Raw genomic sequence first — 54,475 nt, 5'->3', positions numbered from 1 at the left:
TAAGGGGCCTAAAAAAATTGTCCATGCAGGCGATGCTTACTTTTGCTGCCATGAATTTGAAAAAGATGGCCAATTGGACTTGGGAAAGTCCAGAAATGGCCTAAAAGTATGGATGGGATAGATCTAAATTCTGCTCTTACGAGCAAAAATTCAACGAAAAGGCACCCGAATGGGCTCATTCGGATGCCTTTTGTCTACAATCTGAAATAACTACCTACTTGAGGTAGTTATTTTATTTTATGTTTCTCTTTATATTTCTTATATCTCTCCAAAAATATCTTGAATAGTCCTTTTATAGCCATCTTGAGTAATCGCACGTCTTATAAACTGTTTTTCTTCTTCTGAAATTTCACTTTTATACAAATCAAAGAAAAATAAAATATTTAATGTGTTAACAATACTACTAAATATTAATATATGTTTCTCAATTTTTATTAAGATATCGTCATTGGGGTTAATTTCCTCTATAAAACTATTCAAATCAAAATACTTATCATTAGAACCGTGAACAAACTTTGAAAGTTCTTGATATTCAATCTTCCATAGTCCCATAATCTGAGAGGTAAACTGATTAATTAAGTTACCTTGTTCAGTATTATAATAATAGCTAAAAGGGTATTGCTTAATATAATCCCCCATCTCTTTTACAGACAGGTTTTTAAATTCGGGGTCCATTTGTTTTTTTGCAAATTCAATTGGATGATCTTTGAAGTAAATAAAACTAATAATATTTTCCAACGATCTTCTAATCATTGAGAATGATGGACTCTTAAAGCCCAAAATCCCTAAAACTAAAACCTGATTAAGATTAGATATTGTTTCTTTTAAATATTGTAATGAACCATTGGAAACTGCATCTTTCCTCTCCAACATTCCACTCCAGAGTTTAAATGATACGATGCATTTCAACATTGAAGCAGAAAAATTATTATAATAAGGTAGGCTTTCAATATTAATATTATATGTCTGTTTTAAATAACTACTAATTTGGTCTCTTTGATTAATAATGTGGTCATCGGCAAACATTCTTTATCTCCCCTTATGAGATCTGAAAAACTCTAACCAAACATCAACAAAATTGTCTTCTTTATTATCAATAGAATCGTTGTTATACCGGATTGTTTTTATATTTATATTGCTGTTATAATTAGTAAGAGTATTGTTGAATTTATTACTTGACTTATCCTTCATAAATTTTCTCCATAATTTCAAGAATAAATCTAAATCTTTGCTTTCCTTTTCTGCTACTTCACTTACAATAATCCCTATTAGCTCATTCCGACTTCTTTTTTTCTTACTTAGTCCATTAATGTTTAATGAAAACTCAGCAAGCTTAATAATATCACTATTTGATGGAAACTTCGTTTTATCAATTAAAACCAATGGTAACAATCCTATTAATTGTTCCCTTTCGTTTTTCTCCTCTTTTTTCTCAGGGAGTTTTTCTATTGAACCTTTTTCTGTTACTGAACCCGCTAATAATCGAAATAACTCTTCTCTTACGTCTTCTAATACTTCACTGTCTATTCTTATAAAATTATGAATGTTTTGGTCTGAGGATGAGGAGTTAATGGAATCAAGTATATCTAATGCCATATAAATAACACTTTTTGTTTCTTCTCTCATTTTAAACCCTCGCCTTTCTCATAAATTCTTGAGTAATAGCTATTATCTGTTTTGTAGATTCCTCGTCCCCTAAGTCAATTATATAAGTTTTTCCAGTTTTCTTATTTTCAGGTGAGAGTGCTTTTTCAATTAATGTTTTGGCTTTTAATTCAGAACTAAAAAGTTTCCGTTTCCATTTAACGTCTTTTTTAATTAACGCTTTTACATCATCATAAATGTTCCAATCAGATCTTACCATTGTTAAGGTTATACCTAAAAATTCAAGTTCCTGTTCAAAGTCATCCTTTAAGGTACTGATATAATTTTCTAACAAAGGTAAGCCAAAAAATGACAAATAATCTGTTTTCATTGGTACAACATATCCATCCGAACTTAATAGTGACAATTTAGTATAACCTGATATCGTAGGAGGACAGTCTAGAATAATAACATCATATATTTCACTGAGCTTTTTTTCCTTAATAAATTGCTTTAATCTTAAAGGTCTCTCATTTAGGTTTAAACTCATTAATTGTAAATGCGAAGGAATAATATCAAATTTTTCGTAAATTGGATAAATAAATTCAGGTTCTTCTTCTGTACTACCTTTAACAGCTCCTGGTAAGTCTATATGTGGGGATAAAATTCCATATACCGAATTTTTTGGTTTAGTAAGAATAGTTCTAACCTGTTCGTCATTTAAAGTATACTGTGTTGCATTCATTTGTGGGTCCATATCTATTAATAAAACATTTAATTTATATACTTTAGCAAGAGTATATCCTACATTAACAGCGAGTGTAGTTTTTCCTACTCCTCCCTTCATATTAATAAATGTTATTATTTTGCCCATATTTTTGTGCCCCCTCTTTATATATACAATTTGTATTTTACCATTTGTTGTTAAAGAAAAGACAATATAAAATATATTTAAGTAAAAGAAGCCTTTGCTGAAAAGTTTAATGATAGTCTTCCAGAAAATAAATTAAGAAGTCAGTATACGATTGATAAAGTTTCGGAGTACTTAATGCAGAAGAATAGTTGCAATTCAGTAGCTTAGACATAACAATTAAAATTTAGGAGATTTCTATGGATGGTAAATTAATAAAATCGGTGGTTTTAGAGGTTATTAATCTAACAAAAGACAAAGGAGCTGGCTACTTTCAACAAGATGTACTATTGAGAGAGATATCTGAAGAGTTAAAAATACGTGGTAACGAAGAACTTGAAAGAGCATTACTTACTGTTTGGTATGATTTGTTCAGAGCTGGTCATTTATCTTGGGGACATAACTTAAGCAATCCTAACCCACCGTTTATACATATAACAGAAACCGGCCGTGCCATTCTTCAAAATTTAAGTAGAGATCCATCGAATGAAGAAGGATATATTATATATAAAATCTAAATGTTCTTTAAATCCCATTGCAGAGTCATATCTTGAGGAAGCAATAGTAACTTTTAATCAAAATTGTTTTAAAGCTGCTGCTGATATGATTGGTGGGGCAGCAGAAAGTATGGTTCTTGAATTAAGAGATATTCTTGTGGATAAAATGAATAAACTAAATAAAACTGTTCCTCAACAACTCAATGATTGGAGAGTTAAAACAATATTTGATCAAATTGAAAAAGAATTAACGTTTGTAAAGAAGCAAATGCCCCACAAATTAAAAGAAAACTTTGATTCCTTTTGGTCAGCATTGTTTGCACCAATAAGAATGACTAGAAATGAGGCTGGGCATCCAACTAGTGTTGCTCCAGTAACTTTTGAGTCTGTTCACGCAAACCTTCTTATTTTGCCGGAATTGGCAAAGCTAATTACTGAAATGAAAGATTGGATTGTAGCGGGATATCAGTGACATTTACTTAACAAGATTGTTTTTCCATTAACAAACTTGTAGGAGGAGTATATTTTCAAGAAGTAAAGACTAGATAGTGAGGGGGGAAGTTGATAAACCCACCAACATCCCAATGTGTTGTCAATTACAGTCCACACAAGTTGGAAATGTAATACGAAACCAGACCTTGATAAACCCTTTGCCAGTTTTAGCAAAGGGTTTATGTATGTACTAGTAATAATATGGAGAAGCTTAATCATTTAAAGAACATTAACGGTATTTACAAAAAATAGATTCATTTTAAAATATACATCCTTTAAAAATTTTTTAAGAAATGTTTTCCTTATACTCATCTACAACATTTTCAATACTTCTTAAATGTCCCCTGCCTAAATTCCCATAGTATTTTGTATGAAGGTCTACCGCTTTCAAAGCAATCTTTAGTTGATCGAGACCAAAATCATTTTTAATATTTTCTAAATAATAACGAGTAGCTTCAGTATTAATGGTTCTAGTATATCTTTCCCCATTCGTCATTGATCCAAATGCCTCAATATAATCTCCAGCACTACCTTGGTTCATTCCTAACTCACTAAATAAATTGTTTGTAGCTGTTGTTCTATCAATCTGTCTTTGATAGACTTTTTTTGCATAATAGTAACAACGAATAAATATTTCACTGGTTATTTTCATAGAAGTCACCCTCAGCTTAAATTAATTTTGTAGTATACATCCTTTAACTTATCTTAAATTTAAAACAGACCCTTTAATCCTATACCATATCAATAATTTCAGGTTCATCATTTCTTTTAAAGTTTTGCTCTTGAATAAACAGCTTGTAAGCAACACTTCCTATAGTATTTGTAGCAACTGCATCTACGGTACCGCCAATAATTCCTCCTGCTAAAGGCACCATCTTACCTAAATTTATGACACCTTTTTCTCCAAACTTTGTTAGTAAACGAAAGCCTACAGCTTGGTTGATTTTTTTTATTACTTCGAAAGGGATTTTTTTAATACCGGTTACTGCAAGTTTTTTTCCTATCTGAACGCCTGCGTTTTTAAGAATATCTTTTGCTCCATTTCCAGCTAAACAGGCATAAACAAAAGATTTAACCTGGTCATCTTTTACATCATAACCACCCATATGTGCAATAGCCGCAACCATTCTCATTTGAACTAGAATAACGCTAGTTATATTGGCGGGTACTGCAACAGGTAATGTAATAAGTCCTCCTAAACCTGTTAAAAATCCACTAGTAGCACTTTTGGTGTTTTGCCACAGTATTAAACTTTTAATTTTTTCATTTAAGGTCCCACTCTTTTGTAAGTAACTATCAGCTAATTCTATGGCGGTGTCCATTCCCGGAACACCACCATTAATTGCTTTATCATAAGACCAATCTAATGCCTTCATTATTGCGTCGTGTGTTAAAGATTTTGTTTTAGACAACTTTACTCACCTTTCTCTTAGGAAATTATGGTAATATTATACTATAAAATTAAGTGCGGAAATTACTATTTTTTCTTTTTAATAATATTATAAAGAGGTGTGAGTATATGCCTATAGAAGTTGGGATATGGAAGGTAAATGGCGGTATAAAAAAGGTGGATTTCTCAGTAATTGAATCAGAAAGAAAGTTGGAAGATATATTGTCGAAAGATTTGTCTATATTATCTGATGATCTTTTATTGATTGGTAGGCAAGTTCAAACAGAGTATGGGAAATATCTAGATATGCTCGCAATAGATGGAGAGGGCAACCTTCATATTATTGAATTAAAGAAGAATAGAGCACCTAGAGAAGTAGTAGCTCAAGCATTAGACTATGCTTCCTGGGTACAGAATCTTTCATATGATCAAGTATTGAGAATATACGAAGATAAAAATAACTGCCCATTAGAAGAAGCATTTGCTGAGAAGTTTGATGATAGTTTACCAGATAAGTTAAATGACACACACCAAATTACAATTGTTTCGTCACAACTTGATAGTGAGACAGAGAGAATAATTAATTACTTATCAAATAATTATGACGTTCCAATCAATGCTGTTTTCTTCCGTTATTTCGAAGAGGGGGAACAACTTTTTTTAACTAGAAGTTGGCTTTTAGATCCTAATGTAATAGATGAGAAATCTAGTAATACAAAAGTAGAGAATAAAAAGGAAAAATGGAATAAACAAGATTTTGTAGTTAATTTTGAAGATAAGGCATCTAGAAAATGGGAAGATGCAGTAAAATATGGATTTATTTCAGCAGGTGGTGGACGGTGGTATAGTAGGACATTAAACCAATTATTTGTTGGTGCTAGAATATTTTGTATGATACCTAAAAGTGGATATGTCGGTATTGGTACAGTAATAGAAACTGTTAAACCTATAAAAGATGTTACATTTAAGGTTAATGAAACAGATGTTAAAATGTCAGATCTAAACCTCAAAGCAACCAATATGTTTCACGATGTAGAAGATCTTGAGAAGTGTGAGTATGTTGTTAAAGTAAAATGGTCAGCCAATGTATCTAAGGAAGAAGCTTATTGGGTGAAGGGTTTAAAAGCTAATCAGAACAGTGCCTATAAATTGAGAAGTCAATATACTATTGATAAAGTTTTAGAGTTTTTTGAACTAAATACAGATGAATAAAAATTATAAATAGACAGGTGTCAATATGGAGAGAAAAAGACCAATTATACAAAACAAAATCGAAATCCCCGTAAATATTTTCAAAGGAGAAGAATTAATAGCAGAATGTCCTAGTATTCAGGAGGCGGCGAGATTTTTCAAAAAAGAAACAAATTCTTAACGTTTCAATTGGTCTGCTATTAATAAGGGGATTTGGTACGGTGAATCGTATTCTAAAGATGGAGCTACTTATTTTTTTACAACCGATAAAGAAGCTGTTAAGAAGAAAACTGGATACGATGTAGTCTAAAACTAGGTAAGATGATAATACAGATTACTTTAAGTGGTATTATGAAAACCAAACTCTGATGAATACCAGAAAGATGAGTTTGACCAAATCTAAATATGTTATATAAGTATATAAAAATAATGGAGAGAAAAAAATTATGCCAGAATTTAGAGTTAATAAGAAGCAATCATCGAAGAAAAGAATTGTTATTACCATTGTTTTTGCCTTGCTTTGTGCCTCCGTTGGATCAGCAGGAACATATATGCTTTTGGAAGGTGGAGAAGAAAAAGTAGTAAAAGCAACAACAGCAATAGAAGGTGAGGTCATCGTAGAAAATGTCGCATATGATAAGGTGCGAGAAATCAGCAAACATTTCGGATATGAGGATATCCAAGACTTCGATTACACCGAAGATGACACTTATGAATTTTTGAAAAATCAAGATGATGATATTTGGCTTGAAACAACAGGCAAAAAATTCGGAAAGTATCTTTTCGGAAAAGAATACAACATTCATTTGTTTGGTTACTTTATGCTTGGTTATGATTTGAAAAATATCAAAAAAGAAGATTTTTATTTTGATGAAAAATCCAAGATTTTACACATTAAAGTACCAGCATTAGAATTAGCTTATATTCCTATGTTTGACAAGAGTTATTTTGATAGTTTTGTAGGATTATTTAGAAAGGAATACACTGAGAGTTACCGAAAGTTGATTTATGAAGATGCGATAAATCAAGGTATCCAAGCTATCCTTGATGATAAAAGCAAAGTTCTTGAAGGTTATAAATTAACAAATGATTCTCTTAAAGAAACATTATTCGGCAAACCAGAGTTAAAAAAATATGTCAAAGATATTGTTTTTGAAAAGTCCGTTCAAGAATCAACTATAAGAGTAGAAAAAACTAGAGAAGCGGTTCTTGGTGAAAAAAAAGAAACTGAATAATAAAATTCATTCCATTTATTGCTACATTGTTTCTTTATTCTTAATGATGGACTTATTAAAGAAACATTGATAAGTATTTTAAGTTAACAGATACGATGCTTTAATAAGGATCTCCTCTATGAGTTTGTGAAATATTACACTACTTAGGGATATTTAAATGTTTTAATATTACATCCTGTACTTTTTCATCGTTGCCAAACCAGTCGCGGGCTCTCTTGATTTTCGTTTTATCAAAGGGTTTGATTTTTAAATTTGGATAGGTTTCTTGATTTAAAATACGTTTTGCTTTAAGTACTAATCTTTTCTTTTTCTCAATCTTCACTCGGTAAGCCTCCCTAAGAAAATTTATATTATGTTAATAGTATTTACCAAGTTTACAGTCCTCTTAAAGAAAGAGCTTATCTGATCTAAACTCAATTTAATGATTGAATTTTGTAAAGGGAAAATAGTCTTCAAAGTTGGTAAACCCACCAACATCCCTTTGTGTTGTCAATTACAGTCCACACATAGTGAAGCAGTGGCGAAAATAGTTTTAATATAAATTAATTTGAGGTGCCTGTTACCATCCATAATTTGTCGATAACAGATCGACATTATGCGGGTGGTGACAGGCACTTTATTATGCATCAATCCCGTTTTTTCAACTTGAAAGGTGATAGTTACAGACCTCAGGGAGAAGTAGCTGAAAAAACAGAAACATAAGAACTGAGAAGGCCTTATGGGGAATTTTAAATGGGCCTTGACACGAGCTGCGGCCGATCTTTTTATGTAGAGATATTTTGATAAAAAATACATTTCATTCACTGTTCAAATAAATTTAGATTGACACGAACACTTTGCATGATACCTTAAAAATATATATAAATATTTCGAGGTGAATTATGAGCAATATATTTACTATGTGCTTTGTTGAGAACAACGATCAACTACTTTTACAGAAAAGAGTAAAGAAACCGTTTAAAGGATTATGGAACGCACCTGGCGGGAAAGTGGAAGCGTATGAATCTCCTATTGAAGCATGTAAAAGAGAAATACAAGAGGAAACAGGTCTAGAGATAGATAATGTGAGTTTTAGAGGAATTATTACAGTTACGAATGAATATCAAAAAAGCAGTGATGTGCTGATGTTATTTCACGCTAAAGAATTTTCCGGAAATCTAAGTGAGTCTGATGAAGGCGAGATAGCTTGGGTTGAAACAGAAAAAATATATTCGTATGACAATACCCCTGAAAGTTTTACATGCCTTTTACCTTATATTCTTGAAACAAGTAGTACACTGACAGGAAAAATGATTTACAGAAAGAGGAGATTAGAAATATTTGACATTAATGTGTGAGAAATTTATCAAAATAAGAAGGATTTAACGCAAATTTGCCGAATACTGTCAATAAAATAATTATTGTTGGGGGCATATTCATTATGGGGAGTTCTGGGGTAGGAAATTTTGGGAATTATCCAGGTAACACTAATCCAACCAAAGACATGTGTCGTACTGAGAGAAAAAATGTTGGGCTTGAGGAAGTAGGACGGTTAGAATATTTTAATGTACATGGAAATGTTCCAGTGATAATGGAACCAGTCGTATTGAGCGACCAACTAAAAAATGGGCGTTTGGTTGTATTGTCTGAAACAACCGGTGAAGAAATCGGTTTTTTACCTAGTACATATAGTAGCTTACTAGCGTGTATGAGAAAAGGATTTAGCTACAGAGGGAATGTAGTTTATAGCGCCTTAAGACCTATTCCAAAAGTGGATGTGGATTTAAATGCACACGAATGATTCACAAAACCGTTTTTTAATTCTGGGAGAAGTATTTACTGATGTGCATATAGATATTTCCGAATCACCTTTAAGGCTAGGTGGTATTTTCCATAGTGCAAGAGCTTTTAGTGCCATTAATTGTGACTATGCTTTAGCTGCTATTGCACCAAGATACTTATATGGTAATATCAGGAAATTCGGAAATCATCTAAATGCGCAACAAACTGTTATTGTGGGCGAAATAAATGGTTCCCCAAACGTGATGAACATCCAAGAATCTGCTGAAAATGGTGATCAAGGATATAATGATATATTAAGGGGGGAGGCCGAAATTACGGTTAACCACCAGCAACTAAACCAAATTATTGAGGAGTACAATCCAACAGACATATTAATTTATCCAGGCAAATACAGTGTTGAAGATACGTTTCCCGCGCTAGAAAATTTTAATGGGAAACTACACATTGATGTTCAATACGGTATTGAGTCACTTGAAAAAATGATTTCACATAATTTTAATTTTAGTACAATCATTCTTTCAACTTCATCAACACTGTTTGAACAGAACTACTTCTCAGTGGCAAATTTAGTCCTATCTTCGCTAGGGGCAACCACAAATTCATTTTTATTAAAAGAAAATAGAGGTGGTTCTACTTATTACGATACAACAAACCAAGCATGGCATGAGGCACCAGCATTTAAAACAGAGACAGTGCACTCAGTTGGGGTTGGGGATTGTTTTAATGCCATTTTTTTATCTCAACAAAGTCAAAGAGAAATTAAAACAGCATTAAAGATAGCTTCCTATATTGCAATGATTTATGCGAGTACTTTTGTTTTCGAGGAATTTAAGGATCTAATATCTAATTTGGATTTTAATGATATTGAGAATCTTCCAGCGAAAAGGTTATCGTGGGGAGAAAGACAAAAACATCATATCTATATAGCAGGTCCTGATTTTCCTGATGTTGATACAAGGTTAATTAAAGAAATGCATGATAATTTAAAATATCACAACTTTATTCCGCACAGACCAGTGGTTGAGAATGGAATAATTACCGGTAACGAAACAGAGGAACAACAACAAGAGGCATATCAAAAAGATATAGCGTTGCTTGAAAAGTCCTCTGTTTTAATCGCTGTAATACTAAATGATGATCCTGGAACGTATGTAGAAATAGGCTACATGGTTAAAAGCGGTAAACCAGTAATACTTTTTGATCCTTATAAAAAAGTCAGAAACCTGTTCCTCAAGAAATCTGTAGATTACATTGTGCATTCCATGAATGAGGTAATTGACATAGTGTACGATGTTTTGGGAAAAAAGGACTTTAAAACCATTGAAAAGTATGACGCACTGCTACTTGCTTCCGGGGGATTAGATTCAACTGTCTTAGCATATAAATTACTAGGAGAAGGTAAGAAAATATTGCCTGTCTTCCTCAGATATGGCCAGCATTTTGCAGATACAGAATTTAATACATTATTAGATGTATTGCCGCCAATATTACTTTCACATGTTAAAGTAATTAACATAGAGGACATCTTTAAAAATTCTGATTCAAGAATGATAATAGAGCCAAATTTATGGCTAGATGAAGTAAGCGGCGACGACCTATATCTTCCCTATAGGAATCTATTATTTTTATCTATTGCTTCTTCAGTTGCTCAAACACTGGGAATAGAGGAAGTATATTCTGCCTTTATTAATTCTAATCATGCTAAAGAAATAGATTGTTCAAAAGAGTTCTTTGATAAATTATCTGGAATGCTTTCTGAATATGGCACTGTACAAATAGAAATGCCATTTAGAGACTTTTCCAAGGCAGATGTCATTAAGTTGGGGATTGATTTAGATGTCCCAGTAGCACAAACGTACTCTTGCCAGGCTAATAGTACAACCCCATGTGGTGTTTGTCCAAATTGTGTTGATAGGCTTGCTGGCTTTGAATCGTTTCAAGAAACTAATACCTAAACTCTGGTCGCTGAAATCGGCTTTCTAACATTTTCCTAATGATTGAGTGGCACGAAGACTGAGGGCTAAAATGCAAGTTGAACTGAAAAGACAAAACAGTATGAGAAAGAAGAGTAAAACCTCATACTTTTTTTGATTTTCATTAGTTTTTTTCTTTAAAAGGCAAGACAGCCGCATTCAGAGGATTCCTTTTCTACATTTACATCTGTATTTGCAGTTAACAATAACTTTAATTCTTTGTAACAATTATCCTTTATTCTTTGAATAACTAACATATTTATCGAATAATTGCAAGTACTATCTTCCTTTTTGCCCTCTTCTTATTTTTATAAAGTTTGAAATAAGAAGAGGGCAGATTTTCTAATCCTTAGCTTTTACAAATGTATTCCGAATGATTATGTTTATACTTCTGAAAAAAATAATAAGGAAATTAATGAAGTATTTGATAAAGAAGCTATTGAAAGATGGTCAACCTTGAAGGTGAAAATAATAAGGGATTTCAAGAGATAAACAATATAAGTGATTTAACCAATATATACCTGTTTGGTCTAAATTTTTAAAAGTTTGTAGCAATAAGATATGATATTATTCATCAACCGTCGATTCAAGAAAATGATTTTTATAATCTTATTTACTTAACTTTCGCACCCAAAGAAGTCTACCTTTACATGGCGTAGATTTTTACTTTTTCTTAATGTTCAAACAATTGACTAAGTAACGAGACTCTCGAATCAAATGATACTTCTGAAGGTTACTTGTTTCTTTGCGGAAATGTAGGAATTGTTGAACCAATTACATTTGCTATTCAATGTGGCATTTACAGCCTTCCTTAAAGATGGTAGAACTTTGTAAATTTGGTATAGATTAAGCTGATAAATGTCTTTTAATGAGATTAAATATAGCTGCACACTCTACTATAAGTTGTTATGAAGAATTAGTCCATGCATGTTCATTAACAGTAATGAAACTCACGTCGGATATTATTAGGGGATATTCAATGGAAATTTAATGACTATCTTCTAATTGAAACGTGATATGGTAAATGTTTTTGTTATGTGTGGAGGATTTTCTACCAATGGTAATTTCGAGGAATATTTATTTAGCTTTATTTAGAAGAAGGGAACCTGTATGAGTAAAACGACGATATATAAGTATGATAAAACAGATACACTAATTAAAATTATAAAAAACGCTTTTAACTCCATTATAATAATATTACTAATTAACATCCTATTAACCTTTTTGAGAAAAATTACGAGCGATAAAATTGTAGTAACATTTTCTTATGAGTGGGTAAGGTGGGTATTATATAGCTCAATAGGTCTACTTTGTTTATTCGCTTTCACTTTTTATATTATTATTAGTCTTCCAATTATAAAATTTAGAGTAAAGCCATTAACTACTACATTAGACTATTTAGTAAGTAACTTTACTATTGGTATTATTTCTAATTACTTTCTGATTGGAGGCCCAGTGACTTTTTGGTCTGGAAATATGTTATCAGACTTATTTGATATTTTACTAATATTTTCATTAGTTCTTTTCTTTTATTTTTTTGTTGAAAGTATTATACGACTTATACCAAAATTAAGTCAGGATAAAGTCCCTAATGCCCAACATAATTATAATTCAGGTAATCCTATAGAAACAAAAGATGAAGATAAACTAAATAGAGCAGATTTTGCAAATAAACTTGGAGAAGCATTAGAAAATCAACAACAAAATGAAAGTCTGACTATAGGTCTTTTAGGGGAATGGGGAAGTGGAAAGAGTTCGGTTTATAACATGGTTAAAGAATATAGTAGCAATTTAAAAAAAGAATCTAGTGAAGAATCTAACATTCTATATATAGACTTTAAACCATGGTACTTTGGGAAAGATAACCATGATATTATTCGTATCTATTTATTTCACTTCTTGGAAGAAATAAAAAAAACACGAGGTTACAATCCAAAAATAGGGAAAGTCATTAAACAATATGCTGACATTATATCTACAGTCAGTGTACGTAGTTTTGGAACAATTGTATCTTTTAAGGAAATGATTGATAAGATCCTACCTACTAGAGAAAATGTTAGTTTAACAGAACTAAAAAAAGAAATCGAAGATTTATTATTAAAATTTCCTAAAAGAATTGTTGTTTATATAGATGATATTGACCGTTTGGAAGGTAATGAAATACGAATGATGTTTAAGTTGGTCCGACTAATAGCAGATTTTCCGAGGGTAACATATATAATGGCTCTAGATGAAGAAATAGTAAAAAAATCATTAGCAAGTATATACCAAGTAGAAGCAGATAGTAATTTTGAAGATGCTAAGAAATATATTGAGAAGTTTATTCAAATTCCCATTTACTTGCCTAAACCAATCAATAACGATTTGGAAACATTCTTTTCTGAGCAGATAAGAGATGTTTTTGAAAAGAATAATATTGAAGGTATTAGTGATATACAAATAGTTAAAAGTTTAATAGATTTAAAATTTTCTCCAAGAAATATATATAGGTATAAAAATTTAGTTCAGTTCTACTTGCCATTACTAAAAAGTGAAGTGAATATAAATGATTTACTTTATTTGATTATGATACAGGTAAGCTCTTCAGATCTTTATAACTTTATTTACCATAATAAAAAAGTTTTAATTAATGAAGAGAGTACCTCTACAGAGGGTGATAAGAATAAACTATATAATATTGAAAACATAAATGAGTATAGGGGTATTCTTGAAACTTTATTCCCCCTAGTAGCACGTATATTTGGAGAAGAACTAAAGAAATTTAAGTCTAGTGAAAAAATTTCATGGGAGAAAAACAAGAAAATATGTACTTATGAATTTTTTGATCAATATTTTGTTTATGGAGTTCCAACAAACAAAATATCGCAAACAGAGTTAGCTGAATTGATAACGCTTTTAAGAGATGGTGGTTTGAGTGACGTTAAGAGAGGGTATATAAATTTAATTGAAAAATTTAGTGCAACTGAATTAAATAGTAAGCTTGGACTAAGAATAGAAGAAATTAGTGGACCGCATCAAGAAAAATTACTTCATATTCTGAAAGATATATATCATCTTAAATATAGCAAAAATACTAAGTTTGACGGAATCGATAGTATTTTGTCGTTAGCAAAAACAATAGCAAGAAATTTGCATTTCCAAAACCACGTATTTGATCTTCAATTCTGGGAAGATGGAAATATTTTATTTACATTAGGTATTCATAAATTTTTAAAGCAATCTAATATTAATAAAAATGGATTATCAGTTTTAAAAAAGGCAGTACAAAGTGCATATTATAATATTTCTGATGAGTGTTTTTTTGTAAATTTTAATCAAAGTGATGCTGGCACCCTTTGGCTAAATTGGACTCATTACTTTTCTGATGACGAAATTAAATTAATCGTAAATAATTGGATTAAATCTGAGGATGAGTTTGAAAATATTTTAAACTTTACTTTCAATAATAAGCACTCAGGTTTATTAAAAAATGAAGAATTATTGATAAGCTTATTCATTAGCTCTACAAGATATTTAACAGACGAGAAAATAGAATCATATTTTAATAATAAAAGTCTTCCTTCTACAGAAAATGAGTTGGATGAATATATCACAAAAACTAATTACCGAAACATAGGAACATTTATTTTTGCTAAAAATAAGTTGTTCAAGTTCATAAATGTACAACTTGAAGAAATTTATACTTTAAGTGTAAGTCAACATATCTTTGCTCAACCCAAGGCCTCTATTCAAATGGGAGCAGAAATAATCATCAAATTTGGAAATGCAGATCAAAGAACAATAATTGAAGAGAACTTAAAAATAATAGATGAATATAATAAAGAATATATTAAAGAAAGAGAAGCTATAGAAGAAGGACAAAGAGATTTACAACTTGGATAACATTCTTAAAAATATTGCTCTTTAGATTATTTGAGCTTTGTTCCATATGAGTTTTTAAATATGCCTAGGTAAACACCACTACACCAATCTATCTGCGTCACCATTCAAGCCAGGTTGAAGTGGTGTTACCTATATTATTTTTTTATACACTAGAAGATATCTTAATTAATGCGTAAAACTCACCAGCACCCATGTGTTACCACATACACTCTGGACATTGTGAAGCGGTAGCTTGGTTGGAATTGGTATAATAGAAAAGCAGATGATATAGAAAAAATCTATACCATCTGCTTTTTTGTTTATAAAAATACCATTCAGGAACGATTTTCGTTAAAATAAACATTGCCGATTTTCACAATAGTTTTTCACAAATTATAAATGTCCAAATGTACTTGTGTTTGATAATAAGTTATTAAGCATGATATAAGTGTAAAAGAAGTGGAACATTTGGCTTTATATTTTTTGACCGAGAGTTTGAAGTTGTATCCATAGTGAGAGGATTTGAGTTTGAAATGATAGATAATTTTTGGCGTGATTTACCACGACCATTTTTTGTACTTGCACCAATGGAAGATGTGACAGATGTTGTTTTTCGTCACGTAGTAAGTGAAGCAGGTCGACCGGATGTATTTTTCACAGAGTTTACAAACTCGGATAGCTATTGTCATCCAGAGGGCATGACAAGTGTGCGTGGCCGTTTGCTTTTTACAGAAGATGAACAGCCAATGGTGGCACATATTTGGGGGGATAATCCCGAATATTTCCGTCAAATGAGTATTGGCCTAGCAGAGCTAGGATATAAAGGCATCGATATTAATATGGGCTGCCCTGTACCGAATGTGGCATCGAGAGGGAAAGGTAGTGGCCTTATTCTGCGTCCAGACGTTGCGGCAGAACTTATTCAAGCAGCAAAAGCGGGCGGACTACCTGTCAGCGTGAAAACACGACTTGGCTATAAGGATGTAAATGAGTGGGAGGAGTGGCTAACGCATATTTTAAAACAGGATATTGCGAACCTTTCTATTCATTTACGTACAAGAAAGGAAATGAGCCAAGTAGATGCGCATTGGGAGCTAATTCCGGAAATCAAAAAATTACGTGACCGTATCGCACCAAATACGCTACTAACAATCAATGGAGACATTCCTGACCGTCAAACTGGGCTGCAGCTTGCTGAACAATATGGTATTGATGGCGTTATGATCGGGCGAGGTATTTTTAAAAATCCTTTTGCTTTTGAAAAAGAGCCAAAAGAGCATAGCAGTAAAGAATACCTTGATCTTTTAAGACTGCAGCTTGATCTTCAAGATCAATATGCGGAAGCACTGCCACGTTCAATCACAGGGCTTCATCGCTTTTTCAAAATTTATGTCAAAGGGTTCCGTGGAGCTGGTGAATTAAGAAATCAATTGATGAACACGAAATCAACAGATGAAGTGCGTGCATTGCTTGATAACTTTGGAAAAGAATGTTGATGGGACGGGGACAGTGAAATGATGTAACTCTCAAAAAGTTAGAGGAAAAATGAATCACATCAAATCATGTGTACTTATATTATTCAGTTTCAAGTTCCTTTGCAGCCGGCAACTTTTGTTTTGATAAAGTCTGTTTTCTGAAAGAAAAAGGTCTCAAGAATGTAATAAACCCACCAGCACCCTTGTGTTGCCACATACACTCTGCACACGTGGAGTGTGTGGTGCAATTAGTGATTAAATAGGTTGTCCTCAATATCCAAAACAACTGAGTGTTGTGTAATAATAGCTAAGAGCCCAATTACTTTTTAAAAATTGGGCTCTTGTTTTTTTGATTATTGGGCAATTTATATTGAACTATTTCCATTACAATCCTTACAAAATCTTACACACTTCGGGGAGTGATAGGCACCGATTTAAACTGGACGAGTTTTTTGTGTTTTTCTATACCAATTATGATTTCAAACAGGAATTTTCTATAATAACCCCTAACACAAAACTATAATTCTATATGGTGTGGTTTGGGCGGGGATACTTTGTGTGGATGGTCCATAGATAACAATGAGATCTCGGTTCGCAGGGTTTCTTGTAAAGGGTTGCCCATTTGTTAAAACAATTTGGGTATATGGAGATACATTTAATCGTAATTGTCCATCACTACTCTCCAACTGACTATTAAAATAATCTACTTTTACATTTTGATATGGGCTGTCTTTTACCATGACAAGTGCTTGGTATTGTGGAGGGTAAATTAGAAGAGCGGGTGCATTCCCGTCATAATATCCAGTCACTCGATCTCCAACTGCCACCATTACATGGTCTACAAAGTGAGTTGTAGGTGACACCACGAAATTTACTATTGTTCCCATTCCGTTTTGTACAGATATTAATTTTTTACAGCCATCTCCTTCACCATTTTGCCCTATAAGATCAGTAATCATGGTGACAGTCCCATGAAAAGAATAAAATTTTGTCATCCTTATACCTCCAATGCTTATACCTTTGAATGTTATGGAAGCCCGACATTAGTAGGTGCTGCTTAACTTTGTTCCAAAAATCTCTGTTGCCAATATTGTGGATATAAATTGAGTACCATTCCATGTTAAAAGGTTTTCGACATATCCTAATGTATCCGAATTAGACGTACCAATAATACGTTGAAAAACAAGTAAATCAAAACTCATGCTTTTTCCATTTGTAACAATGGGATATAACGCAGTTGCAGCAAGAACCTCGCCTTTAACCGGCTGTTTTAATTTGCCATTTTCATCGTAAAGCTGTGATAGATAATCAAAGCCTTTGTAGCTAATGTCAAGGGTGAAAAGCTTGTCATGTGAAGGACTTCCTACACTTACTTTATAAAGATCTTTATAATTGACATTGAACGTATAGTCATTATTATATTTTTCAAAATCAAACAACAGGCGTGGAATATTATTATTGAAGGAGTAAATATAGAAAAACCCGTAGTTGCCACTTCCTCCTGATTCGATACTCACCAAAATATCCCATATGTTATCTTTAGAAAAATCTCCAAGGAAGATCATAGGATCAATGGTTGAAGTCTGGTTAGAAAGCCCATCTTGAATGACAAGTGTAATCTGATCTGCAAAGGTTCCGGATTCATCGTGTTTAATACCATATAAATAGACGTTATCCATATAACCGTCACCGTTCACATCACCTTGCTTCATGTCAAGCAACACTATTTTTCTAGAATAAGTATTGTTACCATACGAATGTTCTTGAAAATGCCTGGACAAATGTACCCCTCCAAAACACATTTAATTACGTTGTGTACCATATGTAGGTCAATACCTATTTGACTGTGTGGCTGCCCATGAAAGATAAGAAAATGTTCTGTAGATTAATAGGAAAGTGAATTTATTAGTGCTAAGAAATTACTGTTTTATAGGTAAATACACATTTATGAGAGAACAAGTTAATTGGTCTATGACTAATGAATATGATGATGTGAGATTAAAAATAAAAGGAGTGAATTTTATGTATCCTAGCCATGTACCTCTATATTATAGCAATCCATTTAGTCAGGAAGCTTATGTATATTCGTTACCATACCAAGAAATGAATTATGACTATTCAACACTTGAGGGAAGACAATTTGGTGGGCAGCAACCTCCGTCTGCACCTCCTGGTCAAGATCTGGAGCCTGGACCACCAACATCACCACCGCCATCTACTGTTCCTCAACAGACGCATCAAGCAGGAGCGTATGCGGTAGACCCAGGCAGTATGATAGGTTGTTTACACAGATACACGTATGTATGGCTTAGAGGTCGTGAACAATTCTGGTTTTATCCAACATTTATTGGTCGACACTCTGTCTCAGGGTATCGCTGGACTGGTTCTAGATGGGTCCGATACGGAATAAGCCTAAGACAAATTCAATCGTTTACTTGCGTTTAATAAGAAAAAATTTTGTAAATATCTAAATCAGCGTGTGTGAACGGTCAAAAAGCCACGATAACTTTATTTCAACTGCAGCTCCAAAGATATAAAAATCTGGAATCTTCTAATATAGTTTCAATTAACAAAAAAATTTGTGAACGATTGTACTTAAAGTAAAGGGTGCAAGAGTTTAATTAGCGCTTAATTTTAAGATTTCAAAACTGAATGCTGGTTCTCCAAATTGTAGAGAGGAGCGACTATTTATTGTAATCGAAAAGAAAAAAGAAATTCAAAATAAAGGTTTAAAAAGCTAACAAATCCGTTAGCTTTTTATTTTTGTTTTTATAATAATCACTTTTCCTCTTAATCTTTATTTAATCTTTATCTCATCTTTATTTCATTAGGCTATACTTCTTTCCGAACAGAATTATTAATCAATCAATTAATTAAATACTCAAATATAGAAAGAAGTGAGTACATGAAAATACGTAAACAATTAAATAATGATGGTAAGGTTGCAGCATTTTTCTTATTACCAAGTTTGATAGGTTTTGCCCTTTTCTATCTAATCCCTTTTGTAATGGGTACTATCTATTCATTTAAAGATGGGGCGGTTGGTGGTTCATTTGTTGGTCTTTTTAATTATAAAGAGTTGTTAGCTAGTGCTTCTTTTTTAAAGGCAGCCACAAACACATTTTGGTTTACAGCAATCAATGTTCCACTAGTAATCGGCATTTCTTTAATATTGGCACTTTGCTTGCATCAAACCGTCATGTTTAAAAATGCAATTATTAGTTCATTTATTTTGCCAATTGTTGTACCAGTTGCTTCGATTGTTATGCTATGGCAGATATTATTCGATTGGAACGGAACAATTAATTTATGGATGGTGAAGATGGGTTTTTCACAAATTGATTGGATGAAATCGGATTGGTCGATCGTCGTTGTATCTCTAGTTTATTTATGGAAAAACATTGGTTACAACATGATCATATTCTTAGCAGGTCTTCAAAATATACCCAAAGATTATTATGAAATAGCTGAAATGGAAGGCGCAGGTCGTTTCTTTAAATTTAGACAGATCACTCTGGTTTACTTAACACCAACAATGTTTTTTGTACTCTTAATGAGCATTATTAACTCCTTCAAAGTATTCCGTGAAACCTATCTAATCGCAGGAGATTATCCATATGATAGAATTTATATGATTCAGCACTATATGAACAATATGTTTGCTTCTTTAAATGTTCAAAAACTGACCGCTGCTGCGTCATTAATGGTCTTATGTATTTTAATCTTAGTGTTTATTTTCTTCGCAATCGAACGTCGCTATCGAAAATTTATGAGCTAGGAACGAGGGGTGAATAAGATGAAAAGAAATACGTTAATTCGCAAAGGGATTTTAACCTTTTCATTATTGCTTATGGCGGCAATCATGGTTTTTCCAGTCGTTTTTACATTATCAAATTCTTTTATGACAGAGAATGAAATTAGCCGTCACTATCCTTCAGAAAGTGAGAGTCAACAAGATAATGCGCATAAAAATTCCTTCATCCATTTGAAGTTGATTCCTGACCAGTTCTCGTTTGAACAATATAAAGCATTCTTTGTTAAGAAACAATCTTTCATTGACAAGGAACAATCAAATATGAAATTTTATGGAAATTCTGCCCTAATGGTGATCCCAATCATACTTGGTCAACTGATTGTGGCATCCCTTGCAGCATATGTCTATGGAAAACTAAAGTTCAAAGGAAGAGATACGCTATTTTTGGTATATATGGTTACTATGTTGATGCCATTTCAAGTAACACTTGTACCTAATTATCTTATTGTAGACAAATTGGGGCTCTTAAATAGCTTTGGAGCAATCATCTTTCCAGGGGTATTTGGTGCGTTTGGTGTGTTTATACTCAGACAATTCGTCATGACGATTCCTTATTCATATATCGAGGCTGCAAAAATAGATGGGGCAGGTCATTTTACGATTTTTATGAAGATCATCTTGCCACTGATTCGCCCAGGACTTGCAGCACTAGTCGTATTATTATTCGCTGATTATTGGAACATGGTTGAACAACCACTTATTTTTCTAGATGATCCATCAAAATTCCCGTTGTCACTTTATTTATCGCAAATCATACAAGATACAAGAGGCATTGGTTTCGCTGCATCTATTCTCTATATGGCACCAATGTTATTGATTTTCGGATTTGCAAAAAAATATTTAATCAAAGGAATTCAGTTATCAGGTGCTAAGGATTAATGGTTACATCACTAATTAATAAAATTCCATGTTTGATAAAATAGTAGTATGAGAGAGCATAGAAAGCGAGCGTGGATAGATCATGCAATACAAAATCTTAATCGTGGAAGATGAAACGATTTTACGTGAAATTGTGAAAGATTATTTAGTAAATGAAGGTCATGAAGTAATTGAAGCGATTGATGGTGAACAAGCATTGGAATTATTTCAAGAACAAGATTTTCATCTCATTATTCTTGATATTATGTTACCGAAGGTTGATGGGTGGGCAGTTTGTAGAAGAATTCGAAAGACTTCAAATGTTCCTATCATCATGTTAACAGCACGGGTTGATGAAGATGATACACTGCTTGGGTTTGAGTTAGGCGCCGATGACTATGTTACAAAACCTTATAGTCCACCAATTTTGCTTGCCAGAGTTAAACGATTACTTGAAAATCGATATAAAATAAATAAGCCTTCAAACGAAACATTAACCAAAAATGGTATTTCAGTCGATTTTTCTTCTCGGACAGTCAAAGTAGATGGAAACAATATCAATTTAACCCATACTGAATTTGAAATATTAACTTATTTAATGCAAAACCATGGGATTGTGATTACAAGAGAACAACTCGTGCAAAAGGTTTGGGGCTATGACTACAATGGTGATGAACGGACAATCAATACACATATTCGGAATTTACGTACGAAATTAGGTAGTAAATCAAAAGTGATTACAACGATTATTCGAACAGGTTATAAGTTTGAGGAAACCGTATGAAATTCGGGATTGTCTTAAAACTGTTTTTATTAACAACAACTTTGTGTTTGTTAATCACTGGATCCATTTATATAGGTCAAACAATCTTTTTTAAGCAATACTATGCAAATCAAAAAGTTAATGAACTGAAATCAAGTATCAAATCGTTTAAGAAACAATACTTAAAAAGTAATGGTGATGTTCAAACAATCCAGCAATTAGAACAAGACTTTTATCGTGCTCAAAATACATGGATTACAACGCTTGATCACAATGGAAATATGAAAACTGCAAATGATTTTTATGTGGAAATTAAGATCGAAAATAAACAACCAAATCAATTACTGACGATTCCACTATATCATTTCTTAAAAGAAGACGACCTTTTAAAAGACACCCCGCCTATGTCAAAAGGTGATATAGTGGATGTTAGAACGATTGATAAAAATAATATATCAATCCCTTTTTATCTTTATGTGGTTCAGCGTAATTCATACTGGATCAATCAATCCATGTGGAAAAATATTGATAACTCCTTTCAAGTTGATAATGAGCCATACGTTATAAAAGAAAAATTGGACTTATACACAAAATATAATGAGGGAATCCATCAATTAACAGGAACAGTACAAAATGTACGCATTCCTGATCGTAATGACGTTTCAAGCATCATATACAGTAATAGCTTATTTATGGATCGTATTAATGAATTCCAAACGAATTTATTCATGGATAAACAAAACCAATACGAAACGTTTAAAACGCTTGATTATGAACAAAATGGAATCAAATATAAATTGTTTATCGATCCGATTAAAGATGAAAATGGTGAAACAAATTATATTTTTTCAATGGCTTCTTTACAACCAGTAGATGAAGCTGTGCGGATGGTAAAAGATTATTTTGTCTATATGATTGCGTTTGTTTTACTTCTTACAATTTTGGCGTCCATTTACTATTCAATAAAAATCGCAAAACCATTATTAAGAATAAACGATACAACTAGAAAAATAGCACACTTAGATTTTTCAGAACGAATTGAATATCATTCCAAAGATGAGATTGGTGATTTATCACAGAATATTAATTTGCTTTCAAATACGCTACATTCACATATTACTCAACTACAACAAGATATTGAGAAAGAAAAACAATTAGAAAACACTAGGAAAGAATTCATCTCAGGTGTTTCGCATGAACTAAAGACACCTTTAAGTATTATGAAAAGCTGTATTTCGATACTGAAAGACGGTGTTGCTAGTCATAAGAAGGACTACTATTTTGAAGCGATGGAAAAAGAAGTCGACAAGATGGATCTATTAATTGTCGATATGCTGGAACTAGCAAAATACGAGTCTGGAACGTATAAAATGAAAATGGAACCTTTTTTTATTGATAAAATAATTGATCATGTTTGTAATCAATTATCTTTAGAAATTGAGAAAAAGGAACTAACGGTTCATAAAGATTTAGCAACAATTGAAGTATTTGCTAATCAACATCGAATTGAACAAGTCATCACGAACTATATAACAAATGCGATCCGTTATACCCCTGTTCATGAAAATATTTATATTTCAACGACAATAGAAGATGATCAAGTGAAAGTGTGTGTGGAAAATAAAGGAACACACATTCCAAATGACCAATTAGATAAAGTCTGGGAACGTTTCTATCGTGGTGATACGTCTCGTCAACGATCAGAAGGTAGTACTGGGTTAGGTCTTGCCATATCAAAAAATATATTGGAACTACATGGTGCCCAGTATGGTGTCGTGAATACTTCTGATGGCGTACTGTTTTACTTTACCTTAAATAAAAATAGTTGAAAAAACTGCTCATTCGTTTCTTTCTGATTAATCGCCCTTTTGACCAGGGCGATTTTTTTGTTATAGCTAGCGTTCCCGAAAATTTTATCAATCTTTTAATAATCTTTATTTCATCTTCATCTAATCTTTATTTGAGGTGGGTATCTTACATTAAATGACGAAGAGAAATGGGAGATGAAGTAATGAAAAAAATATTGCCTTTAATGATGAGTTTAATCGTAATGTTTAGTCTGTCCGCATGCAGTAGTGGAAACACACAAACCAAGGAAAGCAAAAACACCGAACAAAATCGTTCAAAAAATAGTACTAATGATAATGGTAAAAAACAGAATAGAGAAGATCTATCGTTAAAGGTAAGTAAAGACGAGAAAAAAACGATAGTCATCTCAGTAATGGGAAATACACCATTCTTTGAAATGGCAAAAAAAGAATACGAAAAAAAGCATCCCAACATTACGATTCAGATAAAAGGATTTACGACAAAAAATATGTTGTCACCAGTTTTATTGGAGAAATATCTTAAAACGACATCGACAGAAGTTTTATCTGGAAAAGGTGCTGATTTATTTGTTTTGAATGACAGCAGTTTACCTGTGGATCGATTTGTTGATAAAAAAGCTTTTGTTAACTTAAATGACTATATTAATATCGATACTTCATTTGATAAAAATCAATATTATATGAATATCATTCAAAATTCCAAAATGAATGGTGGACTTTATGTATTACCTACTCGTTTTTACTTGAATGCTTTATTTGCGGATCAAGATGCGATTTCGAAAACTGGTGTCAAAATAGATGATAAACATAATTGGACATGGAGCCAGTTTGTTGAAGTTAGTAAGCAGTTAAAACAAAAAGGTTCACTTGAATTCGCTATGCAAGATAGTCCTGAATCAATCTTAAATACATTAGTATTTGAGGATAAAAATTTTAGTCAGCTTGTGAATATAGGGAAAAATGAAGCTTATTTTGATTCGAAATTTTTCACCGACTTATTAACGCAAGTAAAGGAATTGTATGACGATAATGTATTAACAGAACAGTATTCAGAGGATAGTACTTATTTTAGAAGTTCTCAAATCTATTCTCCAAAAGATTACTTTTTACGCTCAGCAGTTTTTTATAAGAATGCAACAATTTATCAAATGCCACATTCTTCTGACAAAGAATCAGGTGTTTCGTTTGTAGGTTACGATCGATATGCTATGAATTCTAATTCTAATGTGAAAATGGAAGCATGGGATTACTTAAAGTTTTTAATGTCTTATGATATGCAACTACAATCACAAACGGGTATGTTTCCAATTAATAAAGCTGCCAATGAAAAGGAATTTGCCGAATTGAAAAATGGAACAAAACTTGATAATCCAAAAGGTCGTCAGGTAACGATTTCAGAAGAAGCTCTTCAACCACTTAAGCAAATGATTACTGAAGCAAATACGCAAGTGAGATCGAATGACAAGATTCAAGCGATTATCTCAGAAGAATCGAAAAGCTATTTTAGTGGTCAAAAATCTGCGGAAAGTGTTGCGGATATTATACAGAACAGAGTAATGACCTACTTAAACGAGTAGAAGGATAAGAAATTTCTTGGAGACCATTTTTAAAATGGTCTCTTTTTCATATCCAAATTAATTATCTTTTAGTTTTTATGAATAGTAACAGACAGAATTTTAGTCTTTTTTATCCATTTTTATCAATCTTGATTGATTATTCATCTCATCTTTATCTCTTTTTAAGAGCTAATGGATATGCGTTTAAGGTATATAACCCAAATGAGCACTTTTCATTAAATTTTTGGAATGAACAACGTCTTTAAAATTGATAAATCTTCATTTCATCTTTATATAATTTTGATTTTGTCTTCATTCACAACTATTAGACTATTAAATATCAGCAAGATAAATATAAAGCTAAGGGGGAAATTTCATGAATCGAAAGAAAGATAAGTGGAAAAGAATTTTTTTATTATTGGTAATATCAATTTTAATGATAGTTTTAATCATGAACCTTCAAGAGAATGAACTAATAATAAATAAAGAACATTCAGCCCAAGCATCAAATGTAAATAGAAATAAAGTAAATACAACTTCTGAAAAGATAATAACTGGTAAAACAATTGTAATTGATGCAGGTCATGGTGGAATAGATATAGGTGCAAGTGGACAAAATGGAACAAATGAAAAAGATGTAACATTAACAATGGCTAAAAATATACAAAATGAGTTAGAGAAACGTACTGACGCTAATGTTATATTAACGAGAAATGATGATGTAAATATATCACTTGCAGATCGTGTAAAAATTGCAGATGAACAGAAAGCAGACTTATTTGTTAGTATCCATTTTGATGCATTTTTTACGATTGACGTTGAGGGGATTACAACGTATTATATGAAAAAATCGGACGAGCCTTTAGCAGCATTAATTCAAGATCATATTTTTAAAAACGGGTTGGATGCAAGAGATCGTGGTGTAAGTTTAGGGGACTACTATGTATTAAGAGAAAACTCAAGTCCAGCAATCTTACTTGAACTTGGATACATTTCAAATTCATCTGATGAAGCACGAATGACTTCAGAAGAATTTCAATCAAACACAACAAATTCAATAGTTGATGGGATGATTGACTATTTAAATAGTTAAAAAAGTATAAATTTAATTGAATAGAAACTGGATAGTGGACAATGATTTTATGTCTATCTTATACAACACTAGTAAATGAAGTACGGATAACCAAAAAGCCGATTTCCTATTAGGAACATCGGCTTTTCTATATAAACAAAATTAATTTTAGCCCTTTTTTAACTATGAAAAAAAGGGAACCTTTCCTAATATAAATACATCTTACTTTCGAAAGACAAAAAACAACAAAAGTAGAAATGGAGGCGAATTCTTGAATAAGAAGGAAGTTCTAGAAGTATGGATGGATAAGTACACACAACGTCTTGTTAGACTTGCTTATACTTACGTCAAAGATTGGCTAAAAGCAGAAGACCAAGTACAAGAGGCATTTATTAAGGCATTTAATTCAATGGACCAATTAAAGAATAAAGAAGAGCCATTTCCTTGGCTTGCAAGAATTGTTATTAATGAATGTAAGAGTTCGTTTAGAAAATCTTGGCGAGAAGTCATATCAGACTTTTTACCTGAAAGGAAACAAGAAAGCAGTGAAGAATCATATCTCCGAAGTGTTCAGGAAGAAGAGGTACATAACGCCGTCTATGATCTACCGAAACATTATAGTTTGCCTATTACTCTCTTCTATTTTGAAGAGCTTTCCATTCAGGAAATATCACAAATTTTAAATCTTAATATTGGGACAGTAAAATCTAGACTTGCCCGTGGTCGCCAATTATTAAGTAGGAAAATTAAGGAGGATGGATATGGAGGAAAGAGAATTAAGGTCAGCAAAAATGTACTTTAAACATAAGGTAGATATTGATAAATTTAAAAAAGATACATTTAAAAAATTAGATAGAAATAATCATAACCAACAAACTAATATGGAAGAAAAGAGAAAGAACAGATACCCTAAGTGGATGCTTGCTTCAGCTGCTTCAGTAATGATTATTGGTACAGCTTTTACTTTCGGTGGTACATACATTGTGGATGCTGCTGAAACATTAATCAATCAATTATTTGGTTCGAAAGAAAATTTAATGCAAGTTTATCCTGATGAGCCTAAAGAAGAATATAGTTACTTCGAACGGCACTTAGAAATAGCAGAAGAGAATTTAACAGAAGAAGAGTTCAACCATTATAGTCAATTATTTAAAGAACAGTTCGAGATAAAAAGTAAGTTACAAAAAGAAAATAGAGAGCCTAATGAAGAAGAAGCAAAGAGATTACACCAAATTAAAGAATTACAGCAATCTTACGAAAATAAATTTGCACTAATCGAAGCCCAACAGTTGGTAAGTTACCCTATTACAAAACCAACATATATACCCGAAGGATATAAACAAGTTAACGAAAGTTTCTATCTTGCAGAAAAAGATATTGGTGATGATCCAACTGTTGAATTAGAGTATAGCAAAGGAGAGTTTGGGTTTTCGACATCTCAGCAGGAAATAAATCAAACAAATGATTTAGAATATTTGTGGAGGAATTTTGAAAAATCCGAATCCTATTCTTTAAATGGATTTGAATTTGTTTATGTAAACTCTGAAGAAATGAACAAGACTGGTATGAGGGTAACTGTTCCAGAAAAAGGATACAAAATCACACTGATTGCAGATAAATTGTCAAAAGAAGAAATGGAAAAAGTATTGCTGTCTATGATAGAAAAGTAAATGGACTTTTCAATATGGAGGGCATCTGAACGGCTATCTGGACTATAATCGGGGCAGAATAGGAAAAGATTTCTCGGAAAACTCTATTGTTTTTTCTGACAATTCAAAGGCCAAAAAAGAGAGAAAAGCGGAAAAAAATGAGAGCAAACATGCAGGAAATCGGGGTTTTGTGCGAAAACTTTATTTGGACAGCGAACGGTGGAATGCGGGTGTGCGGGGGATTTTTTGTTAGATCCTTTTTTATTACTGAACAAAAAGAAGGCAACTAACCCTTTAGGGAGTTACCTATTTACTTTTTTGCTATCCGATTTATCACGAAGTAGTATAAAATTAAATGTACCGGTGGTTTTGTTGGGACTGAATTAGGATTATCTGCATCAATTGTGCAAGCAGCAATAATATAGCATATTTTTGTCGTTTGAGTATTTAGGGTTATAAAAGTCAAAGCATGGAAACTCTAATTACATCTGCGTATTACTATCGCTTTAATACTAAGGCACAGGTCGAGGAAGAAGCAAAGATTGAAATAAGATAGATTGGTATGATTAGTCCCTGTTGCTTTAGAGTACAGGTACTAATTTTAAAAAATTGGAGGTTTATTGTGGATAATAACGATATATTAATTCGATTGAGATATGCAATGGAAATAAAAAATAAAGAAATGGCAGAGATATTTAAACTTGGCTCTGTTGATGTAACAGTACCAGATGTAATAAAGATTCTCTCAAAATCAGACGACTATGATGCTGAAAGTGACGATCAAATAAAATGTAATAACAGTATGTTAGATTCATTCTTAAATGGTTTTATTATTTTTAAAAGAGGAAAACAAGAGCCCAAACCAGGACAGCCTGATATGCCAGAACCGACTATAAAGAAAAGTGCAAACGTTAATAATCTCCTATTAAAGAAAGTAAAAATAGCATTAGCATTAACTACTGACGATATGCTGGATATATTCGAAAAAGCAGGAATTACGGTTTCAAAAGGAGAACTCGGCGCTTTCTTAAGAAAAGAAGGGCATAAGAATTATAAAGAGTGCGGAGATAAATACGCCAGGAATTTCTTAAAAGGGTTGGCTGTCAAGTATAGGGGATAATTAATTTTACAGGTGATGACATGATACATACCTACTTAGGTGAGACCATACGTTTTGAGATCAAGTATAAAAATCGTACCTCTATAGGAATTACGATAGATAGTTATGGAAATTTGGAAGTCCAGGCTTCGAAAGGGACACCTGATGATAGAGTGCTTCAGTTATTAGAGGAAAAATGGGATCTTATTCAGCAAAAATTAAAAGAAATAAAGGGTAGACTGCTGGGGCCTCAGAAAAAGGTGTATGAGTATGGTGAGAGTTTTCTTTATTTAGGAAACACCTATCCCATAGAAATCTTTCAAGATATAAATATAACGCAAGAACATGTAGTGTTTAAAGAAGAAACGCTACATATATATATAAGGCAGCCTGACACTGAAAAAATAAAACAAGCTTTAAAACGATTTTATTACCAGCAGTGTAAGGCTTTAGTGGAGAAGAGCATATCCTCCTATCAAAGCAACTTCAAAACAAAGCCACGTTCTTTTCGTATCTCGGATAGCAAAACTACTTGGGGAACCTGTGATTCAAAACTGCAGTTAACATTCAATTGGAGACTGGCAATGGCACCACGGGAGGTAATCGACTATGTAGTCGTTCACGAAATGTGCCATATGGTTCATCTTAACCATGACCGATCCTTCTGGCGTCTTGTTGGAAAAATACTGCCTGATTATAAGGAAAAGGAAAACTGGTTAACTTTTTCAGGTTGGAAAATGACTGTTTAGCAGTCCTATTACCAATTACAAAATGCAAATTTAACAAAAAAATAAAATGAGAATGATACTTTTCCCTTACACAATGATTTTTGAGAGGTACCTTTTTTATTAATAACAGTTAATCATTGTGGGAAGGAATAACTCACCAGCACCCTTTGTGTTGCCACATACACTCTGGACATGTGGATTGCGTTGCGTTGATAGAATTACTAAAAGAATAAGCAGTTGGATTCGAGAATCTATAAAAGATTCTCGGATTTCCATCTGCCTTAATTTCAATACGATCTATTAAACGATGAAGGATTTCAGGAGTTAATTCCTTGTGTAAAAACTACCCAATCATAATTTTACCCTTTGGATAACGGAAAGCATCTGGATTTCGGCGGATGGTTATGGCAAAGGCAATCGTCAATGGACCAACTCTTCCTGCAAACATGGTAAAAATAATCAGCACCCTGCCAATAGGTGATAATTCAGGAGTCAATCCCATAGATAGTCCGACGGTACCAAATGCAGATGTCGCCTCAAATAATATCATGAGAAAATCTTTACCTGGTTCGGTAATGGTTAATAGCATTGTAATGATCAAAACTAGAAATAATCCAATGACCGATACTGTCAGAGCCTTATAAATCGTTTCATAAACAACTCGCTTTCGATAAAAAGTAGCATCCTCTTTTCCGCGGATCTGGGACCATACTGCTCCAAGTAAGGTTGTAAAGGTAGTTGTTTTAATACCGCCTCCCGTCGAACCAGGTGATGCTCCAACAAACATCAGAAAGATAATCAATAATAGGGATGTTTGGGTCAAGTCCGGAATATTTAGTGTATTCGAACCTGCTGTTCTAGGGGTTACGGATTGAAAAAGAGATGCAAGAATTTTCCCAGTAAAAGATAAAGGTTTTAATGTTTTTTCATTAGAAAACTCTAATAAAAAGATTAAAATCGTTCCAGTTGCCACCAAAATTGCGCTAGTAATCAAGACGATTTTTGTGTGTAAAGATAATCGTTTCACTTTTCTAAACTCAAATAGTTCATTCATGACAATAAATCCAATCCCACCAAGGGTTATTAATATACAAACCGTTAAAGTAACTGTGGGATCGTCTACATAACCAGTTAAGCTGTGAAATTCCCCCATTAAATCGAAGCCCGCATTGTTAAAATTAGAAATGGAATGGAAAATTCCATAATAAATCGCTTTATTGAGGGGCATATCGAATGAGAATCGAGTTGCTAATAAAACAGCTCCCAGCAATTCTATCAAAGCAGTGAAAATCAAAATACGCTTCGCTAACCTTACAATCCCTTCCATTGATAAATTATTTAATGATTCTTGAAGTAAAATCCTTCCCTTCAAGGAAATCTTCTTTCCAATAAGGAAGGCAAATAAGGTGCCAAACGTCATAAATCCAAGCCCGCCCACTTGAATCAAAGACAAAATCACCAATTGTCCAAACAACGTGAAGGCAGTTCCAGTATCCACTACCACAAGTCCTGTTACACAGGTAGCTGAAGTCGATGTAAAGAGGGCATTGAGAATGGAAAGACCCTTTCCATCCACTGTTGAAATTGGCATAGTCAGCAATAAGGCCCCAATGAGGATGATGGTACCGAATCCTAATACAAGAATTTTAGGTGGGTCCAAGTAAAATTTTTTCCTCAACGTTTTTCCTCCAGACATAACTAGATTTTTTCAATTACATGAAATACCTAATGTAAATATAAACGGTAGAAATGATAATGGACACGATCATTAGTGGAAAGCCTACGGCTAAAAACTTAATGAAAGAAATTTGATGACCTTCCTTAGCGGCTATTCCGGCTACAACTAGATTCGCACTCGCACCAACCAATGTACCGTTCCCACCAAGACAAGCACCAAGTGAAAGACTCCACCAAAGAGGCTCTGAATGGGAAATTCCTAATTGACCCATTTCATTGATTAAGGGAATCATCGTCGCAACAAAAGGAATATTATCAACAAATGCAGAAATAATCGCACTCATCCATAAAACGAGAAAAGTAGTAGGTTTTAATTCTCCCCCGGTCCATGACATGGCTTTCTTGGCTAATGCTTCAATTAAACCTGTTTCCACAAGGCCGCCTACAATAACAAATAACCCAATAAAAAAGAACAAGGTTGTCCATTCTATCTTTTCCAAAGCAACATGCAAAACTTTCTCTCCAGTTAGCAAGAGTAAGATAAATGCTCCTAGCAAGGCAATGGTGGCCGTTTCGAAATGTATGAATTGATGGGCAAAAAAACCGCCAATTGTCATAACGATGACAAATAGACATTTAGCTAATAAACCTTTATCCTTTATTTCCTGTTTCGCATCTTTTCTTAAAAGATGATTTTTTAATTCATGCGATGACTTTAACTGTTTCTTGTAAATCAGCGTGAGCAGGAAGACTGTAACAATCAAAATAATCAGAATTACAGGGGTTAAATTATTAATAAATGCCATGAAGGTTAATTCTTTTACTGCACTGCCAATCATGATATTAGGAGGATCACCAATCATTGTAGCTGTCCCGCCAATATTAGAAGCTAAAACCTCTGAAAGCAAATAGGGTATCGGAGGAACTTTCAATTGATTTGTAATGCTTAATGTTACCGGCACGACAAGGAGAACGGTTGTTACATTATCAAGGAAAGCGGAAGCGAATGCTGTAAACAGGCTTAATACGACAAGAATTTTTATTGGTTCCCCTTTCACTTTTTGTGCTGACCAGACGGCGATAAATTCAAAGACTCCTGTCTGCGCTGTGATACTAACAATGATCATCATCCCGATCAATAATCCAATTGTATTAAAATCGATGTGGTGAATGGCTTCATTCTGCTTAAGAACGCCAAAAGCAACCATTAATAAACCACCGAACATTGCAACAATCGTTCGATGGATTTTTTCAGAAATGATGATTACATAAGTGATTAAAAAAATAGTTAAGGCAATAATAGCTTGGGATCCCATCATCGACGCTCCTTTAAGATAATTATTGTTAATAGTTTGTGCAAAAATAGGAAAAAAACTACAGTAACTCTTAGTAAGCTTTATAAAAATGTGGCTAGGTTTTGTTTGGGTGAACACCTGCCAGAAAACCGAAGGACCACAGAAGTCTGCTCGTCCATAGTAGGAGAAAGATACGCTGTTTCCTAAGCGAGCGCTGCGGTCGGACTTGTGCGTCAGGTTGATAGACTACTTTCTTTGATAAATTTTTCCTCCAATAAATTTTTTTGTAATAAAATCTTTTCACTATTTGTGTAGGAATATATTCTAGATGAATTGAAATAAACCTTCTTAAACATAAAACTCCATAAACAGACGAAAGGAAAGGGTGATCGACCCTTGACCTTAGTGAAAGTATGAACAATTTCTGAACATATATATAATAGATAAAAATAGAGGACAGGTGTCCTTTTGGGTGTATAATTCTCGAGATATAATTTGATTAAAGGAGGAGATATAGTATGGAGGATTTGATAGCAGCAATTGATATGGCGCCAAAGCCTCAAAAGGCTTATTTGAAGCAATTGTTTAAACACATCCCCATAGCTAGTCGTTCCTGTCGTATTGTTGAGTTGAAAGCGAATACAAAATTTGTATCGGCAAACGAACCCTGCAATGCAATTTGGGTGTTAATTGAGGGGCGAGTAAGAGCAACGGAAGAGCAAATTTCAGGTGATGTTTATGTTTTTACTGAGTTCCAGGCACCAGAGTTGTTCGGCGAAATGGAGGGATTTGCAGGAATCTCTTATTACAGAGTAACTTTAGTGACTGTCACGGACTGTAAATTTATCGTCATGCCGATGAACAGCTTCTTAAACTGGATACGGAATGATTCGGAGGCGTTGTTTTTACGAGTACGCTCTCTTATGAGCCGCACTCTGGAAGAGACAAAAAACAATCATACCTATTTGTTTCTTGACGGATTCGACCGCCTAATGCTTTATATGACACAATATTACAGAAAGCATGCAAAAAACAAAACATGCACTATGCAAATCAAAAGACAACAGATTGCAGAGGAAACGGGTTTCAGCACAAAAACAGTTAACCGATCGATCAGAAAGCTTTCAGACAACGGGCTAGTTACAATAGATGGAAGGAAAATCATCATATCCGAAAGACAATACGACCAACTTTTAGAATTGATTGATAAAAAGATAAGTCATTAATTCAGTCAAAGTAAAGAGGGAGTGTGAAGTATGACTAACGTTTTAGAAATTGTCACATCAAGAAAACTGACGTACGAGCAAAAGGTAATGTCACTTGCACATGCTGCAGAAGATACTCTGTCCATAATGAGTATTCCAGAGAAAGCCAGATATTATTTTGATATTAAGGCAATAGATGATCTGTATGAGGGGCATGCGCCTTATCGCCCGCGCTATATTATGCCTGATTATGAGAAGTTTATTAAAAATGGCAGCGAGTTTTTACGGATTAGTCCACCGGAGGATTTGGATGAATTGTTGAACTCCTTAATGATTCTTTATAGGCATGTTCCGTCTATTACGGGATTCCCGGTTTATCTCGGCAACATTGATAAGCTCATTGAACCATTTTTGGAAGGAGTTAGTGATGAGGAGGCAAAGAAAAAGCTTCGCTTATTTTTAAATTTCCTAGATCGCACTATTACCGATTCTTTCTGTCATGCTAATATTGGTCCGGAGCCAACTCGGGCAGGAAAGCTAATACTGGAGTTGGAAAAGGATTTGCAGAATGCAGTTCCTAACTTTACGCTGAAATATGATCCGGATATTACTCCTGATGACTATGCAGAACTAGGAATTTACACCAGCTTATTCTGTGCCAATCCTGCCATATGCAATCATAAGGTGCATAAGGAAACCTATTCATCTGATTACGGTATTTCTAGCTGTTACAATATTTTGCCAATTGGCGGTGGTGCCTATACGCTTTCCCGTATCACTCTGCCTGGACTTGCAAAGGTTGCCACAAGTATTGATCAATTCTTAAATCAGCTGCTTCCAGAATGTCTGCTAGAATTGGGAAATTACATGAATCAACGTGTGAGTTTTTTGGTTGAAAAATCTGGCTTCTTTGAGACTTCTTTCCTTGTTAAGGAAGGTTTAATCCATCCGGACAATTTTATTGGTATGTTGGGAATTACCGGTCTGGCTGAGTGTGCAAATCTTCTGATGGGGGATAACGGTAAACGCTATGGGCACGATGTCGAGGCTGACAATCTTGCTGATACAATAATGACTATTATTTCAGATTTTGCCGCACAGTTCCCAGCTAAGTATTCTAAAATTTCTAATGGGCGTTTTATGCTTCATGCGCAGGTTGGTATGGATTACGATCTAGGAATCACTTCAGGTGTACGGATTCCTGTAGGTGATGAACTGGAGAATGTTTACGATCATCTGCGTCATAGCGCACGATTCCATAGGCTCATTACGACTGGCTGCGGAGATATTTTCCCGTTTGAAACCACTGGTCGAAATAATCCTGGTGCTATTCTTGATATTGTAAAAGGAGCATTTTCATTAGGTGCAAAATACATTAGTTTTTACGAGGAGAATAGCGACTTGGTGCGTATTACCGGTTATTTAGTAAAACGTAGTGAGATGGAAAAATACCGAAATGAGCAGATAGTTCTGCAAGGTACTACACATCTTGGTGCCCCAAATTACGATCATAACCGCCTTGAAAATAGAAAGGTAAGGGGAGTATGACCAGGGCTCCTGTAAACAAGATTATCCCCTTAAGCCTTGTAGATGGGCCGGGTAATCGTACTTCTATATTTTTACAAGGATGCAACATATCCTGTGCCTATTGCCATAATCCTGAAACTCAAGCTGTATGCAATCACTGTGGCATTTGTGTAAGCGGTTGTCCTTCGGGTGCATTGACGATCGTTGGCAGCCGTGTAAAGTGGGACCCTGAAATATGTAAGCTCTGCGACCAATGTATTAAAGTTTGTCCGACTTTCGCCTCACCGCGTGTGAGAAATATGAGTCCAGAAGAGGTCTTTCAGGAGATTCAAAAGAATATTCCATTTATACGAGGGATTACTGTATCGGGAGGTGAATGTACCCTTTACCCTAATTTTTTGAAGGAACTGTTTGCCATAGCTAATGAAAATGGACTTACATGCTTAATTGACAGCAATGGTACGACAGATTTCAGCCGCTTTCCCGAATTGATGCAGCTTTGCAATGGTGTCATGCTGGATGTGAAGGCTTGGGATGAACAAATTTACAAAAAACTAACTGTGGGCGCTACTAATTCGATCGTTAAGAAGAATCTTCAATATCTTGCAGATTGTAACAAATTAGAGGAATTACGAATTGTGTGCCTGCCGGGTGAGGTTGACGCGGAGGCCGTCATTAGTGGAATTGCGCAGACAATTGGTGAAAAAGCCTGCAGCGTGAGATTAAAACTTATTAAGTTTAGGCATTATGGGGTAAAGGGGCGTTTACAAAATACTCCCTCTCCAGACGACGCATATATGCAGAAACTTTTGCAGTTGGCTGTCGGATTTGGTTTCGAAAAGGCTGTCATAGTTTAATAGTAAGTTGGTATAGAATATCCTTATCAGCATTTTTAAAATCAGAATAAAAACAATTGAACGAATATTCAGTTTTATTTTTAATATCCATAAAAAATCTTGGTTCAGCACCAAAGCTCATCGGGAGGAAGAAATGACTGTTAAATCACGACTTAAAATTATGATGTTTCTTCAGTTTTTCATTTGGGGATGTTGGCTTGTTACTCTTGGCTCGTATATGATCAATCATTTACATTTTACTGGTATGCAAGTTGGACTTGTTTATAGTTCAACAGGGCTTGCTTCACTTCTTATGCCAAGTCTAGTTGGAATTATTGCAGATCGTTGGATAAAGGCAAATAGATTATATGGAATTTGCCATTTCCTTGGTGCGATTGCCTTATTTACAGCTGCACGGATTTCAGACCCTGACCTCATGTTTTGGGTGATGCTTTTTAACTCAATGGTTTACATGCCGACGATTGCTTTATCTAATACTATTTCATATTCAAGCCTGGAAAAAGAAGGACTCGATGTAACGAAAAATTTCCCATCTGTTCGTGTTTTTGGGACAATTAGTTTTATTCTTGCCATGTGGACAATTAGTCTAGGGAAACTGGAGTTAAGCAACATCCAGCTATACATTGCTGCTGGAGCTTCGATCTTACTTGCGCTGTATTCATTCATGTTACCTGACTGTCCAACATCAAATGTCAAAAAGGACAAGTCGTTAGTAAGTCTTTTGGGACTAGATGCTTTCGTATTATTTAAACAAAAGAGAATGGCAATATTTTTCGTGTTTGCTATGCTGTTAGGTGCTGCCCTGCAGATAAACATTACATTTGGCGACCCATTCTTACATGACTTTGCTCTAAACCCTAACTATAAAGATAGTCTTGTTGTTAAATATCCAGCGATATTATTATCAATGGGACAAATTTCAGAAGTATTCTTTATTCTTGCCATTCCATTTTTCTTACGGAAACTTGGGATTAAGAAGGTAATGCTGCTGAGTATGGTGGCATGGACATTACGCTTTGTTTTCTTCGCTTATGGAAACCCATCTAGCGGCGGGTTCTTCTTATTGCTATTATCAATGATTGTGTATGGTGCGGCATTTGACTTCTTTAATATTTCGGGATCTATGTTTGTAGAAAAAGAAGTGGATCATCGAATTCGTGCGAGTGCACAAGGCTTATTCATGACAATGGTCAACGGAATCGGTACCTATTTAGGTGCTGTTATTAGTGGAAAAATAGTGGATTATTTAACAGTTGATGGGGTGAAAGACTGGCAAAATATCTGGTTAGTTTTTGCAGCGTATACCATCATTCTCGCAGTCATTTTTGTGGTAAGCTTTAGATACAAAAATGACCGTGATACAATGAAAAATGTGAAGGCAGCTGCGTGAATCATAGTTTCATTTTATATATCATCCTCTTCTATTGATTAAGTGTATGTATTTAGTGGACCCAAAACATAAAAAAATCTATCCAAAACCCGAATAAAAAGTTATTCGGGTTTTTCTGTTTCCATAATAAAATTTCGGTACCAAAACGAATCAAACGAAATCTTGACCGAGATCAACGGGAGATACTCTCTTGAGACCTTCGGTTTTTTTCTGTAGAATGAGAAAAAAGTCGAAATAAAAGTCCGATTAATAAAGTTTATGTGAGACTAATCCGTTCATCGGAAATGCCCTTAAGATAGTAAAAAAGGTTTTCACGGTAATGTCTATTATTTTTTTGATCATTACGAGGAGAAAAAAGCGAGAAAAATAACTAATCATAAAAAAACTTTTTCGACTCCATATGAATAAGGAGGATCAATACAAGAGGATGAAATTTTCAAAGTTAGGTATTATAGTGCTATTTAGCATAATTATAGGAGGAATTGTAGGGTTTTTGACATGGGGTTTTTTAGCTGTTACTTCTTTTACAACTCACTTTTTATGGGATACCTTACCAAAGACCCTTCATTTTAAAAATTGGACCCTATTACTGTGTTTGGTTGGAGGCGTTCTGGTAGGTTTATGTCAAAAGTACTTTGGTAATTACCCGCGTAATATGGAGGATGTATTAGCAGAATTCAAGGAAACCAAAAGAGTTGATTATAGGTCAGTACATAAGAGTACATTGACTGCACTTTGTGTTCTTTCTTTTGGAGCCAGCCTTGGTCCTGAGGCGGCTTTAGTTGGTATAATAGGAGGTCTTTCTACGTGGGCAGGAGACACTCTTAAATCTTTAGTTAAGAAAAAATCAGTTTTAAATAAATATGGAGAAATAATAATTGAGTATAGTATTGAGGCTACAATTGGCATGATTTTTAGAGCACCACTCTTTGGGGCTACTACCTTCTTTGAGGATAAAAAAGATTTAAGACGTTTAAAGCTGATAAAAATAATTGTTTATTCAATAACTACTGTTGCGGGTTTTGGTGTATTTATATTTTTATCAAAAATAGATTACAGAAAAATTTCTTTAGTTGATTTTGGTTCAGCAGTAGTAGGTAAAAATGAAATTATAGCCATAATACCACTAATCCTTATAGGAGTATTATTTGCCTTATTATATGAGTTTTTTGGAAAAATTCTTCATAAGGTATTTAAATCGCTTGAAAATTATAAAATAATTAAAGCTGTAATTGGTGGATTAGTATTAGGATTAATAGGTACTATTCTTCCTACAATGTTATTTTCAGGGGAGCATCAGCTAACAGAATTACCAGCAGAATGGAAAGATATGTCGATTTATTTATTGTTGATATCTGCTATTGTAAAGTTATTCATAACCGAATTTTGTTTAGCAAGTGGTTGGCGTGGAGGACATATATTTCCTGTTATTTTCGCAGGAGCAAGTTTAGGATATGGAATGGCATTGTTATTTCCGATAGATCCAATAACATCCGTTGCCATTGTAACTACTTCACTCACAAGTGGAATAATGAAAAAGCCAATAGCAGCGGTATTAATATTAATCATTCTATTCCCAATAAAGCTAATTATACCGATGATAGTAGCAGCATATTTGCCAATATATATATTTAAGTACAAGAATAACTTAATGCAAAAATCATATTAATGCTTATTACTATCAGCTTTCTATCCAAACACATGTAGTGTGCATCTCGTTATTTATTTTAAAGAAAGTCAACTGAAACTTGAAAGGTTCGAAAGGAGATTGGTTAATCTTTTGATTTTCAAAGCATTATGTGACTTAGTAACATGCCAGATATCAATGGAACATAAATAAGATGACCCCCTGTACAGAAATCATCTTATTTGTGTGGCCTGTCCTTTTTTTAAATGTCATTTACAAAGGTACATTTTACTTAGGGCGTTGCCTTTGTACGTTTCTAGTAACGGATTAACAAAGCTGTATTAAATATGAACTGTCACTGTTATTATAAAGTTCCAGCTGTAATAATAGCTGCATTAGCATTGATTCTTCCAAATTGATATAATGTTCCAGAACCAGGTACGTCATCTGTAGACGATTCTATTGCTAGACGTATTGCTTGGTTGCTCAATAATGGAAAAGTGGCCTTTATCAAAGATGCAAGGCCTGATACAAATGGAGCAGCTTGGGATGTTCCATTTAAAGAGCCAAAATTTATGCACCCAATGACATTCGTATGGGTTGGACATGTTGAAAAGATGCCTACACCTGGAGCAGCAACATCAACTCCATCCCCAAAATTCGAAAAAAATGCTTTTAGGTCGTTCTCATCCGTTGCAGCAACACTAATCACATTTACATATGCAGCAGGAAACGATGGTGTGTTAGTATTATCATTTCCTGCTGAAGCAACTATTACCACTCCTGTATTCCAAGCAAAATTGACTGCGTCTTCTAGAGCTTGTGACCCTCCTGGCCCTCCAAGGCTCATATTGATGACGGCTGCTCCCGCATCTGCTGCATCAACGATTCCAGAAGCAATCCAACTAAATAAGCCAAAACCATCATCACCTAATACTTTTATATTCCAGAGATCCCCTGAGTTAAAGCTTGTCCCAGCTCCAAATACGAGATTATTCGTAATAGCTCCAGCAATTCCAGCAACATGTGTACCATGACCAAAAAGATCATCAACAGTTGGTGAGTTTGTGAAATTGACATTTCCTAGTGATTTTCGCAGCTAAGTCTGGATGATTTTGGTCAATGCCTGTATCAAGAATGGCTATAGCGATATTTGCGGATGTAATTACAGCTCTACACCATGCCTCTGGTGCTTTTATTTTTTCAAGACCCCATTGGAAATCGAATTTTTCATCATTAGGAATAATTCTTCTACAACCGGTTGCTTGAGCAATTTGGTCAATTTCAACATAACGTACTTTCGTGCTTGCAGAATATTGGGTTAAATAGAAACCAACATTTTGTGCAGGTACAGTTACAACCTCTGCATGCAACTGGTCTATTGCTTGGACTAAAGTTGCTCCCATCATTTTGTGGACTTCTTCGCGTTCTTCCTTTGTAACATTTGGGTAAAACCCAACAATTAAACGTTGAGCTGTATTTGCCAAATAAGAACATCTCCTTTAAATAGAATATTTTTTTAATAGAATGAGGAGAAAATAATTATTCTTGATATTTTGCAGTTCAACAATTGGAAATAGGGACCCCATTTTAAAAAAATAAAATCCTCTAATCGATTTAGTTGTCACGTCCAACCTTCTCCTTCCTCCACTATCAATAAATTCAAACTGAATTACATTGGTGTGGACAATCTTTACACACTTCAAAAATGGGTTCATGTTTATTCAAACAGGATTGAGGATGATGTCTAAACTCCACACCGATAGGAGTGGTGCTGGTACAACTATTATCGTGCCAACGGGGGGCCATTTTGGAAGCCTTTTCGCATTTTTCAGTATTCTGCAATCTGGCCAGATAATTGAACAAGACCCTTTAAAGGAAACTGGATATTTATGTTAAAATCTAGATTAGTTGTGAAGGATTGTACTTAAACAAAAGGTAGAAGATTAGTTCAACAAGGTTTTTAAAATTTTTGAATTACTAAATAAAACTTTTATTAGAGATAAACGTCTAAACATCGAAGTTCTTAAAAAAGAGGGGGATGAATGTGTCGGATATTAGGAATAGAGAAATCATAAAATGGTATGAGGATTTTAACGAACCTATTTTTAAGTTTATTTTTATGATGATACAAGATTATCAACAAGCAGAAGATTTAAGACACGAGACTTTTTTAAAGGCATATATTCATTATGATTCATATAGGCGTAAATCCAATCCAAAAACATGGCTTTTTAGTATAGCTCATAATTTAACAATTGATTTTATCCGAAAACGTAAGCCGATCTTGCTTTTTAAAGAAGCATTTTTCTTTAAGAAGGATACCAATCCGTTACCTGACGAAATGATTCAAATTAAGGAAAGTTCATATGAACTTTATAAAGCATTAGGTGTAATTAAAGATTCATATAGGGAAGTTATTATATTACGGAAAATTAAAGAGTTCTCTATTGAAGAAACAGCCGAAGTTTTAGGTTGGTCTGAAAGTAAGGTTAAGTCAACACTTTATAGAGCTATCCCTGTATTGGAAAAGCAATTGTTAAAGGAGGGGTATTTGCGTGAAGGAACAATATACAAGAAGTTTATTGGATACTGAATTATCTAATTTAGAGGCAGATATAGTATGGAAAAACTCCCAAAATGATGAATTAAAACATAAATTGTTAACGGATATAAATAAACTTTCCTTAAAAGCCAAGCTCAATAAAATATTTGTTTTTCCTGTAAGGATGTGTGCAGTGGCTGCCATTTTTGTCATAGCTTTTGTTCTTGTAAAACAGGAAGATTCCAATGTTAGCCATTCGTCACGAAGTTCTTATCCTAATGGAGTAAACACATCCGAGCAACAGACTCAAGATAAAGATGTATCCGTTACTTTCTCAAGGGAAGACCAAGAGTTGTTCAAAATAGTAAACGGCATGAAGTCACTCGTTTTGACAGAAGAAGCAGTCATCCCTTCTAATGTAATCATTCCTTCAATCATAGGAGAACCAAAGATTACCGCAACTAAAGATAATAATCGTGTCCTAGTGAGTGTAACTTATCCTGTTAAAGGAGATAAATTCCTATCCATTAATACTACTATTAATAAACAAGGTTCTGCGAAGCTTGCATACGAATCGTTAGTAAAAAGGTACTCCAGTTTTAAATCTTTGTTAACCATTGGAAATCATCAAGCAATTCTTCCAAAACTAGTCGAAGCAGATGGGGGTCCTCAGTTAATCATGGTCAGTAATGAATTTATCTATTATATTTCGGGTGGACAAAGTAGTGATGATCTTATTAAAATGGCTAAATTAATCAGTTTTAATAAATAGTAATAGTAATAGTAAATTGTATTATTGTTGAAAAAAGTCGTTTACTTGATAAAAAAGTTGTTTACTTGATAAAAAAGTAATTTACTGATGTCCTCTATCAAAATAGGGGGCATTTTTATTTTGTATCTTAATCCTGTGTTATTCAGCAATCTAGGCTAGGGAGAATCCTGAAATTGTGAAGTTTTGTACTTAAACTAGCTGGAGGTTAGCTTAAAAAGAACAGGACAATCAATATACTATGTAGAATATAATAAGGTAACATTGTATGAAGATTTAGAAAAAACAGTAAATAAAAATTAGGAGTGTTTGTTATGGTTCATGCAAAAGATGTTTTATCGGATCAGTTGTTGGCAAATGCTAATGACCCAAGTTGGTATCTACCATTTTCAGATTCAGTAGAAAGATTGTCTGAGGAACATGCATTTTGGAAGCCAAACGAAGAAAGTAATAGTATTGCTGAAATTGTGCAGCATTTACTATATTGGAATCAAACATGGCAAACAAGGTACCAAAAATCTCACGTTGATGCTGTGCCTTCAATAGGAAATAATAATAACAGCTTTATTATTCCTGAAAATCATACTTTTGCTGACTTAAAAAAACAACTATTAGAGGTGCTTATACGTTGGCAAGAGTTATTATCTGAAGAAAAAGTTGAGAGAGAAGTTAATGGTTATCCTGGACACGTGAAATGGTGGGCAATACTGGGAAATGTGTCAACTCATAACGCATATCACATTGGTCAGATCATTTATATCCGGAAGTTGCAAAATAGCTGGAAAATAGATGCAGGAGTAGATAAATAAATAAAAGTTGCACTAGTGCCTACTTGTAAGAGTTAAACATCCAGCTGCTAATTTGGTGGCCTTTTTTGTTATTGAACTAAAAGGAGTTTAGTTGAACAGTGGTTTCTGATATACGAGGTGACATTGTAGGATTGAAATAAAGTTACGATGTTTATAAAAAAGATACGAAGTTTAAAATAAAGTTGCGACGTTTATAATTTTGCAAAAAGTGATTATCACACAGCGGGAAATTCGTTAGAATCGGGATATAGCCTTTCAAAAAACACAAGAACCCCGAATAGGTCCACTTTTTCTAAAAGTGTCCAATATTCGGGGTTCAGTTCAATCAAGTTGTTTCCCCTTTTTAATTTTCCCAGCTTACTTCAATAATCACCTAAAGAATTGAACTTGACATGATTACTTTGATTTTAAAATGTAGTTTACTTAGTCGGTGTGAGCGACGGCGCTGATTTCGATCAGTTGCTCTGGGGATGCCAAGTAAGTCACGCCGATGAGGCTGCCGGCCGGCCGATGTTGTCCCACGTATTCCTTGAACAGCCGGAGGACTGGTTCGAAATGCTCTTGCGCATTTGTTAAATAGATATCCATATAAGCGAGGTTGGACTTCGTGACACCAAATCCCTCCAGTACGCGATCGAGATTTTCAAGCGTCTGTCGGGTCTGTGCTTCGATATCGCCCTCGCCAATGAACGCACCCTCCATATCGTGGGAAAATTGCCCCGAAATGTAGATAGTGCCGTTGACGCTGTAACCTTGGGTAATACCGTGATCCCAAAGACCGTGATCGTAGGTTTTAACATTAGTCATTTTTTCTCTCCTTTACTTCAAAGTAATGTCAGTATAAAATGAACGCAAACAAAAAAATAGTACGCACTTTTTTGATAGGTACTACCAGAAAGGATAGTGTAAATATGAGTATGGCTGACTATAAAGAAAAGGGTAATATTCAAGAGACACCTTTTGGTTATACAATATCAGTGATTGGTGGTAAATGGAAAATGCTTATTATTTACCTCCTAGCAGAAAACCAACCAGTTCGCTTTAATGATTTGAAAAGAAAAATAGGAGCTATTACTTTTAAAACATTGAGTTCACAACTTAAAGAATTGGAAGCAGATGGGATTGTTAGACGGAAAGAGTATCCTCAAATTCCCCCTAAAGTTGAGTACAGTCTCACACATAAAGCAGAAACTCTATTACCTGTTTTGGAACAGTTATGTGAGTGGGGAGTAAAAAACCGCAATAATTAAGTTCCTTCTGTATAGCTGATGAAATTAATAGCATCATCCGTTCCAAAACCGCGGAAGTTTTTTTACGAGAGCAATTAGAAAACAGTGGTTTTAATTCTTTGTTCATGACAGAGGCGTTTGTGGAATATGGCTCATTGAAATGATCAAACTATTTTATAAAAATCTCATACTTCACAAAATGCAATTATTTCATTTTGATCAATCTTTTTTCAAAATGGATTCTTTTAATTTGCCGTAAAATGCAGCTTCATTCGATATTTTTAATCAAACTTTATTTAAAACCAGCAGACATAGGGGAACAATAATCTCTAATATTGGTTTATAAAGGGGATTATTGATGAAAAAAATATTTAGGTTTTGCTGATATTACTGGAGATGGTATTAAAGAGTATCTATTTGGTGTATCAATTGGTGCGGCGGCAGGGAACAAACTTGAGATTTTTAAATGGAATAATAATTCATTAGTTAAGATAGCAAATGTCCATTACCATATGATTGAGCTGATAAGCAATAAAACTGTTGGAATAGCTGTTTGGCAATGGTTTATTGCCGATGCTTGTAATGTGGATGTTCTTAAATGGAATGTTCAAAAATTAATTCTTGATGAAAAATTATATTCTGAATACTATCCTGTTATTGAAAAATTTTACAAAGATAAAATATCAAAGATGGATGCGTGGTTTTACTGGTATACACTTGCAGATGCTCAAATCAAAGCAAATTTATTTGAAAAAGCTACAAAATCAATACAAAAAGGAACTACTTTAGCCAAGCAATTTTCACCTGATTCAGTCGATTACTTTAATCAGTTAAGTGCTAAGCTGGAAAAAAAAGAAAAAATCTAATTTAAATTAACGGAGTGCGATTCTTCAAGAGGAAGGTCGCCTTTTTCTTATTCTACAAGAAAGATTGTGAAATTTTGTACTTAAACTATCGGGGGCAATAGTGAAAAAAGGCAGCGGAAAAAATCCGTTGCTTTTTTCACTCCATTTCTAAAAATATTTTCTATAAAATTCTCTTCTAAGACTTCCACTTAACTGAGCATAAATCCTAGTGGTCTCGCTTTTTTTGTGCCCTAGTAAACTTTGAATAACATCAATGGGAGCTCCGTTGTTCAATAGGTGTGTGGCATAGCTGTGGCGTAGTTGGTGTGGGTGGATTTCTTTGTTGATCCCTGCACGACTTGATATTCGTTTTATGATGTACCTCATCTGAGCAATACTTATTTTATGTGGGTGCCGTTCAGTGACGAAAATAGCTGGGTCTTTATTCTGACGAAGATCTAAGTATCGTTTCAGCCAAATTTCACAACGTATATTAAAATAGACCTCCCTTTCTTTATCCCCCTTTCCAAGGACAATGGCAGAGCGATTTGACCAATTAATGCAATTCTTGTCGAGAGAAACAATTTCACCGATTCTACAACCCGTGGAAAACATAAACTCAAATAACGCCTTTTCCATTGGAGTAAAACACGCTTCCCTTAAATGCTCAATTTTCCTCTCTGTTAAGAATTTTGGAATTCGTTTCCCTTGTTTAGGTTCTTTGATTTTTGCAGCTGGATTTTTTTGTATATGCCCTTCTTCGTGTGACCAACGAAATATCGATTTAATGAATCGAATTCGATGAGCTAAACTTGAAGGCTTTAAGTGTTCACTGGATTTTGCTAAGTATACTTTCAATTGAACTGTTGTCACCGATTCAATACTCACATCGTTAAAGTGTTGAATGAGTAACTTAGATTGGAGTCTATATGCTTTTAATGTCTGTTGAGAGAACCCTTCAATCCTTTTATCCGATGCGTAAAGTTCCCAGGCTTTTGATAACAACAAAATAAATCCCTCCTAAAATTGGTTATATTAGAGGAATTATTGCCTTGATTATAGAAATGGAAACGTTGGGATATTGAACTATCTGGCAGGTTAGTTGTATCTAGAAACAAAGAACTTTTCCTTATTATAAAAGGGGATATTTATACTAAGCACTCGTATACTCAAAGAGAGGGGTGAAGGAGTATGGCGAAACCAAAAAATAAAAAAAAATCCAATAGAGTAAAGAATAAAATTACTATTATATCGATAATTGTTGTTGTAATCATTATTTGTATTTGTTTGTTGCTTGGAGAGATAGGTGTTTCTGAGGATGTTGTTTTTGGTGTCTTTGGACTTGTTTTCTACGTTATAGGCTACCATCACGGAAGGACAGGAAGAGGTAAACACAAGGAGATTCCTTGACATATGAAGATGGTTCTTATTAAACTAACGGGTCATTTTAGTTGAAGTTCAGTCTATTCATGAGTGGACTGATTTTCGGAAGTGGATAAATTTGGAATTGTAGTAAATGACTTTTTTACAAATTCGTTCATCTTCTTTATCACAGTTATTACAATCAGTAAAGAACTTTAATTTTATTGTTATAATTTTAAAGGTTGATTGGGATTGGATTTAACGGAGAGTTAGTAAAGGACTTTTTTTTCAAAAGACAAATTGTTTGTAAAGCAGTTGATTTTGATATAGGCACCGTAAACTGCATACTAATAACAAGTAAAAATGCTCAGAGAAATTATTACTCTGAGCATTGGTTTTATTTTTGTATTTATTCAATTAAAATCCCCATTGGCCAATGAAAGTTATTATTAAAATGCCGCAGTCCAGCCACCATCGGCTACGATGACTGTTCCGTTCACAAAGCAAGATTCATCATAAACTAAAAATAGAGCAACTTGTGTAAATTATTATTCTAAGTTTTGTGGGTGTAAAACATACATTAACAGAACACCTTTATACAAACAGACATAGTATGATGTTTTTCTAAATCTTTGTTTTGTTGTCTACGTTATTCAGCTGGACTTTTATAGTTTTGCCTCTCAGCTGTTGTTCTCTCTTGCTTCGATACTACCTTTCTATTGGGCATGAATAGAGTCACAATGAATGCTATGATAGCTAAAATTGCGATAAAAAAGTAAGCATCACTTGTACCAAGTATAGAAGATTCCTTCACAAGTTGAGCTTTGGATAGCACTTCGCCAGATTGGATCAACTTAGCAGCATGATTAGTTGTGCTAGTTGTCATAATCGTTACAACCAGTGCAGTTCCAATCGCACCAGCTACTTGGCGAACTGTGTTAGTTACGGCTGAACCGTGAGCATTTAGGTGCTTCGGTAGTGCATTCAGTCCGGCAGCATTGATAGGCATCGTTAGGAAACTCATACCAATGCGTAAGGTTATGGTCCTAATCATCAAATAGGTAAAACTTGTCGTTTCGCTCAAATTGGTCACTCCCCATATTGAAGGGATAATAAAGATAAGACCTATCAGAGCTAGTGGCTTTGCACCGACTTTATCGAATAAACGACCAGTTATAGGTGACATCAAAGCATTTAATAGTGCACCCGGCAGCAATAGTAAGCCCGTGTCAAGCACTGTGTATCCTCTACTTGACTGCAAATAGATAGGAAGTAAAATCAAATCTGCATACATCACCATCGTTACCAAAATATTAATGATCGCCGTCATCGTGAACATCCTGTCCTTGAAGACACGTAGATCCAGCATAGGATCAATGGAAGTAAGCTGGCGCCAGCAGAAGAGTATAATGAAGATAACACCGCCAATTAAACAAGATAATACCAGCGGGCTTCCCCAGCCGTTTGTACCCGCACTGCTAAACCCATAAAGCATACCACCGAACCCTAAGGTAGAGAGAAATACACCGATGATGTCAGCTTTCGCTTTGGATGTCTCTGAAACATTTACGAGGTATTTTAGCGATAACGCGATTACGATGGAAACAAGTGGTAACATACCGATAAATATCCATCGCCATGAGAAATGTTCGATAATGATTCCTGCCAAAGTAGGGCCGATTGCTGGTGCGAAGATCATCACAAGCCCAATTAATCCCATGGCAGTTCCACGGTTTTCCTCAGGAAACACCACAAGGACAACCATCATTAATAGAGGCATAATTATACCGGCTCCTGCAGCTTGAATCAGTCGACCAGTTAATAAAAAAGCGAAGCTCGGTGCAATGGCGTTTATGAAAGTACCCACTAACAATAGAACCATTGAGCTGATGAAAAGTTGCCGAGTGGAAAATCGTTTCATTAAAAAGGCAGTCACCGGAATTAAAATACCATTCACCAGCATAAAGCCAGTTGACAGCCATTGAACTGTTGCAGCAGAAACCTCAAATTGCTTCATCAAATCTGGTAAAGCAACATTTAATATCGTCTGATTCAGGACTGAAAGAAATGAGCCCAAGAGTAAGACGAATAGAAGGATCCCTTTTTTAACTTGTTTATTAGGTTGATCCATGATCTATTACACGTTCCTTTCTCGTTGGTTATTTAATTGACATTAAGTTGTTTAATTGATAACGTGTCAATAAAGTATATGTTAACATAAGAATAGTGAAAATAGCCATTTACACTTTTTAGATTAATGTATACTAATTGACGATTTATTGAATATGTGTCGTAAAAATAATAAATTATAGACGAAGGGTGGATATGATGTCTAACAACGAGAAGATGAAGGTAGATCCTCGAATTAAACGTACAAAGAGAATGTTTAAAGACGCAATCATTTCATTGATCCAGGAAAACTACGATAAAAGCAAATTGACTGTTCAAAATATTGCTGATCGAGCCGAATTAAACCGTGCGACTTTCTACTTACATTATCAAGATATTGATGATCTAATGGAGCAAATGATTGATGAAGTTCTTGACGAGTTGAATAAAACTATGAAGTCTCCATCCGAGGATAATCAGTCAATTAAAAAAGGATACCCAGCACCTCGGACCCGGCTTATCTCTTTTCTAGAGCATTTTTATCGAAATGCGGGCCTCTACAATGTGATGCTGGAGAACAAGGATTTTCACAAAAGAGTTTTCGGTATCTTGTTAGAAATCGTCACTTTTTGGGCTGAAGATAGAAAAGAGAGAGGACGGTCGTTTCAGGTGCCCAATGAAATAATTGCTTCCTCGACACTTGGCATCATATTATGGTGGTTACAAGAAGGGACACCATATAGTCCAAGCTACTTAGCAAACCAGATAATTCTGATGTCCAATTAAAAATATATTTTTATAGAAATTGAATATGTTTCCATATACTTCCTATAATATAGAGGTAATATATGAGACTATAGCTCAAGAAGAAAAGCAACCTTCATCATAGATTTAGGAAAGTGCTTTTTTTTTTGCTAGAGGGAATTGGAGGTAAGCATGGGAAGAATAGTTCATTTCGAAATTCATGTAGATGACATGGATCGGGCAAAGAAGTTTTATGGAGAGGTATTCGGATGGTCATTTCAAGATTGGAGTGATTATGCAGGAATGCCTTACTTTGGAGCAGTGACTGGCAATGAAAGTGAACTTGGCATCAATGGTGCTTTGATGCAACGTCAAAGTGCGCCGCCAGAACCCAATCAGAGTTTAAATGCATATGCTTGTACAATGGGAGTGGAAGATTACGATACAACTGAAACTAAAATTATTGAGAATGGAGGCAAGGTCTCATTGCCCAAGTACGCCCTGCCTGGAATGGCGTGGCAGGGATACTATATTGATACCGAAGGAAATATATTTGGAATTCATCAACCAGATGTCAACGCCAAATAGATTTTCACATTACGTTAATCCGAAGGCATATAGTTGCCCCAAATAGATATCCGTTTCTCAGTTCATTAAAAATGATGAATCGACTTTGAGAGTTTTTCAAAGCCGAGTCAATCAGTAAATGAAGGAATTACAATAATTTCTTTTTGCTAAGGAAAACTTACCATTTGGAGTCACCTTCTTTGTACATGGAGAGGTAATTTAATATGTTAAATTTGGAATGGGATGATGTCCTGTTTCTTTTTTTTGTCTATCTTAACAATACAGGTTTAAGTAATAAGGAGTAAATTTATATGAATTCCCACCCAGTCTCAATCATTTTTCTACAAGTAGAGTGCAAGAGTCGATTTTTTATCAGATTTTTCTACATTAAATTACAATTATATTACATTACCGACAGTTTCATTGTTTTTAGTCCATTTGGAATATAAACTGGTAGTATATTAGGAATCTGAAATAATGATAGGTTACAAAAGGAGATTTTGTGATGATAAGGAAATTATTAAAATATTCGGTATCGGCTGCCGTCCTCGCCACAATGATTCAAGCAACACCTACTTTTGCAAGTCCAGTAGAATCATCAGTGACAAAAGGACAAATCGATGCGACAAAAGGACAAATCAATGACTTTGAAACAAAAATTCAACAATTAGATAACCGAATCAGCTTAGCAATGGAGAAAAGTCAAACACTAAACGATCAAATAAAAACACAACAAGGAAAAATTAAAGAAAGCAAGGTTGAAATTGAAAAAGCCAAAAAGGACTTAGACTCTCACAAAAAGGTCTATTCAGAACGACTAAAAAGCATTCAGTTAGAGGGAAAACAGTCAATTGTCACCTACGCAGAACTTTTGCTTTCGTCTAATGACATTTCTGAGTTTTTAAATCGTTTTACTGCTATTTCGCAAATTATGGAAAGTGACACAGACTTACTGAAGGGTTTAAATGAAAAAGAACAAGTGTTAATAGATGCAGAGCAAAAATTACATAATGAATTCGACAAATTAAAAAAGAGCCAGGATGAATTAGCTTCTGAACAAAAAAAGATTGAAGAAGATAAAAATGAAGTTGAAAAAGAATTAGCTGATGCAAATAACAAATTACAAAACCAACAAGATCAACTAGCTCAACAAGAGGCAGAGCGGCAGGCTCAGTTAGCCCGACAGCAGGCTCAACAACAAATCCTATTATCCCAACAACGATCTCAACAACAATCTTCAGTAAACAACGCTTCAAAATCAACACCATCGGCTAAGGTACCTAATATAACCAACGCTGATGCGGTAAGTACTATCATTGCAACTGCTAAACAATATTTGGGCGTTCCTTACGTTTGGGGTGGAACTACGCCAAGCGGATTTGATTGTTCGGGATTCACTTCATACGTTTATCGTTCTGTTGGTATTAATCTACCGAGAGTGTCACGAGACCAGCAAAATGTTGGAACTAGAATTTCTCCGAGTCAAGTACAGCCAGGAGATTTAGTATTCAGGGGTTCCCCTGCCTATCATGTTGGTATTTATATTGGAGGTGGGCAATATATACATGCCCCACAAACGGGTGATGTTGTGAAAATTGCTCCGTATAATCCATCTGCTTTTACTAGTGCTGCTAGAGTATTACATTAAGGATGGCAATTTTTGAAGTGATACTTATATAGTGAAAGACCATGTAGAAAAAAGATAATTATTTTTTGCAAAACATATATATTTCAAGCTTTGCAATTCTAAATATAAATACCCAGCAACATCCCATGTGTTGCCACATACACTCTGGACATGTGGAGTGCTGTTCGTTGATAGAATTGATTAAATAATTGGCAGAGGGTTCGAGAACCTAAAAAAGATTCTCGGACTCCATCTGCATGCAATTTGATTCTGTTAATTGATTCCTTAAAAGGTACTTGATTTGTTCTTCCTTGTCTACTAAATTATTTAGAAAAATTTCCTCCCTATTGATCGATAGGATTTTCCTCCTTTTCCAGCATATATCAAAAAACATTTCCCTTCTTTGACAAGCAATGTCCACACCGACAACGAGGTGCTTATCAAAAATCCTTTCTATTAGTTGATTTTGTTTGTCTTGCATTTTAAACTTCACAGTAGGGGTTCCTCCTTAAGCTTTTGAGTTAGAGTGGTGTCTATACTCATATCTTACTGAGGAGCTCTATTTTTAATAAGTTGAAAAATAACGATCTACAGGGATGCTAAAGGGGGATTTACTCTAAGAAGCAACTTGGATTAGAAAAATAGAAATAACAATTAGGAAAAGAAGCTAAATATGAAATGAATGACATATGATTTTAAATAAAATTCTCCTTTGTAGAGGGGCTCTTAAATAAGGTAATATGAATATAAAATCGAATTTCCTAATAATTTTACAAACAGTTTGAATACATAAGCTCTCAGTCTTTTAAATTGAAAATAAAAAGAGGTGAATATTCAATGTTCGGATTAGAATCAGTAAAAGTAGACTTGAAATTAGATAAGAAAGAGTATATTCCAGGAGAAACCATGACTGGCAAACTTTTAATCAAAGGAGGATCCCGTGATAAAAATATAAACAGCTTAGAAAGCATTTTGCATGTCAGAGTAATTAAGGACAAGATTCCCAAAATCACACCTCTGATTAATTATTCTTTAGAAGAAGACCGATGTTTATTCATTCAGTCTAAAAGCTACAGGGAAGTTCCTTTCGAGTTGATATTGCCAAGAAATATTCCCGTAAGTACTAATAATGTAGAATATCACCTTTCTACTAAACTGGATATAGACTTAGGAAAGAATGCTTCTAATCGTGACGAGATTACCGTTCTTTTACCTCCTTCAAGCAGCCAGATTCTAAAAGCCACTGAAACATTAGGTTTTTTTCAGGAGGACAATTTAATTACGGAAAGCGGACAATCTTTTCGTTTAGTGCATGAATACGCGGGTACTGAAATTGATTTGTCCTTTTTTGAAATTTCAGAAGGGGTTTTTGTTAAAATGGGTTTACAGAAATTCACAACGGAACTACCAAGTCCAGATGTTCTATCCAATCAATTTTTTATACCGTCGTCTATCAATGTGGAGGATATTCCTGAAATAGTAGATAAGGCTATCAATGAAGCTTTAAAAAATCCTTTGATGTTTACAAGTGAGCTCGCCATTTATAAACATAATATTGGTAATACCAAGAAAGCCTACGTAACGGGATTTATCATCGGGAATATGATTTGAATTCAGAAAGGGAGCCTTATAAAATGACGACTTTCCTTTTGTAGTCACATTCTTTGAATAAAAAGCCGTATAAGGAATGCTTAAGATGCTCTTTTTCAAAGGGTCAGCTTTTTACATTTTAAGTTTAAATTATGGTAGAAAAAACGGATTAAAACAATGATTAAGTTTAATTGTGAAGAATTGCCCTTAAACTAGCGGGTGCAAGAACGTAAAAACAACGAATCTTTCGTTGCTTTTTTTTTGCCCTTTTCTAAAAGTATTTTCTATAAAATTCTCTTCTAAGGATTCCGCTTATATGATACATACATATGTATCTTATTTACTTTTACCGTACAGTAAATCTATTCAAGTTATTGAAGTTCTGTCGGAATTAATAAAATTTCATCAAGTATGATAACTTCCCTGACGTTAGCTGTCAGGGAAGTTATATTATAATAGGCTATATCAATTGTGATTGGAGTGTTATTGGATGCAAACAAAAAAAGTTTATCTTTATGTATTTAATACAATGTCAGACTGGGAATATGGATATTTAATTGCTGAACTAAACTCAGGAAGATATTTCAAAAAAGATTTAGCACCTTTAAAAGTAGTTACAGTAGGGGCTAATAAAGAAATTATTACTACCATGGGAGGACTGAGCATAAAACCAGATATTTCCCTTGATGAGTGTACTCTTGAGAGTAAAGATCTTTTAGTTTTACCTGGAGGGAATACTTGGGGAGAAGATATTCATCAACCAATCTTGAAAAAAATTGGCGAAGCTTTAAAGCTTGGCACTATTGTTGCTGCAATTTGTGGTGCAACTGAGGGATTAGCGAATATTGGATACCTAGATTCTAGAAAGCATACAAGCAATAACTTAGAGTATATTAAAATGGTCTGTCCTAATTATAAAGGAGAAAAATTTCATGAGATGGGA

52 protein-coding genes and 2 pseudogenes are annotated in these 54,475 nt (G+C 34.1%); 37 read left to right on the top strand and 17 right to left on the bottom strand.

The features are described from left to right. Positions 1-258: 258 nt before the first annotated feature. Genes M5A78_RS21550 through M5A78_RS21540 form a run of 3 tightly spaced genes read right to left on the bottom strand, consistent with a single transcriptional unit; the run spans position 259 to position 2,458 of the window. On the bottom strand, positions 259-1,026 hold the full coding sequence (locus M5A78_RS21550) for a hypothetical protein (RefSeq protein WP_248737338.1): 768 nt from the start codon (positions 1,024-1,026) through the stop codon (positions 259-261). 3 nt (positions 1,027-1,029) lie between these two features. Further along, positions 1,030-1,626 carry a hypothetical protein gene (locus M5A78_RS21545; RefSeq protein WP_248737337.1) on the bottom strand — a complete coding sequence of 199 codons (597 nt, stop codon included), beginning with the start codon at positions 1,624-1,626 and terminating at the stop codon, positions 1,030-1,032. A 1-nt stretch (position 1,627) separates the two neighbouring features. Further along, positions 1,628-2,458 (bottom strand): ParA family protein, encoded by an 831-nt coding sequence (locus M5A78_RS21540; RefSeq protein ID WP_248737336.1) that lies wholly within the window; start codon positions 2,456-2,458, stop codon positions 1,628-1,630. A 236-nt stretch (positions 2,459-2,694) separates the two neighbouring features. Here M5A78_RS21540 and M5A78_RS21535 point away from each other — a divergent pair, with 236 nt between their 5' ends. Next, positions 2,695-3,012, top strand: a complete 318-nt coding sequence (locus tag M5A78_RS21535; RefSeq protein ID WP_248737335.1) for a hypothetical protein — start codon at positions 2,695-2,697, stop codon at positions 3,010-3,012. Continuing rightward, on the top strand, positions 2,981-3,463 hold the full coding sequence (locus tag M5A78_RS21530) for a hypothetical protein (RefSeq protein ID WP_248737334.1): 483 nt from the start codon (positions 2,981-2,983) through the stop codon (positions 3,461-3,463). The genes M5A78_RS21535 and M5A78_RS21530 overlap by 32 nt, the downstream gene beginning before the upstream one ends. A 306-nt stretch (positions 3,464-3,769) precedes the next feature. Here M5A78_RS21530 and M5A78_RS21525 read toward each other — a convergent pair whose 3' ends face one another. Together M5A78_RS21525 and M5A78_RS21520 are read right to left on the bottom strand one after the other, a co-directional pair. Continuing rightward, entirely contained in the window at positions 3,770-4,135 is a 366-nt protein-coding gene (locus M5A78_RS21525; protein WP_248737333.1) for a hypothetical protein, read from the bottom strand. A 79-nt stretch (positions 4,136-4,214) separates the two neighbouring features. After that, a complete protein-coding gene (locus M5A78_RS21520; protein WP_248737332.1) occupies positions 4,215-4,895 on the bottom strand; it encodes an EcsC family protein in 681 nt (226 codons plus the stop codon). 107 nt (positions 4,896-5,002) lie between these two features. On the opposite strand from M5A78_RS21520, the gene M5A78_RS21515 reads away from it, so the two are divergent. Both M5A78_RS21515 and M5A78_RS21510 read left to right on the top strand, forming a co-directional pair. Further along, positions 5,003-6,085, top strand: a complete 1,083-nt coding sequence (locus tag M5A78_RS21515; protein WP_248737331.1) for a PDDEXK family nuclease — start codon at positions 5,003-5,005, stop codon at positions 6,083-6,085. A 425-nt stretch (positions 6,086-6,510) separates the two neighbouring features. Beyond that, positions 6,511-7,299, top strand: coding sequence for a hypothetical protein (locus M5A78_RS21510; RefSeq protein WP_248737330.1), 789 nt, complete (start codon positions 6,511-6,513; stop codon positions 7,297-7,299). A 139-nt stretch (positions 7,300-7,438) separates the two neighbouring features. Here the strand turns inward: M5A78_RS21510 and M5A78_RS21505 are convergent, their stop codons facing one another. Further along, positions 7,439-7,621, bottom strand: coding sequence for a hypothetical protein (locus M5A78_RS21505; RefSeq protein ID WP_248737329.1), 183 nt, complete (start codon positions 7,619-7,621; stop codon positions 7,439-7,441). A gap of 559 nt (positions 7,622-8,180) precedes the next feature. Here M5A78_RS21505 and M5A78_RS21500 point away from each other — a divergent pair. From M5A78_RS21500 to M5A78_RS21480, 5 genes are all read left to right on the top strand, one after another. Beyond that, positions 8,181-8,636, top strand: coding sequence for an NUDIX hydrolase (locus tag M5A78_RS21500; protein WP_248737328.1), 456 nt, complete (start codon positions 8,181-8,183; stop codon positions 8,634-8,636). Positions 8,637-8,719: 83 nt separating this feature from the next. Then, positions 8,720-9,079 (top strand): hypothetical protein, encoded by a 360-nt coding sequence (locus tag M5A78_RS21495; protein WP_248737327.1) that lies wholly within the window; start codon positions 8,720-8,722, stop codon positions 9,077-9,079. Continuing rightward, on the top strand, positions 9,066-11,036 hold the full coding sequence (locus M5A78_RS21490) for a 7-cyano-7-deazaguanine synthase (RefSeq protein ID WP_248737326.1): 1,971 nt from the start codon (positions 9,066-9,068) through the stop codon (positions 11,034-11,036). Before M5A78_RS21495 ends, M5A78_RS21490 begins: the two co-directional genes overlap by 14 nt. 1,128 nt (positions 11,037-12,164) lie before the next feature. Then, positions 12,165-14,936: a KAP family P-loop NTPase fold protein gene (locus M5A78_RS21485; protein ID WP_248737325.1), complete on the top strand. Its 2,772-nt coding sequence runs from the start codon at positions 12,165-12,167 to the stop codon at positions 14,934-14,936. Positions 14,937-15,448: 512 nt separating this feature from the next. Then, entirely contained in the window at positions 15,449-16,411 is a 963-nt protein-coding gene (locus M5A78_RS21480) for a tRNA dihydrouridine synthase (RefSeq protein ID WP_248737324.1), read from the top strand. 485 nt (positions 16,412-16,896) lie between these two features. Here the strand turns inward: M5A78_RS21480 and M5A78_RS21475 are convergent, their stop codons facing one another. Continuing rightward, positions 16,897-17,385, bottom strand: coding sequence for a hypothetical protein (locus M5A78_RS21475; RefSeq protein ID WP_248737323.1), 489 nt, complete (start codon positions 17,383-17,385; stop codon positions 16,897-16,899). A 48-nt stretch (positions 17,386-17,433) separates the two neighbouring features. Then, entirely contained in the window at positions 17,434-18,171 is a 738-nt protein-coding gene (locus tag M5A78_RS21470) for a VCBS repeat-containing protein (protein WP_248737322.1), read from the bottom strand. Between the two features lie 241 nt (positions 18,172-18,412). Here M5A78_RS21470 and M5A78_RS21465 point away from each other — a divergent pair, with 241 nt between their 5' ends. The 11 genes from M5A78_RS21465 to M5A78_RS21415 all read left to right on the top strand — a co-directional run bounded on the left by M5A78_RS21465 (position 18,413) and on the right by M5A78_RS21415 (position 29,779). Next, positions 18,413-18,835 (top strand): hypothetical protein, encoded by a 423-nt coding sequence (locus M5A78_RS21465; protein ID WP_248737321.1) that lies wholly within the window; start codon positions 18,413-18,415, stop codon positions 18,833-18,835. Between the two features lie 460 nt (positions 18,836-19,295). Further along, positions 19,296-20,168: a carbohydrate ABC transporter permease gene (locus M5A78_RS21460; RefSeq protein WP_248737320.1), complete on the top strand. Its 873-nt coding sequence runs from the start codon at positions 19,296-19,298 to the stop codon at positions 20,166-20,168. 18 nt (positions 20,169-20,186) lie between these two features. Then, the gene (locus M5A78_RS21455) at positions 20,187-21,083 is read left to right on the top strand and encodes a carbohydrate ABC transporter permease (RefSeq protein WP_248737319.1); all 897 of its coding nucleotides are present in this window, start codon (positions 20,187-20,189) and stop codon (positions 21,081-21,083) included. Between the two features lie 82 nt (positions 21,084-21,165). Next, the gene (locus tag M5A78_RS21450; RefSeq protein ID WP_248737318.1) at positions 21,166-21,846 is read left to right on the top strand and encodes a response regulator transcription factor; all 681 of its coding nucleotides are present in this window, start codon (positions 21,166-21,168) and stop codon (positions 21,844-21,846) included. Then, entirely contained in the window at positions 21,843-23,654 is a 1,812-nt protein-coding gene (locus M5A78_RS21445) for a sensor histidine kinase (RefSeq protein WP_248737317.1), read from the top strand. The genes M5A78_RS21450 and M5A78_RS21445 overlap by 4 nt, the downstream gene beginning before the upstream one ends. A 182-nt stretch (positions 23,655-23,836) precedes the next feature. Beyond that, entirely contained in the window at positions 23,837-25,231 is a 1,395-nt protein-coding gene (locus M5A78_RS21440; RefSeq protein WP_248737316.1) for an ABC transporter substrate-binding protein, read from the top strand. Positions 25,232-25,586: 355 nt separating this feature from the next. Next, on the top strand, positions 25,587-26,303 hold the full coding sequence (locus M5A78_RS21435; protein WP_248737315.1) for an N-acetylmuramoyl-L-alanine amidase family protein: 717 nt from the start codon (positions 25,587-25,589) through the stop codon (positions 26,301-26,303). Between the two features lie 250 nt (positions 26,304-26,553). Continuing rightward, entirely contained in the window at positions 26,554-27,084 is a 531-nt protein-coding gene (locus M5A78_RS21430; RefSeq protein WP_248737314.1) for a sigma-70 family RNA polymerase sigma factor, read from the top strand. After that, positions 27,044-27,952, top strand: coding sequence for a DUF4367 domain-containing protein (locus tag M5A78_RS21425; RefSeq protein ID WP_248737313.1), 909 nt, complete (start codon positions 27,044-27,046; stop codon positions 27,950-27,952). Before M5A78_RS21430 ends, M5A78_RS21425 begins: the two co-directional genes overlap by 41 nt. Positions 27,953-28,553: 601 nt before the next feature. Beyond that, entirely contained in the window at positions 28,554-29,051 is a 498-nt protein-coding gene (locus M5A78_RS21420) for a YehS family protein (protein WP_248737312.1), read from the top strand. A gap of 20 nt (positions 29,052-29,071) precedes the next feature. Continuing rightward, entirely contained in the window at positions 29,072-29,779 is a 708-nt protein-coding gene (locus M5A78_RS21415) for a M48 family metallopeptidase (protein ID WP_248737311.1), read from the top strand. Positions 29,780-30,101: 322 nt separating this feature from the next. Here the strand turns inward: M5A78_RS21415 and M5A78_RS21410 are convergent, their stop codons facing one another. Then, complete coding sequence (locus M5A78_RS21410; protein ID WP_406603734.1) at positions 30,102-31,454, bottom strand: TrkH family potassium uptake protein; 1,353 nt, start codon at positions 31,452-31,454, stop codon at positions 30,102-30,104. Between the two features lie 16 nt (positions 31,455-31,470). Beyond that, positions 31,471-32,751: an ArsB/NhaD family transporter gene (locus M5A78_RS21405; protein WP_248737340.1), complete on the bottom strand. Its 1,281-nt coding sequence runs from the start codon at positions 32,749-32,751 to the stop codon at positions 31,471-31,473. A 497-nt stretch (positions 32,752-33,248) separates the two neighbouring features. Between M5A78_RS21405 and M5A78_RS21400 the strand changes: the two genes are divergently transcribed. From M5A78_RS21400 to M5A78_RS21380, 5 genes are all read left to right on the top strand, one after another. Next, the gene (locus tag M5A78_RS21400) at positions 33,249-33,956 is read left to right on the top strand and encodes a Crp/Fnr family transcriptional regulator (RefSeq protein ID WP_248737309.1); all 708 of its coding nucleotides are present in this window, start codon (positions 33,249-33,251) and stop codon (positions 33,954-33,956) included. A 30-nt stretch (positions 33,957-33,986) separates the two neighbouring features. Next, positions 33,987-35,483, top strand: coding sequence for a YjjI family glycine radical enzyme (locus M5A78_RS21395; protein ID WP_248737308.1), 1,497 nt, complete (start codon positions 33,987-33,989; stop codon positions 35,481-35,483). After that, positions 35,480-36,319 (top strand): YjjW family glycine radical enzyme activase, encoded by an 840-nt coding sequence (locus M5A78_RS21390; protein ID WP_248737307.1) that lies wholly within the window; start codon positions 35,480-35,482, stop codon positions 36,317-36,319. Before M5A78_RS21395 ends, M5A78_RS21390 begins: the two co-directional genes overlap by 4 nt. Before the next feature lie 133 nt (positions 36,320-36,452). Beyond that, positions 36,453-37,709 carry a nucleoside permease gene (locus M5A78_RS21385; RefSeq protein WP_248737306.1) on the top strand — a complete coding sequence of 419 codons (1,257 nt, stop codon included), beginning with the start codon at positions 36,453-36,455 and terminating at the stop codon, positions 37,707-37,709. Positions 37,710-38,136: 427 nt separating this feature from the next. Next, positions 38,137-39,378, top strand: coding sequence for a chloride channel protein (locus tag M5A78_RS21380; protein ID WP_248737305.1), 1,242 nt, complete (start codon positions 38,137-38,139; stop codon positions 39,376-39,378). Positions 39,379-39,700: 322 nt separating this feature from the next. Here the strand turns inward: M5A78_RS21380 and M5A78_RS21375 are convergent, their stop codons facing one another. Both M5A78_RS21375 and M5A78_RS21370 read right to left on the bottom strand, forming a co-directional pair. Continuing rightward, the gene (locus M5A78_RS21375; RefSeq protein WP_406603735.1) at positions 39,701-40,339 is read right to left on the bottom strand and encodes a S8 family serine peptidase; all 639 of its coding nucleotides are present in this window, start codon (positions 40,337-40,339) and stop codon (positions 39,701-39,703) included. A 46-nt stretch (positions 40,340-40,385) separates the two neighbouring features. After that, complete coding sequence (locus M5A78_RS21370) at positions 40,386-40,823, bottom strand: S8 family serine peptidase (RefSeq protein ID WP_248737304.1); 438 nt, start codon at positions 40,821-40,823, stop codon at positions 40,386-40,388. A 554-nt stretch (positions 40,824-41,377) separates the two neighbouring features. On the opposite strand from M5A78_RS21370, the gene M5A78_RS21365 reads away from it, so the two are divergent. From M5A78_RS21365 to M5A78_RS21355, 3 genes are all read left to right on the top strand, one after another. Next, positions 41,378-41,932 carry an RNA polymerase sigma factor gene (locus tag M5A78_RS21365; RefSeq protein ID WP_248737303.1) on the top strand — a complete coding sequence of 185 codons (555 nt, stop codon included), beginning with the start codon at positions 41,378-41,380 and terminating at the stop codon, positions 41,930-41,932. Next, positions 41,895-42,653: a hypothetical protein gene (locus M5A78_RS21360; RefSeq protein ID WP_248737302.1), complete on the top strand. Its 759-nt coding sequence runs from the start codon at positions 41,895-41,897 to the stop codon at positions 42,651-42,653. The genes M5A78_RS21365 and M5A78_RS21360 overlap by 38 nt, the downstream gene beginning before the upstream one ends. A 311-nt stretch (positions 42,654-42,964) precedes the next feature. Then, the gene (locus M5A78_RS21355) at positions 42,965-43,459 is read left to right on the top strand and encodes a DinB family protein (protein WP_248737301.1); all 495 of its coding nucleotides are present in this window, start codon (positions 42,965-42,967) and stop codon (positions 43,457-43,459) included. A 423-nt stretch (positions 43,460-43,882) separates the two neighbouring features. Here M5A78_RS21355 and M5A78_RS21350 read toward each other — a convergent pair whose 3' ends face one another. Then, a complete protein-coding gene (locus M5A78_RS21350; protein ID WP_248737300.1) occupies positions 43,883-44,266 on the bottom strand; it encodes a RidA family protein in 384 nt (127 codons plus the stop codon). Between the two features lie 104 nt (positions 44,267-44,370). Between M5A78_RS21350 and M5A78_RS21345 the strand changes: the two genes are divergently transcribed. Beyond that, on the top strand, positions 44,371-44,709 hold the full coding sequence (locus M5A78_RS21345) for a winged helix-turn-helix transcriptional regulator (RefSeq protein WP_205064102.1): 339 nt from the start codon (positions 44,371-44,373) through the stop codon (positions 44,707-44,709). A gap of 491 nt (positions 44,710-45,200) precedes the next feature. Further along, a complete protein-coding gene (locus M5A78_RS21340; protein ID WP_248737299.1) occupies positions 45,201-45,554 on the top strand; it encodes a hypothetical protein in 354 nt (117 codons plus the stop codon). A gap of 147 nt (positions 45,555-45,701) precedes the next feature. On the opposite strand, the gene M5A78_RS21335 is transcribed toward M5A78_RS21340, so the two are convergent. Continuing rightward, positions 45,702-46,541, bottom strand: a complete 840-nt coding sequence (locus M5A78_RS21335) for a tyrosine-type recombinase/integrase (protein WP_248737298.1) — start codon at positions 46,539-46,541, stop codon at positions 45,702-45,704. A 183-nt stretch (positions 46,542-46,724) separates the two neighbouring features. Between M5A78_RS21335 and M5A78_RS21330 the strand changes: the two genes are divergently transcribed. Further along, on the top strand, positions 46,725-46,943 hold the full coding sequence (locus M5A78_RS21330) for a hypothetical protein (RefSeq protein ID WP_248737297.1): 219 nt from the start codon (positions 46,725-46,727) through the stop codon (positions 46,941-46,943). A gap of 401 nt (positions 46,944-47,344) precedes the next feature. On the opposite strand, the pseudogene M5A78_RS21325 reads toward M5A78_RS21330, so the two are convergent. Further along, a pseudogene (locus M5A78_RS21325) lies at positions 47,345-47,434 on the bottom strand (3-ketoacyl-ACP reductase); the annotation flags it as partial. Between the two features lie 110 nt (positions 47,435-47,544). Then, positions 47,545-49,026, bottom strand: a complete 1,482-nt coding sequence (locus tag M5A78_RS21320; protein ID WP_248737296.1) for a DHA2 family efflux MFS transporter permease subunit — start codon at positions 49,024-49,026, stop codon at positions 47,545-47,547. Positions 49,027-49,220: 194 nt separating this feature from the next. Between M5A78_RS21320 and M5A78_RS21315 the strand changes: the two genes are divergently transcribed. From M5A78_RS21315 to M5A78_RS21305, 3 genes are all read left to right on the top strand, one after another. Then, positions 49,221-49,790 (top strand): TetR/AcrR family transcriptional regulator, encoded by a 570-nt coding sequence (locus M5A78_RS21315; RefSeq protein ID WP_248737295.1) that lies wholly within the window; start codon positions 49,221-49,223, stop codon positions 49,788-49,790. Positions 49,791-49,940: 150 nt separating this feature from the next. Beyond that, positions 49,941-50,336 carry a VOC family protein gene (locus M5A78_RS21310; RefSeq protein ID WP_248737294.1) on the top strand — a complete coding sequence of 132 codons (396 nt, stop codon included), beginning with the start codon at positions 49,941-49,943 and terminating at the stop codon, positions 50,334-50,336. A gap of 484 nt (positions 50,337-50,820) precedes the next feature. Further along, a complete protein-coding gene (locus M5A78_RS21305; RefSeq protein WP_248737293.1) occupies positions 50,821-51,963 on the top strand; it encodes a C40 family peptidase in 1,143 nt (380 codons plus the stop codon). A 208-nt stretch (positions 51,964-52,171) separates the two neighbouring features. On the opposite strand, the gene M5A78_RS21300 is transcribed toward M5A78_RS21305, so the two are convergent. Then, the gene (locus tag M5A78_RS21300; protein WP_248737341.1) at positions 52,172-52,435 is read right to left on the bottom strand and encodes a hypothetical protein; all 264 of its coding nucleotides are present in this window, start codon (positions 52,433-52,435) and stop codon (positions 52,172-52,174) included. Between the two features lie 344 nt (positions 52,436-52,779). On the opposite strand from M5A78_RS21300, the gene M5A78_RS21295 reads away from it, so the two are divergent. From M5A78_RS21295 to M5A78_RS21285, 3 genes and pseudogenes are all read left to right on the top strand, one after another. Further along, the gene (locus M5A78_RS21295) at positions 52,780-53,553 is read left to right on the top strand and encodes a sporulation protein (protein ID WP_248737292.1); all 774 of its coding nucleotides are present in this window, start codon (positions 52,780-52,782) and stop codon (positions 53,551-53,553) included. A gap of 295 nt (positions 53,554-53,848) precedes the next feature. Beyond that, a pseudogene (locus M5A78_RS21290) lies at positions 53,849-53,947 on the top strand (DNA-binding transcriptional regulator); the annotation flags it as partial. Positions 53,948-54,022: 75 nt separating this feature from the next. After that, on the top strand, positions 54,023-54,475 hold a 453-nt coding region (locus M5A78_RS21285; protein ID WP_248737291.1), incomplete at its 3' end, for a DJ-1/PfpI family protein.

Source organism: Neobacillus rhizosphaerae, assembly GCF_937468385.1.
Classification (GTDB): domain Bacteria; phylum Bacillota; class Bacilli; order Bacillales; family Cytobacillaceae; genus Neobacillus; species Neobacillus rhizosphaerae.
Note: the sequence above shows the minus strand (reverse complement) of the source record. Positions and strands in the feature narration are given on the sequence as shown.

Bases quoted from the DNA above. Each gene is read 5' to 3' on its own strand.
- M5A78_RS21380 (WP_248737305.1), top strand. From the start codon at position 38,137: ATGAAATTTTCAAAGTTAGGTATTATAGTGCTATTTAGCATAATTATA.
- M5A78_RS21340 (WP_248737299.1), top strand. From the start codon at position 45,201: ATGATTGAGCTGATAAGCAATAAAACTGTTGGAATAGCTGTTTGGCAA.
- M5A78_RS21450 (WP_248737318.1), top strand. From the start codon at position 21,166: ATGCAATACAAAATCTTAATCGTGGAAGATGAAACGATTTTACGTGAA.
- M5A78_RS21515 (WP_248737331.1), top strand. From the start codon at position 5,003: ATGCCTATAGAAGTTGGGATATGGAAGGTAAATGGCGGTATAAAAAAG.
- M5A78_RS21400 (WP_248737309.1), top strand. From the start codon at position 33,249: ATGGAGGATTTGATAGCAGCAATTGATATGGCGCCAAAGCCTCAAAAG.
- M5A78_RS21535 (WP_248737335.1), top strand. From the start codon at position 2,695: ATGGATGGTAAATTAATAAAATCGGTGGTTTTAGAGGTTATTAATCTA.
- M5A78_RS21540 (WP_248737336.1), bottom strand. From the start codon at position 2,458: ATGGGCAAAATAATAACATTTATTAATATGAAGGGAGGAGTAGGAAAA.
- M5A78_RS21425 (WP_248737313.1), top strand. From the start codon at position 27,044: ATGGAGGAAAGAGAATTAAGGTCAGCAAAAATGTACTTTAAACATAAG.
- M5A78_RS21345 (WP_205064102.1), top strand. From the start codon at position 44,371: ATGAGTATGGCTGACTATAAAGAAAAGGGTAATATTCAAGAGACACCT.
- M5A78_RS21480 (WP_248737324.1), top strand. From the start codon at position 15,449: ATGATAGATAATTTTTGGCGTGATTTACCACGACCATTTTTTGTACTT.
- M5A78_RS21295 (WP_248737292.1), top strand. From the start codon at position 52,780: ATGTTCGGATTAGAATCAGTAAAAGTAGACTTGAAATTAGATAAGAAA.
- M5A78_RS21385 (WP_248737306.1), top strand. From the start codon at position 36,453: ATGACTGTTAAATCACGACTTAAAATTATGATGTTTCTTCAGTTTTTC.
- M5A78_RS21320 (WP_248737296.1), bottom strand. From the start codon at position 49,026: ATGGATCAACCTAATAAACAAGTTAAAAAAGGGATCCTTCTATTCGTC.
- M5A78_RS21445 (WP_248737317.1), top strand. From the start codon at position 21,843: ATGAAATTCGGGATTGTCTTAAAACTGTTTTTATTAACAACAACTTTG.
- M5A78_RS21455 (WP_248737319.1), top strand. From the start codon at position 20,187: ATGAAAAGAAATACGTTAATTCGCAAAGGGATTTTAACCTTTTCATTA.
- M5A78_RS21485 (WP_248737325.1), top strand. From the start codon at position 12,165: ATGAGTAAAACGACGATATATAAGTATGATAAAACAGATACACTAATT.
- M5A78_RS21310 (WP_248737294.1), top strand. From the start codon at position 49,941: ATGGGAAGAATAGTTCATTTCGAAATTCATGTAGATGACATGGATCGG.
- M5A78_RS21315 (WP_248737295.1), top strand. From the start codon at position 49,221: ATGATGTCTAACAACGAGAAGATGAAGGTAGATCCTCGAATTAAACGT.
- M5A78_RS21410 (WP_406603734.1), bottom strand. From the start codon at position 31,454: ATGTCTGGAGGAAAAACGTTGAGGAAAAAATTTTACTTGGACCCACCT.
- M5A78_RS21550 (WP_248737338.1), bottom strand. From the start codon at position 1,026: ATGTTTGCCGATGACCACATTATTAATCAAAGAGACCAAATTAGTAGT.
- M5A78_RS21390 (WP_248737307.1), top strand. From the start codon at position 35,480: ATGACCAGGGCTCCTGTAAACAAGATTATCCCCTTAAGCCTTGTAGAT.
- M5A78_RS21440 (WP_248737316.1), top strand. From the start codon at position 23,837: ATGAAAAAAATATTGCCTTTAATGATGAGTTTAATCGTAATGTTTAGT.
- M5A78_RS21330 (WP_248737297.1), top strand. From the start codon at position 46,725: ATGGCGAAACCAAAAAATAAAAAAAAATCCAATAGAGTAAAGAATAAA.
- M5A78_RS21395 (WP_248737308.1), top strand. From the start codon at position 33,987: ATGACTAACGTTTTAGAAATTGTCACATCAAGAAAACTGACGTACGAG.
- M5A78_RS21495 (WP_248737327.1), top strand. From the start codon at position 8,720: ATGGGGAGTTCTGGGGTAGGAAATTTTGGGAATTATCCAGGTAACACT.
- M5A78_RS21365 (WP_248737303.1), top strand. From the start codon at position 41,378: ATGAATGTGTCGGATATTAGGAATAGAGAAATCATAAAATGGTATGAG.
- M5A78_RS21305 (WP_248737293.1), top strand. From the start codon at position 50,821: ATGATAAGGAAATTATTAAAATATTCGGTATCGGCTGCCGTCCTCGCC.
- M5A78_RS21510 (WP_248737330.1), top strand. From the start codon at position 6,511: ATGCCAGAATTTAGAGTTAATAAGAAGCAATCATCGAAGAAAAGAATT.
- M5A78_RS21530 (WP_248737334.1), top strand. From the start codon at position 2,981: ATGAAGAAGGATATATTATATATAAAATCTAAATGTTCTTTAAATCCC.
- M5A78_RS21500 (WP_248737328.1), top strand. From the start codon at position 8,181: ATGAGCAATATATTTACTATGTGCTTTGTTGAGAACAACGATCAACTA.
- M5A78_RS21465 (WP_248737321.1), top strand. From the start codon at position 18,413: ATGTATCCTAGCCATGTACCTCTATATTATAGCAATCCATTTAGTCAG.
- M5A78_RS21415 (WP_248737311.1), top strand. From the start codon at position 29,072: ATGATACATACCTACTTAGGTGAGACCATACGTTTTGAGATCAAGTAT.
- M5A78_RS21525 (WP_248737333.1), bottom strand. From the start codon at position 4,135: ATGAAAATAACCAGTGAAATATTTATTCGTTGTTACTATTATGCAAAA.
- M5A78_RS21475 (WP_248737323.1), bottom strand. From the start codon at position 17,385: ATGACAAAATTTTATTCTTTTCATGGGACTGTCACCATGATTACTGAT.
- M5A78_RS21490 (WP_248737326.1), top strand. From the start codon at position 9,066: ATGCACACGAATGATTCACAAAACCGTTTTTTAATTCTGGGAGAAGTA.
- M5A78_RS21405 (WP_248737340.1), bottom strand. From the start codon at position 32,751: ATGGGATCCCAAGCTATTATTGCCTTAACTATTTTTTTAATCACTTAT.
- M5A78_RS21355 (WP_248737301.1), top strand. From the start codon at position 42,965: ATGGTTCATGCAAAAGATGTTTTATCGGATCAGTTGTTGGCAAATGCT.
- M5A78_RS21545 (WP_248737337.1), bottom strand. From the start codon at position 1,626: ATGAGAGAAGAAACAAAAAGTGTTATTTATATGGCATTAGATATACTT.
- M5A78_RS21435 (WP_248737315.1), top strand. From the start codon at position 25,587: ATGAATCGAAAGAAAGATAAGTGGAAAAGAATTTTTTTATTATTGGTA.
- M5A78_RS21350 (WP_248737300.1), bottom strand. From the start codon at position 44,266: ATGACTAATGTTAAAACCTACGATCACGGTCTTTGGGATCACGGTATT.
- M5A78_RS21460 (WP_248737320.1), top strand. From the start codon at position 19,296: ATGAAAATACGTAAACAATTAAATAATGATGGTAAGGTTGCAGCATTT.